This window comes from Xanthomonas sp. LMG 12459, assembly GCF_009192905.1.
Classification (GTDB): domain Bacteria; phylum Pseudomonadota; class Gammaproteobacteria; order Xanthomonadales; family Xanthomonadaceae; genus Xanthomonas_A; species Xanthomonas_A sontii.
Genome location: NZ_NSGT01000077.1, coordinates 1 through 44147 on the forward strand (window position 1 = coordinate 1; position 44147 = coordinate 44147).

At 68.3% G+C, this 44147-nt stretch carries 40 protein-coding genes and 1 tRNA gene; 16 read left to right on the forward strand and 25 right to left on the reverse strand.

Annotated features, from left to right (window positions below):
• Nucleotides 1-118: 118 nt before the first annotated feature.
• Entirely contained in the window at nt 119-1231 is a 1113-nt protein-coding gene (locus CEK65_RS15815; RefSeq protein WP_152182292.1) for a homoserine O-acetyltransferase, read from the forward strand.
• A 296-nt stretch (nt 1232-1527) separates the two neighbouring features.
• Here the strand turns inward: CEK65_RS15815 and CEK65_RS15820 are convergent, their stop codons facing one another.
• From CEK65_RS15820 to cydD, 3 genes are all read right to left on the reverse strand, one after another.
• A complete protein-coding gene (locus CEK65_RS15820) occupies nt 1528-3420 on the reverse strand; it encodes a S8 family serine peptidase (RefSeq protein WP_193314810.1) in 1893 nt (630 codons plus the stop codon).
• A 279-nt stretch (nt 3421-3699) separates the two neighbouring features.
• On the reverse strand, nt 3700-5397 hold the full coding sequence (gene cydC, locus CEK65_RS15825; protein ID WP_152182294.1) for a thiol reductant ABC exporter subunit CydC: 1698 nt from the start codon (nt 5395-5397) through the stop codon (nt 3700-3702).
• Nucleotides 5394-7112: a thiol reductant ABC exporter subunit CydD gene (gene cydD / locus CEK65_RS15830; RefSeq protein WP_226980603.1), complete on the reverse strand. Its 1719-nt coding sequence runs from the start codon at nt 7110-7112 to the stop codon at nt 5394-5396. The genes cydC and cydD overlap by 4 nt, the downstream gene beginning before the upstream one ends.
• A gap of 272 nt (nt 7113-7384) precedes the next feature.
• On the opposite strand from cydD, the gene CEK65_RS15835 reads away from it, so the two are divergent.
• The 5 genes from CEK65_RS15835 to CEK65_RS15855 all read left to right on the forward strand — a co-directional run bounded on the left by CEK65_RS15835 (nt 7385) and on the right by CEK65_RS15855 (nt 11023).
• On the forward strand, nt 7385-8974 hold the full coding sequence (locus CEK65_RS15835; RefSeq protein WP_152182296.1) for a cytochrome ubiquinol oxidase subunit I: 1590 nt from the start codon (nt 7385-7387) through the stop codon (nt 8972-8974).
• 19 nt (nt 8975-8993) lie between these two features.
• On the forward strand, nt 8994-10145 hold the full coding sequence (cydB, locus tag CEK65_RS15840; protein WP_152182297.1) for a cytochrome d ubiquinol oxidase subunit II: 1152 nt from the start codon (nt 8994-8996) through the stop codon (nt 10143-10145).
• A gap of 23 nt (nt 10146-10168) precedes the next feature.
• Nucleotides 10169-10297 (forward strand): cytochrome bd-I oxidase subunit CydX, encoded by a 129-nt coding sequence (gene cydX, locus CEK65_RS15845; RefSeq protein WP_010343450.1) that lies wholly within the window; start codon nt 10169-10171, stop codon nt 10295-10297.
• Nucleotides 10298-10357: 60 nt separating this feature from the next.
• A tRNA-Pro gene (locus tag CEK65_RS15850) sits at nt 10358-10434 on the forward strand.
• 226 nt (nt 10435-10660) lie between these two features.
• Entirely contained in the window at nt 10661-11023 is a 363-nt protein-coding gene (locus CEK65_RS15855) for a hypothetical protein (protein ID WP_226980601.1), read from the forward strand.
• A gap of 63 nt (nt 11024-11086) precedes the next feature.
• Here the strand turns inward: CEK65_RS15855 and CEK65_RS15860 are convergent, their stop codons facing one another.
• The 13 genes from CEK65_RS15860 to CEK65_RS15920 all read right to left on the reverse strand — a co-directional run bounded on the left by CEK65_RS15860 (nt 11087) and on the right by CEK65_RS15920 (nt 25522).
• Nucleotides 11087-13003 (reverse strand): CocE/NonD family hydrolase, encoded by a 1917-nt coding sequence (locus CEK65_RS15860; RefSeq protein ID WP_152182298.1) that lies wholly within the window; start codon nt 13001-13003, stop codon nt 11087-11089.
• A gap of 233 nt (nt 13004-13236) precedes the next feature.
• A complete protein-coding gene (locus CEK65_RS15865) occupies nt 13237-14484 on the reverse strand; it encodes a glutamate-5-semialdehyde dehydrogenase (protein ID WP_152182299.1) in 1248 nt (415 codons plus the stop codon).
• A 145-nt stretch (nt 14485-14629) separates the two neighbouring features.
• Nucleotides 14630-15811, reverse strand: coding sequence for a glutamate 5-kinase (gene proB / locus CEK65_RS15870; protein ID WP_150409052.1), 1182 nt, complete (start codon nt 15809-15811; stop codon nt 14630-14632).
• A 4-nt stretch (nt 15812-15815) separates the two neighbouring features.
• The gene (locus CEK65_RS15875) at nt 15816-16073 is read right to left on the reverse strand and encodes a YciI family protein (protein WP_152182300.1); all 258 of its coding nucleotides are present in this window, start codon (nt 16071-16073) and stop codon (nt 15816-15818) included.
• 126 nt (nt 16074-16199) lie between these two features.
• The gene (argH, locus tag CEK65_RS15880; RefSeq protein ID WP_152182301.1) at nt 16200-17498 is read right to left on the reverse strand and encodes an argininosuccinate lyase; all 1299 of its coding nucleotides are present in this window, start codon (nt 17496-17498) and stop codon (nt 16200-16202) included.
• Nucleotides 17499-17584: 86 nt separating this feature from the next.
• The gene (gene argC / locus CEK65_RS15885; protein ID WP_152182302.1) at nt 17585-18565 is read right to left on the reverse strand and encodes an N-acetyl-gamma-glutamyl-phosphate reductase; all 981 of its coding nucleotides are present in this window, start codon (nt 18563-18565) and stop codon (nt 17585-17587) included.
• Nucleotides 18562-19191: a GNAT family protein gene (locus CEK65_RS15890; RefSeq protein ID WP_152182303.1), complete on the reverse strand. Its 630-nt coding sequence runs from the start codon at nt 19189-19191 to the stop codon at nt 18562-18564. The genes argC and CEK65_RS15890 overlap by 4 nt, the downstream gene beginning before the upstream one ends.
• Nucleotides 19192-19205: 14 nt before the next feature.
• A complete protein-coding gene (locus tag CEK65_RS15895) occupies nt 19206-20522 on the reverse strand; it encodes an acetylglutamate kinase (protein WP_152182304.1) in 1317 nt (438 codons plus the stop codon).
• A gap of 79 nt (nt 20523-20601) precedes the next feature.
• On the reverse strand, nt 20602-21699 hold the full coding sequence (locus tag CEK65_RS15900) for an acetylornithine deacetylase (RefSeq protein WP_152182305.1): 1098 nt from the start codon (nt 21697-21699) through the stop codon (nt 20602-20604).
• 6 nt (nt 21700-21705) lie between these two features.
• On the reverse strand, nt 21706-22158 hold the full coding sequence (locus CEK65_RS15905) for a GNAT family N-acetyltransferase (RefSeq protein ID WP_152182306.1): 453 nt from the start codon (nt 22156-22158) through the stop codon (nt 21706-21708).
• 191 nt (nt 22159-22349) lie between these two features.
• Complete coding sequence (locus tag CEK65_RS15910; RefSeq protein ID WP_152182307.1) at nt 22350-23591, reverse strand: argininosuccinate synthase; 1242 nt, start codon at nt 23589-23591, stop codon at nt 22350-22352.
• A gap of 73 nt (nt 23592-23664) precedes the next feature.
• Nucleotides 23665-24690, reverse strand: a complete 1026-nt coding sequence (locus tag CEK65_RS15915; RefSeq protein WP_152182308.1) for an N-acetylornithine carbamoyltransferase — start codon at nt 24688-24690, stop codon at nt 23665-23667.
• 298 nt (nt 24691-24988) lie between these two features.
• A complete protein-coding gene (locus tag CEK65_RS15920) occupies nt 24989-25522 on the reverse strand; it encodes a hypothetical protein (RefSeq protein ID WP_150409058.1) in 534 nt (177 codons plus the stop codon).
• Between the two features lie 142 nt (nt 25523-25664).
• Between CEK65_RS15920 and cysS the strand changes: the two genes are divergently transcribed.
• The 3 genes from cysS to CEK65_RS15935 all read left to right on the forward strand — a co-directional run bounded on the left by cysS (nt 25665) and on the right by CEK65_RS15935 (nt 28974).
• Nucleotides 25665-27080, forward strand: a complete 1416-nt coding sequence (gene cysS, locus CEK65_RS15925; RefSeq protein ID WP_193314811.1) for a cysteine--tRNA ligase — start codon at nt 25665-25667, stop codon at nt 27078-27080.
• Nucleotides 27081-27289: 209 nt separating this feature from the next.
• On the forward strand, nt 27290-27730 hold the full coding sequence (locus CEK65_RS15930) for a SufE family protein (RefSeq protein WP_152182310.1): 441 nt from the start codon (nt 27290-27292) through the stop codon (nt 27728-27730).
• Nucleotides 27727-28974, forward strand: coding sequence for an MFS transporter (locus CEK65_RS15935; RefSeq protein WP_152182311.1), 1248 nt, complete (start codon nt 27727-27729; stop codon nt 28972-28974). Before CEK65_RS15930 ends, CEK65_RS15935 begins: the two co-directional genes overlap by 4 nt.
• Before the next feature lie 124 nt (nt 28975-29098).
• Here CEK65_RS15935 and CEK65_RS15940 read toward each other — a convergent pair whose 3' ends face one another.
• On the reverse strand, nt 29099-30211 hold the full coding sequence (locus CEK65_RS15940) for an alpha/beta hydrolase (RefSeq protein ID WP_153752624.1): 1113 nt from the start codon (nt 30209-30211) through the stop codon (nt 29099-29101).
• 583 nt (nt 30212-30794) lie between these two features.
• On the opposite strand from CEK65_RS15940, the gene CEK65_RS15945 reads away from it, so the two are divergent.
• The 3 genes from CEK65_RS15945 to CEK65_RS15950 all read left to right on the forward strand — a co-directional run bounded on the left by CEK65_RS15945 (nt 30795) and on the right by CEK65_RS15950 (nt 32081).
• Nucleotides 30795-31217 carry a hypothetical protein gene (locus CEK65_RS15945; RefSeq protein WP_226980602.1) on the forward strand — a complete coding sequence of 141 codons (423 nt, stop codon included), beginning with the start codon at nt 30795-30797 and terminating at the stop codon, nt 31215-31217.
• Nucleotides 31214-31339, forward strand: a complete 126-nt coding sequence (locus CEK65_RS21310; RefSeq protein WP_255424537.1) for a hypothetical protein — start codon at nt 31214-31216, stop codon at nt 31337-31339. The genes CEK65_RS15945 and CEK65_RS21310 overlap by 4 nt, the downstream gene beginning before the upstream one ends.
• A 67-nt stretch (nt 31340-31406) precedes the next feature.
• Nucleotides 31407-32081: a secreted signal peptide protein gene (locus CEK65_RS15950; RefSeq protein WP_152182312.1), complete on the forward strand. Its 675-nt coding sequence runs from the start codon at nt 31407-31409 to the stop codon at nt 32079-32081.
• 249 nt (nt 32082-32330) lie between these two features.
• Here CEK65_RS15950 and dksA read toward each other — a convergent pair whose 3' ends face one another.
• Complete coding sequence (dksA, locus tag CEK65_RS15955; protein ID WP_152182313.1) at nt 32331-33461, reverse strand: RNA polymerase-binding protein DksA; 1131 nt, start codon at nt 33459-33461, stop codon at nt 32331-32333.
• A 114-nt stretch (nt 33462-33575) separates the two neighbouring features.
• Here dksA and yidD point away from each other — a divergent pair, with 114 nt between their 5' ends.
• From yidD to CEK65_RS15970, 3 genes are read left to right on the forward strand one after another with little or no spacing between them, the layout of a single operon-like run.
• Nucleotides 33576-33848: a membrane protein insertion efficiency factor YidD gene (yidD, locus tag CEK65_RS15960; protein WP_026144024.1), complete on the forward strand. Its 273-nt coding sequence runs from the start codon at nt 33576-33578 to the stop codon at nt 33846-33848.
• Nucleotides 33848-35182: a dihydroorotase gene (locus CEK65_RS15965; RefSeq protein ID WP_017912512.1), complete on the forward strand. Its 1335-nt coding sequence runs from the start codon at nt 33848-33850 to the stop codon at nt 35180-35182. Before yidD ends, CEK65_RS15965 begins: the two co-directional genes overlap by 1 nt.
• Nucleotides 35182-36045: a M23 family metallopeptidase gene (locus CEK65_RS15970; protein WP_152182314.1), complete on the forward strand. Its 864-nt coding sequence runs from the start codon at nt 35182-35184 to the stop codon at nt 36043-36045. Before CEK65_RS15965 ends, CEK65_RS15970 begins: the two co-directional genes overlap by 1 nt.
• Nucleotides 36046-36350: 305 nt before the next feature.
• On the opposite strand, the gene CEK65_RS15975 is transcribed toward CEK65_RS15970, so the two are convergent.
• Nucleotides 36351-36971: a hypothetical protein gene (locus CEK65_RS15975; protein ID WP_152182315.1), complete on the reverse strand. Its 621-nt coding sequence runs from the start codon at nt 36969-36971 to the stop codon at nt 36351-36353.
• A gap of 599 nt (nt 36972-37570) precedes the next feature.
• Between CEK65_RS15975 and CEK65_RS15980 the strand changes: the two genes are divergently transcribed.
• The gene (locus CEK65_RS15980) at nt 37571-38734 is read left to right on the forward strand and encodes a putative acyl-CoA thioester hydrolase (protein WP_193314812.1); all 1164 of its coding nucleotides are present in this window, start codon (nt 37571-37573) and stop codon (nt 38732-38734) included.
• A gap of 202 nt (nt 38735-38936) precedes the next feature.
• Here the strand turns inward: CEK65_RS15980 and CEK65_RS15985 are convergent, their stop codons facing one another.
• The 6 genes from CEK65_RS15985 to efp all read right to left on the reverse strand — a co-directional run bounded on the left by CEK65_RS15985 (nt 38937) and on the right by efp (nt 44021).
• Nucleotides 38937-39638 carry a phytoene/squalene synthase family protein gene (locus CEK65_RS15985; RefSeq protein WP_152182317.1) on the reverse strand — a complete coding sequence of 234 codons (702 nt, stop codon included), beginning with the start codon at nt 39636-39638 and terminating at the stop codon, nt 38937-38939.
• Nucleotides 39639-39820: 182 nt separating this feature from the next.
• Nucleotides 39821-40528: a phosphoglycolate phosphatase gene (locus CEK65_RS15990; protein WP_152182318.1), complete on the reverse strand. Its 708-nt coding sequence runs from the start codon at nt 40526-40528 to the stop codon at nt 39821-39823.
• The gene (ubiG, locus tag CEK65_RS15995; RefSeq protein WP_152182319.1) at nt 40518-41255 is read right to left on the reverse strand and encodes a bifunctional 2-polyprenyl-6-hydroxyphenol methylase/3-demethylubiquinol 3-O-methyltransferase UbiG; all 738 of its coding nucleotides are present in this window, start codon (nt 41253-41255) and stop codon (nt 40518-40520) included. Before ubiG ends, CEK65_RS15990 begins: the two co-directional genes overlap by 11 nt.
• 53 nt (nt 41256-41308) lie before the next feature.
• Nucleotides 41309-42643, reverse strand: coding sequence for a TRZ/ATZ family hydrolase (locus CEK65_RS16000; protein ID WP_148829305.1), 1335 nt, complete (start codon nt 42641-42643; stop codon nt 41309-41311).
• A 25-nt stretch (nt 42644-42668) separates the two neighbouring features.
• On the reverse strand, nt 42669-43328 hold the full coding sequence (locus tag CEK65_RS16005; protein WP_152182320.1) for a TMEM175 family protein: 660 nt from the start codon (nt 43326-43328) through the stop codon (nt 42669-42671).
• A 126-nt stretch (nt 43329-43454) separates the two neighbouring features.
• The gene (efp, locus tag CEK65_RS16010; RefSeq protein ID WP_010343528.1) at nt 43455-44021 is read right to left on the reverse strand and encodes an elongation factor P; all 567 of its coding nucleotides are present in this window, start codon (nt 44019-44021) and stop codon (nt 43455-43457) included.
• Nucleotides 44022-44147 lie beyond the last annotated feature (126 nt).

Consider the following 44147-nt stretch of genomic DNA (forward strand, 5'->3'; position numbering starts at 1 on the left):
GGCATGTTTATGCAGGTTCATTCGGGGCTCCTGGGGGCTGGGTTGGCTTGGTAACCCCCATCTTCCAGAGATGCCCCGGATGAACAACCTACTGAGAGATCACAGCTAGAATCGGCCCATGACCGAATTCATCCCGCCCGGCAGCCGCTTCCACACCCTGCCCTCGCCGTTCCCGATGAAACGTGGTGGCCAGTTGCATGGCGCGCGGGTCGCCTACGAAACCTGGGGCACGCTGTCGGCCGCGCGCGACAACGCGGTCCTGATCGTCACCGGACTCTCGCCCGACGCGCATGCCGCAGCCAATGCCGACGATCCCACGCCAGGCTGGTGGGACGGCATGCTCGGCCCGGGCAAGCCGATCGACACCCAGCGCTGGTTCGTGATCTGCGTGAACTCGCTGGGCAGTTGCAAGGGCTCGACCGGTCCAGCCTCGCCGCATCCGGACGACGGCCAGCCGTATCGCCTGCGCTTCCCGGAGCTGTCGATCGAGGACGGTGCCGACGCCGCCGCGCAAGTGGTGCGGGCACTGGACATCGCGCAGTTGGCCTGCGTGATCGGCAACTCGATGGGCGGCATGACTGCGCTGGCGCTGCTGCACCGGCATCCCAGCCTGGCGCGCAGCCACATCAACATTTCCGGCAGCGCGCAGGCACTGCCGTTCTCGATCGCGATCCGCTCGCTGCAGCGCGAGGCGATCCGGCTGGACCCGAACTGGAACGGCGGCGACTACGACGAGGCCACCTATCCCGAATCGGGCATGCGCATGGCACGCAAGCTGGGCGTGATCACCTATCGCTCGGCGCTGGAATGGGATGGCCGCTTCGGCCGCGTGCGCCTGGACTCGGACCAGACCGACGACGATCCGTTCGGCCTGGAATTCCAGGTCGAGAGCTACCTGGAAGGCCATGCCCGCCGCTTCGTGCGCCGCTTCGACCCGAACTGCTATCTGTACCTGAGCCGCTCGATGGACTGGTTCGACTTGGCCGAACCTGCGGGCGGCGACGTGCTGGCCGGCATCGCCACGATCCGCATCGAGCGCGCATTGGCGATCGGCGCCAACACCGACATCCTGTTCCCGGTGCAGCAGCAGCAACAGATCGCCGACGGCCTGCGCGCCGGCGGCGCACAGGCGCAGTTCCTGGGGCTGGATTCGCCGCAGGGCCACGATGCGTTCCTGGTCGATTTCGCGCGGTTCGGACCGGCGGTGCGGGCGTTTCTGGATGCGCTGTGAGTGGTGCAGGGTGCGAGCCGCATCACCCCAACACGCGGTGCCTGGCGACGCCACCAACGGCATCTTTCGCGTGGGTTCATCCCGACACGCGTCCCGCGTTGGGTAAATTGAGTTCCTTCCAAAACACGTCCCACTTCGTAGATCGCTCGCGAATAGGCGTTGCCACGATCGGACACACGGACCACCTGCATGACGCCAACAGGCGCCATGCCACCACCAGCCAAGCGCGGGAGCACGGCAGATCCTTTGCCGTGATCCCGCTCGATCGTTTCAGCAGAACGCCGGCAGCGACGAAATCAGTTGAACCGCGCCATGTCTGTCAGCGCCGTGTTCTGAATCAGCGTCTCGCCATTGAACTCGAAGTAGCGGCCATAGGCGGTGATCACCTCATGCCGATTGCTCTTGAGTTCGCGCGTGTCGAACTTGCACGGCGTGCCTGCCGGACCGTAGTTGCAGATCTGCTGGTAGCGCGCAACGCCCTGCAACGGACCAGAGGCGAGGAGATTGCCGTTCGCGTCCCACATCCAGTACTGCCCGTAGGCGTTGACCGACTCGACCAACCCACCCCATTCCGGGAACACGACCAGCGAGCGGGTGTCGAACACGCAGGGATTCTTTCCCTGGCAAGGGCCAGCCGCATAGCGCGGGACGTCTTTCAGTTCTCCACCCTGCGGGCCGAACGGCTGGCCGTTCGCGTCGAAGTTCCAATAACGGCCATAGGCGGTGATGGATTCGAGATAGCCCACGCCCGGATAGTTCACTTCGGCGCGGGTGTCAAACTTGCAGGGTCTTTTACGCGTGACGAACTGGGTCGTGCACGGTCCGTTGCTTCCCGCGTAAACCGAAGAGCTACTGAGCGGCACAGGAAGCGTGACCGGCAAGCCCTGAGCATCAAACTTCCACACGTGGCCGTAAGCGGTCACAGTCTCGGTGCCATCCGGCGCTACATCCATGCTATCCAGAGTGCACTTCGCCTGTCCCGACTTGCCAGGTACGTTGTAGCGGCACGCGCCAGCGGACATCTGCTGACCGGCGACACTGCGTGCGGCACTGACGGCGGCTTCGGCGTTCAGCAGACCTGCGCCACAGCCACCGGAGGGACACACCATCGGACCTGCCGAAGCCTGCAGAATGCTTGTGATCTGGGCGGGACTCAACGACGGGTTGGCTGAGAGCATCAGTCCGATGACGCCACTGACATGAGGTGTTGCCATCGAAGTGCCACTCAGAAAGCGATAGCAATGCACCCATTGGGTACCAGTGCCCTCGGCCCAAGCCGACATCACACCCACTCTGCTGGTGCTTACGCCCTTGTTTCCTACATTGTTCAAAATGGGACAGGCGCCCTCTCCCGCACCGAACACACCATCTTCTCGGGTCGCTCCTCCACCCGGCGCCGTCAACGTCAGCGATGCACCACCATTGCTGTACGGAGCTTCCACGTTAGGCTCTTGCGGCGTGCCGAGGGAGGCACCTACGGAGATCACCCCGGGACAGGACGCTGGACTGACATTTGCCACATCCACCCGAGACTCTGGTACTCCCTCATTGTCGTATTTGATATCGGGCGTATTGTGGTTACCCGCCGCCGCGACCACAGGTACGCCGGCAGCCACCGCGCCGGCAATCGCGGCGCGGGTAAGCTTGTAATTGCCACTACTGCTGCACGAGACATTTGCCTGGGCAAAACTGAGATTGATCACGCGCGCACCAGACTGCACCGCCACCTGGATGCCGTCGGCGATACTCGCATCGGTTAGCGATGTCTTGATCGAAAGGACTTCACACTGCGGGCATACTCCGGCGACACCCTCACCATTCCGGGTTCGGGCCGCCACGATACCCATGACATGAGTTCCATGCGCACCGGAGCCGATGTATCTAGAGTCTTCACCATTGCCATCTAGCGCCTCGGTCGCATCCCAGTAAGTCGCGAGACCAGCGCCATCTTTCGCCCAGTTGATATCCGGATGCTCGGAGTATCCAGTGTCAACCACCGCCACACGGATCTTTTCCCCACCCGACGGGGCCAGCGCCCAGGCCTGCGGCGCACGGATCGCATTGAGCGTCCACTGCTGCGCCGAAAGCGGATCGTTGGTCAGCGCCTGTGCGTGCACCGCGCCGCTCAGCGCCAGCCCTGCCATCACCCCCAAGCGCACCAGGGCCGACAGCCGTTTCTTCGCGAACATTGTTCCAAACATAAGTGAAACTCCTTTTCTCTGATGGGCAACCCCCTGTCGCCCGGTCATCCGGAAGAAACTGACTACCGCTTCGTGGTGTTCGTTCCGCATCACCGACCGTCGCGAAATTCTAGAGCGGTGACGTCTCACAGGCCGACACTGACGGCGCGTTGTATACCATCAGAGAATCTCGTCCCAGTTGCCATCGTTCTGCGACGTGCGTGCTTGGAGGTCGCCGCCATTCGTGGCACACGTGCGCCACGCGTGACCAGTCACGCTGCGCGTGTCTCACACCGTCTCATCGCCTGACGCTTCGACGCTGCGCACGAGCTGCCCGTCCTGCAACCGATAACGCACATGCACCACGCCCTCGGGCAGCACATCGTGACTGATCAGCAGCAGGCTGCGCTGGCCCAGCGCCTGCGCCAGGTCGCGCAGCAGCGCCTGCGCGGTGTCCACGTCCAGGCCTTCGGTGGGTTCGTCCAGCACCAGCAGCGGTGCCTCGCGCAACAGGGCGCGGGCCAGGGCCAGGCGCCGCGCCTGGCCGGCGGACATGGTGGCGCCGTTTTCGCCGAGCCAGGCGTCGAGGCCACCGACTTCGTGCAGCCAGGCGTCGAGCCGCACGTCGGTCAGCACCCGCTGCAGCCGCGCATCGTCGGCTGCGGGATCGCCCAGGCGCAGATTGTCGCGCACGCTGCCGGCGAACACCGGCGCGCCCTGCGGCAGCCAGGCGACGCGGCGATGCCACTGTGCCTCGGCCACCTCGCGCAAATCCGTGCCGGCGTAGCGGACGCTGCCCTGTTGCGGATCCCACAGCCGCAGCAGCAGCGCCGACAGGGTGGTCTTGCCGCTGCCGCTGTCGCCGGAGAGGGCGATGCGCTCGCCCGGCGCGATGCGCAGGGACACACCGTCGAGTACGCGCCGCGCCTCGCCCGGCCAGGCGAACACCACGTCGTCGAACTGCACCTCGCCAGTCGCCGGCAGCGGTTGCGGTTGCGCCGGGTCGAGCACCGGCGGTGCCTGCCCGGCGATCGCCTGCAGGCGCCGCGCGGCGACGCGGCCGGACTGCAGCGCCTGCCAGGCCAGGCCGGCCCCGGCCCAGACCTCGAGCAGGGCCACGGTCAGGAACACCAGACCCGCGGCCTGTTCGGCGCTGATCGCGTCGGCACGCGCCGCACCCAACGCCACCCACAGCATCGCCAGCAGACCAAATGCCGCGCACAGCGCATGCAAGGCGTTGCCGCCGATCAGCCGCTGCCGCTGACGCCGGTCCTCGGCGCGCACCGCCTGCGCGCTGGCGTCCACGCGTGCGATCCAGGCGGCCTGCGCCTCGAGCGCGGCCAGGTCGGCGGCACCTTCCAGGCCTTCGTAGGCCAGGGTGCGCAGGGCTTCGCGCTGCTGCGCGCGCGCACGTTCGCGAGCCTCGCCGCCGCGCGCCACCACCCACGGCACACCCAGTCCGATCGCCAACGCCAGCGCGGTCAGCACCAGCGCCGCCGGCCCGTGGATCGCCGCTGCCGCGGCAATGCCGATCGTGCCGACGCCGAGCAGTCCCGCCAGCGGCGCCAGCGCGCGCACTACCAGGCCGTCGACCTCGCCGATGTCCGACATCAGCCGTGCCAGCAGTTCGCCGGTGCGGCTGGCGCCGAGCCGTGCCGGTGCCAGCGGCAGCGCGCGGCGGAAGAACCACACCCGCAGGTCGCGGGCGATGCGCAGGGTCGCGTCGTGTCCGACCAGCTTTTCGCCGTAGCGCGAGGCGATGCGCGCGAAGGTCAGTGCGCGAATGCCGGCCGACGGCGAGAAGAAGTTGAAGCCGCTGCCCATGCCGACCGCGCCGGCCAGCGCCGCGGCGGTGAGGAAGCCGCCGGACAGGCCGAGCAGCCCGACCCCGGCCAGCATCGTGCACAGCACCAGCAGCACGGTCAGCAGCAGCCGGCCGAGATGGCGGCCGAACACGCCGCGCAAGCTGTCGCGGGTGCCGCTCATGGTTGCGCTCCCTGGGTCGCGGCGGAGGCGTTGCGGGCCGGCAACCGCAGCACGGTATCGGCCCAGCGCAGCGCCGCCTCGCTGTGGGTGGCGACGATCACGCTGCGGCCGCGGGCGAACTCCGCCAGCGTGTGCAGCAGGTCCGCCTCGGTGTCCGCGTCCAGGAACGCGGTCGGTTCGTCCAGCAACAGCAGTTCCGGATCGCGCAGCAACAGTCGCGCCAGGCCGATGCGTCGCGCCTCGCCGCCCGAAAGGCCGAAGCCACGCTCGCCGATCGGCGTGTCCAGCCCCTGCGGCAGACGCGCGGCGAAGCGCAGCACCTGCGCCGCCTCGGCGGCGGCATGCAGTTGCGCAGCGCTGGCCTGCGGATCGGCCAGGCGCAGGTTGTCGGCGATGCTGCCGTGGAACAGATACGGCCGCTGCCCGGCGTAGCCGATGCGCAGTCCCTTGCGCACCTGCAAGGTACCGGCACGCGGCGGCAGCCACCCGGCCAGCGCTTCCAGCAGCGTGCTCTTGCCGCTGCCGCTGGGGCCGACCAGGGCCAGGCGCTGTCCGGCATGCAGATCGACATCCAGGCCCTGCACCGCATCGCAGCGCGCACCCAGCGGCCGCAGATGCAGCGCGCGCGCCTGCAGCAGCGGTACCTCGCGCGACGCGCTTGTGGAAGGCGCGGCGACGGGCATTGCCTCGGCAGCGGCGTCGTTCGGCACGGCGGCCCCCTCGGCGTGCGCAGCCGGCGCATCCGTGGCCTGCGGCAGGCTTTCCAGCAGGCGCTCCACCTCGGCCGCCGCGGCCAGCGCATTGGCGCGGTCGTGGTAATGCGCGGCCAGGCGCCGCAGCGGCGCATAGAACTCCGGCGCCAGCAGCAGGCAGAACACGCCGGTGCCCAGGGTCGGCACGCTGCCGTGCAGGGCGATCATGCCGAGGTAGCTCAGGCCCAGGTAAAGCGCGACGATCGCCACGCTGACCGAGGCGAAGAACTCAAGCACGGTGGACGACAAGAACGCGATGCGCAGCACTTTCAGCGTGCGCTCGCGCACGCCCTCGGCAGCAGCGGCGATCCCGCGCAGTTCGTCGTCGCCGCGCCCGTACAGGCGCAACAGGCCCAGGCCCTTGAGGCGGTCGGCGAAGTGCCCGCCCATCCGCGCCAGCTCGCGCAACTGACGGCGACCGGCGGCCTCGGCGCCCCAGCCCACCAGCATCATGAAGATCGGCACCAGCGGCGCGGTGAACAACAGGATCAGACCGACCACCCAGTCGCTCCACGCCACCGCCAGCACGATCAACAGCGGCACCACGCTCACTTCCCAGCGCGCGGGCCGGTAGCCGGCGTAGTAACCGTCCAGCGCATCGCCATGCGCCAGCAGCAGTTCGCCGAGTTCGCCGTTGCGCTGCCCACGCAGCCACAGCGGCCCGCGCTGCAGCAGTTGCCGGTACACGCGCCGACGCAATTCGAGTTTGGCCGCATCGGCGACATCGCCGGCAGCCCGCTGCGCGGCGGCGCCGAGTCCGGCGCGCAGGACCAACACCAGCGCCAGCAGGCCGAAGGCCGGCAGTGCCTGCGCCAGGTCGTGGCGCTCGACCAGCAGCGCCTGCACCAGCCAGGCGATGGCGCCGGCCTGCACGATCAGCAGCGCGCCGGACGCGCTGATCGCCGCCGCAGCCAGGCGCTGGCGGCCGCGCGCGGCCACGGCCAGGGCCTCCAGCCAGCGCATGCGCTGCTGCCGCTGCTGCGGCGTATCGGCGGGCAGTGCAGTGGACGGCTCGGCGGAATCGGTCAAAACGGGCTCGGCGCGGCGAACGAAGTCGCCAGTTTAGCGGGAAGGCGCTTCCGGGCCGGAACCGCCGTGGTCGCCACGATGCCGGGCACCCCGGTTCCGCACATTGATCTGAATCAAGGTCGAACGCGCCGCAGCGGCGGAAGATCGCCTCCAATCTCCCGCCACTCGGCCACCCAGATGCACATCTTCCACGAGGTAGCACAGCCATGATCGACACCACTGTCGTAGAGCTGTCGCGGCTGCAGTTCGCCATGACCGCGATGTACCACTTCCTGTTCGTCCCGCTCACCCTGGGCCTGTCCTTCATGATCGCGATCATGGAGAGCGTGTACGTCATGACCCGCAAGGACGTGTGGCGGCGCATGACCCTGTTCTGGGGCGTACTGTTCGGCATCAACTTCGCGATGGGCGTGGCCACCGGCATCGTCATGGAGTTCCAGTTCGGCATGAACTGGTCCTACTACAGCCACTACGTCGGCGACATCTTCGGCGCGCCGCTGGCGATCGAAGGGCTGATGGCGTTCTTCCTGGAGGCGACCTTCATCGGCCTGTTCTTCTTCGGCTGGAGCAAGCTCACCCCGGTCAAGCACCTGATGGTGACCTGGCTGATGGCGCTGGGCACCAACCTGTCGGCGGTGTGGATCCTGATCGCCAACGGCTGGATGCAGAACCCGACCGGCGCGGTGTTCAATCCGGACACCATGCGCATGGAAGTGGTGGACTTCATGGCGGTGGTGTTCAACCCGGTGGCGCAGGCCAAGTTCGTGCATACGGTCAGCGCCGGCTACGTGACCGGCGCGGTGTTCGTGATGTCGATCAGCGCGCTGTACCTGCTGCGCGGCAAGCACCGCGACATCGCCCGGCGCTCGTTCGCGGTGGCCGCCGCGTTCGGGCTGGCGTCCTCGCTGTCGGTGGTGGTACTGGGCGACGAGAGCGGCTACGCCGCCAACGAACACCAGAAGATGAAGCTGGCCGCGATCGAGGCGATGTGGGAAACGGAGCAGGCGCCGGCCGACTTCACCGCCTTCGGCATTCCCAACCAGGCCACCGGCAAGAACGACTACGCGATCAAGGTGCCGTACCTGATGGGCCTGATCGCCACGCGCTCGTTGAACACGCCGGTGCCGGGCATCCTGGAACTGGTCAAGCGCGCCGAGCACCGCGTGCGAGGCGGACAGATCGCCTACGGCGCGCTGCAGCGGCTCAAGGCCAACCGCAACGACGCCGAGGCGCGCGCGGTGTTCGACCGCCACTGGCAGGACCTGGGCCACGGCCTGCTGCTCAAGCGCTACCGCGAGGACATCCTCAACGCCACGCCGGAGGAGATCGCCAAGGCCGCGCTGGACACGGTGCCGCGCGTACTGCCGCTGTTCTGGACGTTCCGGGTGATGGCCGGCCTGGGCTTCTACCTGATCGCGTTCTTCGCCGCGGCGCTGTGGTTCTCCTGCAAGCACAACTTCGAGGACAAGCGCTGGTTCCTGAAGCTGGCGCTGTGGACCCTGCCGGCGCCGTGGATCGCGATCGAGTGCGGCTGGTTCGTGGCCGAGTACGGCCGCCAGCCGTGGGCGGTGGAAGGCGTGCTGCCGACCTTCTATGCCGCCTCCGGCCTGGCCCTGCACGACATCCTGATCACCCTCGCCGGCTTCGTGGCGATCTACACCACGCTGCTGATCATCGAGATCAAGCTGATGCTCAAGGCGATCCGCAAGGGGCCGGACGATCTGCCCGCCCTGCTGCAACCCGCCCCGCGTCCCGTCACCCCGATCGCCGCACCTGCGGCCGCCGGCCACCTCTGATTCCGGCAGGAGACACACCATGGACTTCATTGCATTGGACTACACCACGCTGCGCGTGATCTGGTGGCTGCTGCTGGGCATCCTGCTGATCGGCTTCGCGGTGATGGACGGATTCGACCTGGGCGTCGGCGCGCTGCTGCCGTTCGTGGCCAAGAACGACGCCGAACGCCGGCTGGTAGTGAACACCATCGGCCCGGTCTGGGAGGGCAACCAGGTCTGGTTGATCCTGGGCGGCGGCGCGATCTTCGCCGCCTTCCCGCCGCTGTACGCGGTGAGCTTCTCCGGCTTCTACCTGGCGATGTTCGTGATCCTGTTCGCGCTGATCCTGCGCCCGGTCGGGTTCAAGTTCCGCGGCAAGCTGCCCGGCCAGCGCTGGCGCAACGGCTGGGACTGGGCGCTGTTCGTCGGCGGCTTGATCCCGGCGCTGATCATGGGCGTGGCGGTGGGCAACGTGCTGCTGGGCGTTCCGTTCCACTTCGACGACACCCTGCGGGTGTTCTACACCGGCAGCTTCTTCGGCCTGCTGATGCCGTTCGCCCTGCTCGCCGGCCTGCTCAGCGTGAGCATGCTGGTGGCGCACGGCGCGGCGATGCTGGTGCTGAAGACCGACGGCCCGGTGGCCGAGCGCGCGGCGCGCTACGGCAGCATCGCCGCCCTGGCGGCCTGCGCGCTGTTCGCCGGCGCCGGGGTATGGGTGGCCACCGGCCTGCCCGGCTATGCGGTCACCTCGCAGGTGGTCACCGACGGCGCCACCAACCCGCTGCTGAAGACCGCCGTGCTCGGCGAGGTGGGCGGCTGGATGCACAACTACAAGACCATGCCGCTGACGGCCCTGGCCCCGGCCGCCGGCCTGCTCGGCCTGCTGCTCAGCGCGGCGCTGTTGCGCAAGCGCCGCGGCGGCCTGGCGTTCATCGCCTCCGGCGCAGCCATCGCCGGCATCATCCTGACCGTGGGCTTTGCGATCTTCCCGTTCCTGCTGCCGTCCTCCAGCCAGCCGGGCTCCAGCCTGACCGTGTGGGACGCCTCCAGCAGCCACCTGACCCTGTGGATCATGCTGCTGGCCACCGTGGTGTTCCTGCCCATCATCCTCGGCTACACCACCTGGGTGTACCGCGTGCTGAAGGGCAAGGTCACCGCCGCCTCCCTGGACGACAACCCCAACGCGTACTGACGCGCCCGCAAGGAGAAACGATCATGTGGTACTTCGCCTGGATTCTCGGTGTGGGCCTGGCCTCCACCGCCGCCATCCTCAACGGCATGTGGTTCGAGGCGCGCGAGCGCAACGCGGCGGATGCCGCGGACGCGGCCGCCGCGGGGGACTGAAATTTTTTTGCAAAGGCGCTTGCCGAATGCGGAAGACCTCCGTATCATGTGCGGCTCCTTCGGGGTGTAGCTCAGTCTGGTAGAGCGCTACGTTCGGGACGTAGAGGTCGCAGGTTCGAATCCTGTCTCCCCGACCAGTTTCAAGGTCACAAGAAGCCTGGAAAACCACAGTTTTCCGGGTTTTTTTGTGTCTGCAATCCGGTGCGGCCACACAGCGCGGCAACCGCCCGCCTCCGTCTTCTCGAAGCAACCTGGCCTTGACGCCCGGGCCCGGCGCCTGGCCACAATGGCGACGGGGAACCGGCGCATGCATCACGACCCGCGTCTTCGGCGACGACACGCGCCGAAGGCGAGGCGGCGGGCATGTCCGTTTCGACGCTCACGACTCAGACAAACGGACACGACACCATGAAACTGCAAGCGACGCTCTGTCTCTCACTGATCGCGCTCTACTGCGCGCCCGCAGCCGCGGTGACCGAAACCGACAAGTCGGTGGACCGCCTCGGCGTGCAGGGCGGCACCGCCTACTTCAGCATCAAGGATCCGTTTTCCACCAACTGCAAGTTCGACGTCGTCTATTTCAGCATCGGCGACGATTTCGGCAAGGCCGCCTATGCGAGCCTGCTCGCCGCACAGACCTCGGGCAAGAAGCTTTCGCGCTTCGACTACGCGCAATCCGCTCCCGGCGAAACCTGCACCCTCGCGCTGGTCGAATCGCGCAGCTGACCACGCGTTCGCGGCACGCCGAACGCCACACGCCGGCGCACAATGCGCCGGCGCCGGCTTCGCTCACTCCACCGGCAAACTGATGTAGCTCGCCTGCTGCGGCGTGTGCCAGATCCGCTGCGTCGCCTTCTGGTAATCGCCCGGCTTGGCGAAGTAGATGTTCGGCACGTAGGTCTGCGGATTGCGGTCGTACAGCGGGAACAGGCTCGACTGCACCTGCACCATGATCCGGTGGCCGCGTTCGAAGGTGTGGTTGGCCGTCGGCAGGCCGAAGCGGTAGGCCAGCGGCTGGTTCGGGGTCAGCGGCGCCGGATGCTCGAAGCTTTCGCGGTAGCGGCCGCGGAAGATCGCCAGCGACACCGGCAATTCATAGCCGCCCAGTTTCGGATCGGACGCCATCTGGTCCGGGTACACGTCGATCAGCTTCACCACCCAGTCGCTGTCGCTGCCGCTGGTGGAGGCCTGCAGGTTCACCTGCGGCGCGCCGGCGATGCGCAGCGGTGCCTGCAGCGGTTCGCTGACGAAGGTCAGCACGTCCGGGCGGCCATCGACGAAGCGCTGGTCGTGCACCAGCCAGGTGGTCCACATGTCGCGATCGCCGAACACCACCGGGCGCGGCACGAACGGCACCGGCTTGGCCGGGTCGGAAACGTATTCGGTGTACTCGCCCTGCCCGGCCTTGGGCGCCTCGAACGAGACGCGGCCGCCGGCCTCCAGGTACAACGGCTTGCTCTGCGCCGGGCAGCCCTGCGCGCAGCTCAGCGGCCAGCGCTGCAGGCGGTCCCAGTGGTTGGCGCCGGTGTCGTAGATCAGCACCGGCGGCGTGTCGGCCTTGGGCGCGCCGTCGACCAGGTACTGATCGAAGAACGGCTTGAGCACGTCGCGGCGGAACTGCAGCGCGGTATCGCCGTCGAACTGCAGTGCGCCCAGCGAGGCACCTTCGTAGTTGACCTGGCTGTGCCGCCACGGCCCCATCACCAGGTAGTTTTTGTCGTTGCCGGTATCGCGCGGCTCCATCGCCTCGTAGCTGTGGATCGCGCCCCACATGTCTTCCTGGTCCCACAGCCCCTGCAGCCACATCGTCGGCACCTTCAGCGGGGTGCGCGCCATCACCTTGTCCAGCGCCTGCTCCTGCCAGAACGCGTCGTAGGCCGGGTGCTCGGTGAGCTTGCGCCACCACGGCAACTGCTCCAGCCCGGCGGCCTTGGCGTAGTCGCCAGCCGAACCGGCGCGCAGGAAATTGCTGTAGTCGTCGTAGCCCTGGCGCGGAATGCCCTCGCCCTTGCCGCGCCGGGTCATCTGGCCGGTGAAGTAGTCCAGGTTGACCTGGCGGAATGCGCCGTAGTTGAGCCAGTCGTCGCCCATCCAGCCGTCGATCATCGGGCTTTCCGGCGCGGCCACCTTCAGCGCCGGATGCGGATCGGCCAGCGCCATCACCACGGTGAAGCCCTCGTAGGACGAACCGATCATGCCGACCTTGCCGTTGGATTCGGGCACGTGCTTGACCAGCCAGTCGATGGTGTCCCAGGCGTCGGTGGCGTGGTCGACCTTGGTCGGGTTGAGCGGCCCGCGCAGCGGCCGGGTCACCACGTAGTCGCCCTCCGAGCCGTATTTGCCACGGATATCCTGGAACACGCGGATATAGCCGCCGTCGACGAACACCTCGTCGCCCTGCGGCAGCAGATCGCGCATGTGCGGCGAGGCCAGCCGGCTGGCACGGCCGCTGGCGTCGTAGGGCGTGCGGGTCAGCAGCATCGGCGCGCCGTGCGCGCCCTTGGGCAGCACGATCACCGTGTGCAGCTTGACCCCGTCGCGCATCGGGATCATCACCTCGCGCTTGATGTAGTCGTTGGCCGCGGTCGGCGCGACGAAGGGCTTGCCGGTGATGTCCGGGGTCATCGGCGCGGTCTGGGCGAACGCGGTGCCGGCGGTGGCGAGAGCGACAGCAGCGGCGAGCAGGCAGGGAGCGAGGCGGAGCATGGGCATTGGATCCCGAAAGGAGGCGAATCCGCGACGCTAGGCGACGGCGCCTCACTCGGCAAGTGACAAAGGCTGGGTCGCCGATCTTCGCCGTCGGCGCCGCGGTGCGCGAGCGCGTGGGCACGCCGTTCCGATCAGCGCCAGTGGCTGCCCTGGCCCAACTCCACCGTCACGACGCAGATCACTCCCTTGCCAGGCAGCTCAGGCGCCCGACCGACCAGGATCGCAGCGCCTCAGTGCCGGACCTGGCCTTCGCCGCGCACCACGAAGCGCTCCACGGTCAGCGCTTCCAGGCCCATCGGGCCGTAGGCGTGCAGGCGCGTGGTGGAGATGCCGATCTCCGCGCCCAGGCCCAGTTCGCCGCCGTCGGAGAAGCGCGAGGAGGCGTTGACCATCACCACCGCCGCGCGCAGCGCCTGCACGAAGGCCTCCGCGTTGGCCGCATCGGCGGTGGCGATGACTTCGGTGTGATCCGAGCCGTAGCGGCGGATGTGCGCGATCGCCGCGTCCAGGTCGGGCACCACCGCCACCGCCAGGATCAGGTCCAGGTATTCGGCGGCGTAGTCGTCGTCGCTGGCAGGGTCGATGTCCGGCAGCAGCGCGCGGGTGGCGGCATCGCCGCGCAGGGCGACACCGCGTGCACGCAGCGCCTGCGCCGCCAGCGGCAGGAAGCGCGCGGCCACGTCGGCGTGCACCAGCAGCGTTTCCAGCGAATTGCAGGCGGCCGGCCGCGTGGTCTTGCCGTCGACCAGCAGCTTCACCGCCAACGCCAGGTCCGCCGAGGCGTCCACGAACAGATGGCACACGCCCTTGTAGTGCTTGATCACCGGCACCCGCGCATGTTCGGCGACGAAGCGGATCAGGCCTTCGCCGCCGCGCGGGATCGCCAGGTCGACGATGTCGTGGAGCTGCAGCAGTTCCAGCATGGTCTCGCGGCGCAGGTCCTCGACCAGGGTCAGCGCGGCCTCGCCGATGCCGGCGTCGCGCAAGGCACGGCGCAGCGCCGCGGCGATGGCGGTGTTGGAATGGATCGCCTCGGAGCCGCCGCGCAGGATCACCCCGTTGCCGGCCTTGATGCACAGCGCCGCGGCGTCGGCGGTGACGTTGGGGCGCGCCTCGTAGATCATCGCCACCACGCCCAGCGGCACGCGGATCTTCTGCACGCGGATGCCGTTGGGGCGCACGTCGTCGCGGGTGACCTGCCCCACCGGGTCGGGCAGGCCCGCCACCTCGCGCAGCGCCGCGGCGATGCCGTCCAGGCGCTTGCGGTCCAGCGCCAGCCGATCGAGCATCGCGCTGCCGACGTCCTTGGCCCGCGCCGCCTCCAGATCGCGCGCATTGGCGGCGAGGATCGCCTCCGCATCCGCTTCCAGCGCCGCCGCCATCGCCTCCAGCAACGCCTGTTTGGCCGGCGACGACAACTGCGCCAACGCTTGCGCGGCATCGCGGCAGTGCAGGGCCTGGGTGCGGATGGAGGTCATTGGGCGGCTCCGGTGGATTCGGGATTCGGGATTCGGGATTCAAAAAGGCTACGCGCGACGCGAGGAAATCAGAGGCGGCGAATGCGATGCGCGATGCAGGTGCCGGCCTTGCGGCGCAGACGCGGCCGGCGCGGGGCGGGCGCGATTACGCCGACTCCCCATTGCCGACTCCCGATTCCCGCACCACCACCAGATCGTCGCGATGGATCACGTTCTCGCCATAGTTGTAGCCCAGGATCGCCTCGATGTCGCGCGAGTGGCGGCCGGCGATGCGGCGGATGTCCACCGCCGCGTACTGGCTGACCCCGCGCGCCAGGCAGCGTTCCCCGGCTGCGTCGCGCAGGCGCACTTCCACCATGTCGCCGCGGCGGAACTCGCCCACGGCGCCGGCGACGCCGCCCGGCAGCAACGAGGCGCCCTTGTCGAGCAGCGCGGCGGCAGCACCGGCATCGACCAGGATCGCTCCCGGTTCCACCGGCACGTGACGCAGCCAGTACTTGCGTGCGGCGATGCGGGTGCGTGCGGCATGGATGCGCGTGCCGCGCAGGCTGTCCTGGGCCAAGCCGCGCAGCACCTCGGCGCTGCGGCCGTTGAACAGATAGGTCTCGATGCCGGCGGCGCCGGCCTTGGCCGCGGCCTCCAGTTTGGTGCGCATGCCGCCGGTGCCCACGCCGCTGCCGCTGCCGCCGGCCATGGCCAGCACCGCCGCGCTCAGTTCCTGCACCTCGTGCAGCGGTTGTGCCTGCGGGTCGCGGCGCGGGTCGGCGGTGTACAGGCCGTCGATATCGGTGGCGATGAACAGCGCATCGGCGTCGACCAGGGCGGCGACGATCGCGGCCAGATTGTCGTTGTCGCCGAGCTTGAGCTCGTCCACCGAGACGGTGTCGTTCTCGTTGACCACCGGCAGCGCGCCCAGCCGCAACAGTTCGCCCAGCGTGGCGCGCGCGTTGAGGTAGCGGCGACGGTTGCGCAGGTCGTCGTGGGTCAGCAGCACCTGCGCCACCGGCCGCTCGAAGAAGCGCTGCCAAAGCGCGATCAACTGTGCCTGGCCGAGCGCGGCCAGCGCCTGCCGTGCCGCCAGCGCCGCACCGGCCTCGGCGGCCTTGGGCACGATGGCGCGGCCCGCGGCGACCGCGCCGGAGGACACGATCACCAGTTCGCGCCCGGCCGCCAGGTTGGCCGAGACGAACTGCGCCAGGCCCAGCGCGAAGCGCGGCGTGAGCCCGCCGCCGTCGGCGGCCAACAGGCTGCTGCCGACCTTGAGCACTGCGCGCCGCCACGGCGGCAGGCGTTGTTCGACGAAGGGCGATGGCGTCTGCGAGGTCATGGGATCAGCGCGTGTTCCATTCGTAGACGGTGAGGTCGGAGCTGCCGTGGATCGCCAGCGGATCGGCGGCGACGATCGCCTGCGCCTGCGCCAGGTCGTCCACGCCCTGCAGCAGGTAGGCGCCGCCGCTGCGATCGCTGAAGCCGCCGGTCAGCGCCAGCAGGCCGCGTGCGCGCAGGTCGTCGAGGAAGGCCTGATGCGGCGCGACCACGCGCTCGTCGAAGTTCGGTTTGCGCATCGCCAAAACCAGGTAGTGCTTCATCGTACGGGGTTCCTTCTGCAATCGGTTTGCATGTTCGGCGTCGCAGCGAACGCTTTTTGTGGGAGGGGCTTCAGCCCCGACGCGTTAGCGCCGAGGCGTCGCGGCTGAAGCCCCTCCCACAGGCAATCAAGCGTCCAGCGCGCGCCAACGCGCCTGCAGCTCGTCCAGGCGCAGATCGGCGGCGGCGCCCGGCGAGACCCGCGCGGCCAGGCTGCCTTCCGGCGTACGCCCCTGCCCTGCGCTGTCGGCGGATGCGGCGGCGGCCTGATAGGCCTCGCGGAACGGCACGCCGGCCACCGCGGCTTCCACCGCCACGTCGGTGGCGTACATGCCCGAATCGATCGCCGCGCGCAGCCTGTCCTCGCGCCACTCCAGGTTGGCCAGCAGCGCCGGCAGCAGCTCCAGCGCGGCCAGGCCGCGGCCGAAACCGTGGAAGATCGCACCCTTGCTGCTCTGCAGATCGCGGTGATAACCGGACGGCAACGACAGCAACTGTTCGATCTCGGTACGCGCCGCGGCCACGCTGGCGTGGGTGGCGCGCATCAGCTCGATCACGTCCGGGTTGCGCTTGTTGGGCATGATCGAGCTGCCGGTGGTGTACTGCGCCGGCAGCGCGACGAAACCGAATTCGCCGCTGGTGAACAGCGACAGATCCCAGGCCAGGCGGCGCAGATCCAGGGTGGCGCTGCCCAGCGCTTCCAGCGCGGCCATCTCGAACTTGCCGCGCGAGAGCTGCGCGTAGATCGGGCTGACCTGCAGGCGCGCGAAGCCCAGCGCGGCGGTGGTGTGCGCACGGTCCAGCGGCAGGTTGACGCCGTAGCCGGCGGCGGTGCCCAGCGGATTGCAGTCGACCAGGCGCAGGGTGTCGCGGGCGCGCAGCGCGTCGTCGATGAAGGCCTCGGCCCAGCCCGCCCACCACATGCCCGCCGAGGACACCACGGCGCGCTGGATGTGGGTGTAGCCGGGCACCGGCAGGTCGCGCTCGGCCCGCGCACGGTCCAGCGCCACCTTGGCGATCTCCGCGCTCAGTTGCGCCAGCCGCGCCAGCTTGTCCTTCAGCCACAGCCGGGTGGCCACCAGGATCTGGTCGTTGCGGCTGCGTCCGGTGTGGATCTTGCGCCCGGCATCGCCCAGGCGTTCGGTCAGCCGCGCCTCGATCGCCGAGTGCCCGTCCTCGAAGCGCGCATCCAGCACGAACGCGCCGCTGCGGAAATCCTCGGCCAGCACCGCCAACTCGCGCTGCAGCCCGGCCAGTTCGTCGGCAGACAGGATGCCGATGCGCTGCAGGCCTTCGGCGTGCGCGCCGCTGGCGGCGATGTCGTGCAGGAAGAACTCGCGGTCCAGGAGCACGTCGTCGCCGGCCAGGAAGGCCTGGATCTGCGTGTCGACGGCGACGCCGGGTTTCTGCCAGAGGAGATTGGTCATTGGAGAGCCGGGATTGGGGAATGGGGATTGGGGATTCGGGAAGCGGCGCGCTGCGGCGGTGATGGATGCCGCGCTGAGGTGGCACCCTACTGCGGCGCGTCCATCCGCGGGATCGACGTCAGTTCGTCCACGCCCAGCGCCAGGTTGAGGTTCTGCATCGCCTGCGTCGCGGCGCCCTTGAGCAGGTTGTCGAGCGTGGCCACCAGCACCAGCCGCTTGTTGCCCGGGGCCAGGGTGAAGCCGCCGAGCTGCACGCCGTGGCGGCCGGCGATGCGGCTGACCCAGGGTGCCTCGTCGATCACCTCGATCAGCGGCTCATCGGCATAGCGCGTGCGATACAGCTGCTGCACCGCGTCCAGCTTGAGCGGCTGCTGCAGCCACAGGTTCACGGTCATGGTGATGCCGCGGAAATGCGGCGCCACGTGCGGCATGAATTCCACCGGCACGCCGAGCTGCGCGGACACCTCGCGCTCGTGCATATGGTCGGTCAACGCGTACGGCATCAGGTTGTCGCGCAGCAGCCCCGGGTTGTTCTTGTCCGACGGCGTGGTGCCGGCACCGGAATAGCCGGACACGCCGAAGCACTGCGGCGGCCCGGCGAGTTGCTCGCGCAGCGGCGCGATCGCCAGCTGCATCGCGGTGGCGTAGCAGCCCGGATTGCTGATGCGGCGCTGCCCGGCATAGCCGGCACGGGTCAGTTCCGGCAGGCCGTAGTACCAGGCCGGGTCGAAGCGGTAGTCGGCGGACAGATCGACCACGATCGGGTCGGGCGCACCGGCGGCGACCGCCGCATCCAGCGCCGCCACGTAGGGCGCGGCCTTGCCGTTGGGCAGCGCCAGCACCACCACGTCGGCGCGCTTGGCCGCCACCGCGTCCGGGTCGAGATTCTCGTAGCGCAGCTCGCCTTCGTAAGCGTCGTGGTGCGCATCGACACGCTGCCCGTCCAGCTCGCGCGAGGACAGGAAGGCCAGCCGCAACTGCGGATGCGCGGCGATCAGGCGGATCAGTTCGGCGCCGGTGTGGCCGCGGGCGCCAACGATGCCGATGGAATGAATGAGAGTGTTCATGCGTGCGAATCCAGCCGGAACTGCAGGTGGCGTTTCACCCCGGCCCATTCCGTATCGATGATGGAGAAGATGACGGTGTCGCGCGGGGTGCCGTCGGCATGGCGCTTGTGGTTGCGCAGCACGCCGTCCTGCTTGGCCCCGAGCCGCGCGATCGCGGTGCGCGAGGCATGGTTGAACCAGCTGGTCTCGAACACCACGCTGAGGCAGCCGAGCGTGTCGAAGGCATGCCCGAGCAGCAGCAGCTTGGCCTCGGTGTTCAGGCCGCTGCGCTGCACCCGCGGCGCATACCAGGTGTAGCCGATCGACAGCGTCGGCACCTGCGGATCCAGGCCGTAGAAGCGCGTGCTGCCGACGATCTCGCCCTGCGCATCGCGCACCACGAACGGCAGCACCCGGCCCAGCGCCTGCACCTCCAGCGCGGCAGCGACGTAGGCGTCCACCCGCTCCGGTGCCGGCACATTGGTGTACCACAGCGCGTCCAGGCCGCTGCCGCGCAGCGCGGCGCGCAGGCCCTCGGCATGCGCCGCCTGCAGCGGCTCCAGGCTGACGTGGCGCCCGCGCAGTGTGGGCACGTGGCGCCAGACATCGGGCAGCACGGGATCGATGCTGGAAATGGGAACGGTCATGACGAAGGCGCCGCTCAACCCTGCAGGGTCGGCGTGCGCGTCGCGCAATGCGCCACGCAGTGCTGGATCTGCTCGAAGGTCTCCAGGCCGTACCAGAACACCTTCCACTTCTCCTGCTTGAAACAGCCGTCGGACTCGGCGTAGTAGAAGATGTTGACCTGGTTGTTGTGGCGCGAACGCCAGAACAACTGCGGCGTCTCCTCGCGCATCACGTTCCACACCGCGCGCCCCAGGCCCTCGCCCTGCGCGTCGTCGAGCACCGCGAACTTGTCCAGGTAGGTATAGCCACCCTCGTCGGTGAGGATCACCGCTGTGCGGTAGTTCTCGCTGACGTAGGCGCGCAGTAGCCTGGTGGTGTCGAAATAGTCCGGCACCAGGGTGCGGCCGAAACTGGATTCGATCAGGGTCTTCAGCCGCGGCAGGTCCAGCTCGCTCCACGCCGTGGCGCGCAGCACCTTCTCGCCGCGCCGCACCAGGGTACCCGAGCCCTTGTGGGTGAACAGTTCCTTGGCCAGGTCGGCCGGGCGCGTGATCGACACCGACGACTCCAGCGGCAGCCGGTCCAGCAGGTCCTTGATCTGCTCGATCTTGACCTTCATGCCGCCATGAATCCACGGCTGCGCGATCAAGTGGTCGTACTCGGTGGACAGGTTGATCGAATCGATCACCCGGCCCTGTTCGTCGAGCAGGCCGCCGGTGCCGGTGAGGAAGATGATCTTGTACGGCTGCAGTTCCTGCACCAGTTCGTTGGCGGCGAAATCGGCGTTGATATTGAGGATCTGGCCGCTGGGGGTCTCGCCCAGGCTGGTGATGACCGGGATCGAGCCGGCCTGCAGGCTGGCCTCGATCGGCGCCAGGTTCACCGCGGTGACCTCGCCGACCAGCCCGTAGGTATCGCGGTCCAGGTACTGCGCCTCGAACACGCCGCCGGTGATCGAGGTAGCGCGTGCGCCGTTCTGCTGCAGCGCCTCGACCAGCTTCAGATTGGAAGCCTGGAACACCCGGCGCACGATCGCCAGCGCTTCCGGCGAGGTCACCCGCAGGCCGTTGACGGTCTGCTTGTCGATGCCGGCGGCGGACAGCTCCGCGTCCAGCTGCGGGCCGGCGCCGTGCAGCACGATCGGGGTCAGGCCCACTTCCTGCAGGAACGACAGCGAGGAGGTCAGCGCCTCCAGGTCGTCGCGCAGCACCGCGCCGCCGACCTTGACCACGGCGAAGCGCTTGGCGTCCAGCTGCGAGAAGCGCTTGAGGTACTGGCTGATCTCCTTCGCGCTGGCCATGCTCGAGAGCAGGCGCACGATGGTCTGGCGGGTTTGGCGGTTGGCGTGCATGGCGTGGGGCGATGTCCGAAGGAATCCAGGGTGGAGCCGATCGCAGGATCGGTCCGGGCGACGAGGGAAGGCGCGCGGCTCAGCGCGGGCCGTTGATGATGCGATGCACCGAGGCGGCGTAGCGCTGCAGTTGCTCCAGCGTCACGAACTCGTCGGCGGTATGCGCCTGGGCGATGTCGCCCGGGCCGTAGACCAGCGCGGTGTAGCCGCCGGCGGAGAACAGCGAGGCCTCGGTCCAGAAGTCCACCGCGTTGCCGATCGGCAGCTCCAGCGCATCGGCGACGTCGCGCGCGGCCAGGCGCTTGTCCTCGGCGCGCGCAATGTCTCCCGACGGCAGGCTCGGCCCGCGGAAGGTCTCCTCGAAATGCGCCGAGGCCGGCTCGGCGAAGCCGGCGAAGGTCGCCAGCAACGCATCCACATCCATCGACGGCAGCGGCCGGAAACCGAAGCGCAGCTCCGCCGCCGGCGCGATCATGTTGGCCTTGATCCCGCCCTCGACTCGGCCGATGTTGAAGCGCAGTCCGGTCAGCCCGCCGAAGCGCGCGTGCGCCAGCGACTCCACGTGGTCCAGCGCACGGCCGCCCCAGCGCATCGCCTGGTGCAGCGCGCTGGCCGCCGCGTCCTGCTTGCCGGAGGCATGGCCGGCGCGGCCGGCGAAGCGCATCAGCACCGAACTGATGCCGCGATGCGCCAGCACCGCCTCGCTCATGGTCGGCTCGGCCACCAGCACCGCTTCATAGGGAATACCGCGGGCCAGGAACGCAGCGATGCAGCGCGGGTCGTTGGCTTCCTCGTCGCTGGAGAACAGGAACGCGGCATCGCCGTCGCCGGCATTGGCCGCGGCCAGCAGCGCCGCCGCCGCGCCCTTGATGTCGCACACGCCCAGGCCGACCACGCGATCGTCCAGGCGCCGCATGACGTGCGGATCGGCGCTCCAGTGCGGCGAATCCGGCACTGTGTCCAGGTGCACGTTGAACAGGTACCTCGGCGTGCCGCGTACCGCGTACAGGCTGACCGCGCCGGCGCCGTGGTCGATCACCTCCACCGCGAAGCCGGGCAGCTGTGCGCGGATGTAGTCGAAGATGCCATCGGTCCCGATCGCCCGCGGCGGATTGCGGGTGTCGAAGGACACCAGTTCTTTCAGGTGGGTCAGGGTGGATTCGAGCAGATCGGTCATGGTGTGTCAGGCTGCCGTGGTGCTGGTGCGGTAGAGATCGGGATAGGCGATTTCCATCAACGACTGCGGCCGCGCCGGCGCGGCGAACCCATACTGGGCGTACAGCGCATGCGCATCGGAGGTGGCGAGCATGAAGCGACGCAGGCCTTGCAGCTGCGGGTGGGCCATCACCGCCGCCACCAGCTGCTTGCCGTAGCCGCGGCCGCGATAGGCGTCGAGCACGAACACGTCGGCGAGATAGGCGAAAATCGCGCCGTCGGTGATCACCCGGGCGAACGCCACCTGCCCGACGCCATCGAGATGGCCGCCGAAGCACAGCGAACCGGCGATCGCCCGCTGCACCGTGTCCAGCGGGATGCCCAGGCTCCAATAGGCCTGCTCGCTGAGGAAGCGATGGATCAACGGCAGATCCAGTTCCTGCTTGTCGGTGCTGATGCGCAGTGCTTGCATGGGTTCCATCGCAGTGGCCCCCTTCTCCCACCGGGAGAAGGTGCCCCCGAAGGGGGCGGATGAGGGTACGGGCGAAGCCTGGTAAAGCTGATCGCGCTAGCGGATGAAGATCCTGGCGAAGCTCGCGCAACCAACTGGTGCGAGGCTTCGCCCGGACCCTCACCCCAACCCCTCTCCCAAAGGGAGAGGGGCTTTACGCGTCAGCGGTTGACCTGCGCGTACAGCGTCGAACTCATCCCGAACAGCTTGATGAAGCCCTCGGCCTCGGCCACGCCCCAGTCCGCCGACTGCGCGTAGGTCGCGCCCTTGGCGTTGAGCAGGTGCGGCGACTTCACCGCCACCGCGTCGACGCGGCCGCCGCGGGTCTCCAGCGTCACCTCGCCGTTGACCATGGCCTGCGACGACTTCAGGAAGGCTTCCAGGTCGGTCTTCAGCGGGTCGTGGTAGAAGCCTTCATAGACCAGCTCCACCCACTTGCGCGCCACGTCCGGCTTGAAGCGGTTCTGCTGCTTGGTCAGCACCGCATCCTCCAGCGCGCGGTGCGCGGCCAGCAGCGCCACCAGGCCCGGCGCCTCGAACACGATGCGGCCCTTCAGGCCGATCACGGTGTCGCCGGTGTACACGCCGCGGCCCACGCCGTAGGGCGCGAACAGCTTGTTGAGCCTGGCCAGGATCTGTTCGCCCGGCAGCGCCTTGCCGTCGAGTTCGACCGCCTCGCCCTGCACGAACTTCAGCTTCACCGTCAGCGGCTCGGTCGGCCACGCGCTGCGCGGCGCGCACCAGCCGCGGGCGCCCTCGCCCGGCGCTTCCCAGCGGTCGATCTCGCCGCCGGACATGGTCAGGCCGAGCAGGTTCTCATTGATGGTGTAGGCCTGCTGCTTGGCACGCACGCCGAAGCCGCGCTCCTCCAGGTACTTCTGCTCGTAGGCGCGGGTCTGGGTGTGTTCCTTCTGGATCTCGCGGATCGGCGCGACGATCTCGTAGTCGCCCAGCGCCTTGACCGCCAGGTCGAAGCGCACCTGGTCGTTGCCCATGCCGGTGCAGCCGTGGGCGATGGTCTTGGTGCCCAGCTCCTCGGCGCGCTTGAGCGCGGCATCGACGATCAGGTAGCGGTCGGACACCAGCAGCGGATACTGGCCCTGGTAGCCCTCGCCGGCCCACACGAACGGCTTGACAAAGCCGGCCCAGATCGCCGGGCCGCCGTCGACGGTGACGTGGCTGGCCGCACCCAGTTCCGCCGCGCGCTTCTCGATGAAGTCGCGCTCCTCGGCGTCCACGCCGCCGGTATCGGCGAACACGGTGTGCACCGCATACCCCTTGGCCTGCAGGTAGGGAATGCAGAAGCTGGTGTCGAGGCCGCCGGAGAAGGCGAGGACGATGTCCTTGCGGCCGGGATTCGGGATTGGGGAGTCGGGATTCGTGGAAGCGGATTGCTGCGACATGGGGGAGTCTCTCTGCGGTTGACTAAAGTAAGAACGGATAGGGAAGCCGATGTTGCGAATCCCCAATCCCGAATCACGAATCCCGGCGGCCCTGGCCAGCCAGCGCCGCCATGATCGCCTTCTGCACATGCAGGCGGTTCTCGGCCTCGTCGATGGCGATGCAGTTGGGCGAATCCATCACCGCGTCGGTGGCCTTGACGTTGCGGCGCAGCGGCAGGCAGTGCGAGAACACGCCGTTGTTGGTCAGCGCCATCTTGCGTTCGTCGACGATGAAGTGCTGGTACTGGTCGCGGATCGGCTTCTCCGGGCCCCAGTTGCCGAAGAACGGCAGCGCGCCCCAGCTCTTGGCATAGACCACGTCGGCGCCGGCGTAGGCACTGTCGATGTCGTGGCTGACGCTCAGCGAACCGCCGCTCTCGGCCACGTTCTGCGCGGCCCAGCCCATATAGCGCTCGTCGAGCACGTAGTCGGGGGTCGGGCACAGCAGGGTCACGTCCATGCCCAGGCGGGTCGCGATGGTCAGTGCGGAATTGGCCACCGCGGTGTTCAGCGGCTTGGGATGGTAGGTCCAGGTCAGCACGTACTTCTTGCCGCGCAGGTCGCGGGTGCCGAAGTGCTCCTGCAGCGCCAGCGCATGCGCCAGCTCCTGGCAGGGATGGGTGATGGTCTCCATGTTGATCACCGGCACCGGCGAGTACTTGGCGAAGCTCTTCAACACCACGTCCTCGCGGTCCTTGGCCCAGTCGACGAACTTCGGGAACGCGCGCACGCCGATCAGGTCCACATAGCGACCCAGCACCCGCGCCACCTCGGCGATGTGCTCTTCGGTGTCGCCGTCCATCACCGTGCCCAGGTCGAACTCGATCGGCCACGCGTCCTTGCCCGGCTGCAGCACCACCGCGTGGCCGCCCAACTGGAACGCGCCCAGCTCGAAGCTGGTGCGGGTGCGCATAGACGGGTTGAAGAACACCAGCGCGATCGACTTGCCCTTCAGTTCGCTGCCGAGACGGTTGCGCTTGAACAGCGCCGCCTGGGTCAGCAGCGCGTCGAGCTCGGCGCGGCTCCAGTCCTGGGTGTTCAAGAAGTGCTTCAGAGACATCGATCGATCCTTTGCAGCGGTGGGGACGCGGGACGCGCGGGAGGTGCTGTGGGGTTGTTCTTTACGGGTGAAACTTTTCCGGCCGATGAAAACGAAAAAACCCAGCCTCGGGCTGGGTTTTCAGAACGAACGGCACGACGCTCCGGTTACCCAGCGAGAATGTGGGATTCCGGTCGACGCGCGCGCGACGTCATGCCCGAGGCCATGCGTGCGGCGCTGAGATCGTGCTGGGGCAGGTTCGCTTTCATCGGCGCGCATCCTCGCACGCGCACGCCACAGGCGCAAGCGCGCGCGGCGCTCAGCGCGGGGGCACCACCACCGCGTCGGGCACGTACGGCGCCACCGAGACGCGGATACGCAGGCGGTTGCCCGGATCCTCGGGCAGCCGCGAGCGGTACTTGGTGCCCTTGTAGACATAGTCCACGTCGTAGGCGATGGGCCGGCGGAACTCGCGGCCGACCTCGACCATCCGGCAGTTGCGTCCGCCCTGCGGCGCCGCGGCCGGCGCAGCCGTCTGCGGTGCCGGCTCCTCGTGGCGGCGGCTGAAGATGTCCTTCACCGAATCCATCAGCCGGTTCAAGCGGCTGTCGTCCTCGGCCGGCTTGGGCGCCGGCGCCGTCGGGGCCGGCGCGGGAGCCGGGTCGCATTGCTGCTCGGTGCGGGTGGCGCGCAGGGTCTGGTAGACCGGCTCCACGTTCAGCACCTGGGCGTAGTCCAGCTTGACGTTCTCGATCACCACCACCCGATTGCGCGCCTCGGAGTCCTGCGCCCAGGCCGGCGCGGCGGCGCAGGCAAGGATGCCGACCAGCGGCAACAACGGGTTCGGGCGCATCGGCAGCAGCTTCGCAAGGGCAGACCAATGAGTGTAGGCATGGCGGCTTGCGTCGGGCTGAACGCGAGCCGACAGGCGCGACGCGCGCCCGCCTGGCGACGGCTGCCGGTAGAATCGGACGGTTTCCCCACCGCCGATGCCGATGAGCCTGCGCCTGCACAACAACCTGACCCGCCGGGTCGACGCCTTCGAACCGCTCGATCCGGTGGCCGGCCCGACGCTCTACGTCTGCGGCCCCACCGTCTACAACTACGCGCACATCGGTAACGCCCGCGGCCCGGTGGTGTTCGACGTACTGGCGGCACTGCTGCGGCGCCGCTACGGCAAGCTGCGCTACGCCCGCAACATCACCGACGTGGACGACAAGATCAACGCCGCCGCACAGGCGCAGGGCGTGCCGATCTCGGCCATCACCGACCGCTTCGCGGCCATCTACCGCCAGGACATGGCCGCGCTGGGCGTGACCCCGCCGGACATCGAGCCGGCGGCCACCGCGCACATCCCGCACATCGTGGCGATGATCGAACGGCTGATCGCCGGCGGCCACGCCTATGCCGCCGAGGGCCACGTGCTGTTCGCGGTGGCCAGCTTCGCCGATTACGGCAAGCTGTCGCGGCGCGACCCGGAGGAGATGCTGGCCGGCGCCCGCGTCGAGGTCGCCCCGTACAAGCGCGACCCCGGCGACTTCGTGCTATGGAAGCCGTCAAGCGACGACCTGCCGGGCTGGGATTCGCCCTGGGGCCGCGGCCGCCCCGGCTGGCACATCGAGTGCTCGGCGATGGCCGCCGCGCACCTGGGCCAGACCATCGACATCCATGCCGGCGGCGTGGACCTGCAGTTCCCGCACCACGAGAACGAGATCGCGCAGAGCGAATGCGCCCACGGCGGCGCCACCTTCGCCCGCGTCTGGCTGCACAACGGCATGCTGACCTTCAGCGGCGCCAAGATGAGCAAGTCGCTGGGCAACATCGAAACCGTGCACGATCTGATCGAGCGGCATCCGCCCGAGGCGCTGCGCTGCGCACTGCTCAGTGCCCACTATCGGCAGCCGCTGGACTGGTCCGACGCCCTGATCCAGGCCCAGGTGGCCCGGCTCGACGGCCTGTACGGAACGCTGCGCGATCTGCAAGCCATCGACGCCGAGGCCGTCATTCCGGCCGAGATCGAAGAGGCCCTCGACGACGACCTCAATACGCCGCTGGCGCTGTCGGTGCTGTCGAGCCTGGCGACCCAGGCGCGACAGGCACTGCGCGAGGCGGCGCCGGCCGGCGCCCCCGACCCCGCCGATGCCACGCAACGTGCGGACACGCTGCGCCAGGCCAAGGGCCGTCTACTCGGCGCCGGCCTGGCCCTGGGCCTGCTGCAGCAGGATCCCCAGGTCTGGTTCCAGGGTGCCGGCAGCGACGACGACGCCCGCATCCAGGCGCTGATCGACGCCCGCAGCGATGCCAAGCAGGCCCGCGACTTCGCCCGCGCCGACGCCATCCGCCAGGAACTCGCCGACGCCGGCATTGTCCTGGAGGACACGCCACAGGGCGTACGCTGGAAGCGTGGGTAACCGAGCCCTCGTAGAAAAAGGGCGCACGGCTGTTCCCTTCTCCCTCCGGGAGAAGGTGCCCCGAAGGGGCGGATGAGGGTACGAGCGAAGCCTAGAGAGATGAGGCCGAGCGAATGGCATCGACAGTTCGCGAGGCTTCGCCCGCACCCTCACCCCAACCCCTCTCCCGGAGGGAGAGGGGCTTTACATCGCTTGATTCTGGATTGCTGATGACCGATACCGACTTTCCGCTCGAACCCACGCCCGCCGATGCCCAGGCCGCCATCGCCGAGGAGTTCGGCTTCTTCGGCGACTGGTCCGAGCGCTATCAGTACCTAATCGACCTGGGCCGCAAGCTATCTGCCTTCCCCGAGCACTGGAAGACCGAGGAGCACCGTCTGCACGGCTGCCAGTCGATGGTGTGGATCGTGCCCGAGGGCAATGCCGAGCGCCTGGTGTTCCATGCGATCAGCGACTCGGCGATCGTCTCCGGGCTGATCTATCTGGCGCTGCGGGTCTATTCCGGACGCAGCGCCGCGGACATCCTCGCCACCGCGCCGGACTTCGTCGCCGCCATCGGCCTGGGCAAACACCTGTCGCCGACCCGCAGCAACGGCCTGGCCGCGCTGCTGGCCTTCATCCAGGACACCGCACGCGCCCAGCAGGCATGAGCGCGCCGCTGCCCACCCCGCAGACCCTGCGCACGCTGCTGGCGCATCCCGGCTTCACCCTGGTGCTGGCCTACCGCATCCTGGCGATGCTGTCCTATCAGGTCGTCGCGGTCACGGTCGGCTGGCATATCTACGAGATCACCCGCGATCCATTCTCGCTGGGGCTGATCGGACTGGCCGAGATCCTGCCGTTCTTCTGCATCGCCCCGTTCGCCGGCTACCTGGTCGATCATCTGCCGCGCCGCTACCTGGGCATGCTCGCCAGCGTCGGCCTGGTCGCCACCGCCGCGATCCTGCTGGCGGTGAGCCGCGGCTGGCTGTCGGCGCAGGGCGTGTGGCCGATCTACGCGGCGATCGCCCTGACCGGCGCCGCGCGCGCCTTCCTGTCGCCGGTGTACAACGCGCTGTTCGCCCGCGTCCTGCCGCGCGAGGCCTATGCGCGCGGCGCCAGCGTCGGCAGCGTCGCGTTCCAGGCCGGCATGGTGATCGGCCCGGCGCTGGGCGGCCTGCTGGTCGGCTGGGGTGGCAAGAGCCTGGCCTACGGCACCGCCATCGGCGCCTCGAGCGCGGCGCTGCTGGCGCTGTGGCTGCTGCGCGTGTCCGAGCCGGTGCACGAAGGCCCGCGCGCACCGATCTTCCGCAGCATCGCCGAAGGCGCGCAGTTCGTGTTCTCCAACCAGATCATGCTCGGCGCGATGGCCCTGGACATGTTCTCGGTGCTGCTGGGCGGCGCGGTGTCGATGCTGCCAGCGTTCATCCACGACATCCTGCACTACGGCCCCGAGGGGCTGGGCATCCTGCGCGGGGCACCGGCGCTGGGTTCGATCCTGGTCGGCGTGTGGCTGGCACGGCACCCGCTGCAGCGCAATGCCGGGCGCGTGCTGCTGCTGGCAGTGGCCGGCTTCGGCCTGTGCACCATCGCCTTCGGCCTGTCGCGGCACTTCTGGCTGTCGGCGGCGATCCTGCTCGCCTACGGCATGTGCGACGGTGTCTCGGTGATCGTGCGTTCGACCATCCTGCAGTTGGCCACGCCGGACGCGATGCGCGGCCGCGTGTCCTCGATCAACGGCATCTTCATCGGCTCGTCGAACGAACTGGGCGCGTTCTACGACGGTGTCATGGCGCGGCTGATCGGGTTGGTGCCCGCCGTGGTACTTGGCGGCTGCGTGACCCTGGGCGTGGTCGGCGTCACCAGCTGGAAAGCGCCCAAGCTGCGCAATCTGGATCTGCGCGACCTGCAGTAGGGGTGACTGATGGCGAGTGTGGGTCGGACGCGAGACAGCCCGGCCCGGTCGTGCATCACGCATCCTGGCGCCGGCGCGTGCGCACCGCGCCAGTCATCCTTCCATTCGCCGCAAACGGCCGCGCTCAGCGCGCGGCGGTCGCCGCGCGCGCCTGCGCCTCGTCGTCGGCCCAGGCATGCGCGCAATCCGGCACGCCGGCCGGCTGCACCAGGCCGCCCTGCCCCGCCAGGAACCGGCAGGTGGCGGCGAACACCGCCGGCACGGCGTGCGAGCGGATCGGCGAAGCCAGCACGTGATTGTCCGCCCCAGGAAAGTCCACTGCCTGACGCAAGGCCGGTGGCGTTCCCAACTGCTTGAACATCGCCTGCAGCGCCGCCACCGACACCGTGCGGTCCTGGTGCTGCGGATCGCGATAGTAGTAGCCCAGGAACACCGGCACATGGATCCGCGCATAGGTCGCCGGCCGCATGCCGCCGCGGGTCAGCGCCGCCAGCGCGCGGTAGCCGTCCAGGTGCGTGGCGTCGGCCCAGTAGGCACTGTCGACCGGATAGCGCAGGATCGGATCGCCACCGTTGTGCGTCCACGCCAACAGTTGCGCGCCCCACGGCCACAACATCGGCTGCAGCTGATCGCCGTACTCGCGCACCAGCGGCGACCACAGCACCAGCGCCTGCACCTGGCGCGGATTCGCCGCCACCGCCTGCGTCGCCAGCGCACCGCCCATCGAATTGCCGATCACCACCACCCGGTCGCCCAGCACCCGGGTCACCGCCAGCGCCTCGGCCGCACCCGCGAGCAGGCGGCCGGCATCGACGCCGCGCAGCGCGTCGGCCGCGACCAGGCCGTGCCCGGGCAGGCGCGGCAGATACAGATTGCAGCCGAAGCTGCGCGCCAGCCGCACGTGGGTGGGCGCGCCCTCGCCCTGGCTGGCGGTGAAGCCATGCAGATAGACCATGGCGCACGCGCGTCGCCCGGGATGCGCCGGATCGGCCCAGACGATCCGCGCCTGGTTGTCCGGGCGCAGCCCCGGCGTGGCGCGCTCGCGCGCATCGATCCAGGCCTGCAGCGCCAGCGGATCCTGCGGCACCGCCGGCGCCGCCACCTGCGGCAAGGCCACGCTGACCCGCGGCCCCAGCGCAACGACCGCCAGCAGTGACAGGGCGATCAGGATCGGCCAGCGCCAACGACGGCGGGGTTTGCGCGCACCCGATCCGGCCACGTCGGCATGACCGTTCAAGCGCGACGCTCCGTTATCGAACTGAGTGAGGATACATAATGGAAATAATTTTCAAGCAGTGACATTGATTGTCGGCGGCGACATGGCGATATACCACAGTCGCCATTATGCGACACCGTCATGACAGGCGCATTTAAAGCCTTTCCAAAGCCACTCGCAGCACTGAAATTCCGATGACAAGCGACTGAATTTCATGACGTATTTTTTTCACCAACCAGTACCGGTAAAACGCATTTTGTAGACAAGATGGAAAGCCAGCAAACACAGAAAGGAAGGCGAAAGAAGGCCCCGAAATTATCTCCTCCGAATTAAGTTTCAGCCCGCTTCTAGAAAATGGACGCGCCTCGAAACGCGCGGCTCCCATATGAAACACGGATGGAATCAGCCGAATGGAACATTCGCTTTTTCGTGACGCGGCAGTGGACGCCCGAAGCCAGGCATGGCTGGAGACGGCGCCACTGGCAACGCCACTTTCGACTCGGGCGCGGAGTTGCATCGCACTAGGCACCGACGCCACCGACCCGGCAGACAACCACCTATTGAAGTTCTCCACATGAAAGTCTTTGGGTTACCGAGCATAGGCATGGCGTTGGCATTCGCCATTGCCGTGCCAGGATCGTTGCAGGCGAATCCAGCCTCTTCCCGCGCAGATGGAGAACAGGCGATCGCGTATGTGCTGAAGAACGACCTCGCACTGTCTAGGCTCTTCGGTAGTTGCCCCGCATTGAAATTTACCCGCACCGATGTCGAAGGGAATAACACCTTCCTGATCGAGGGCAACTGCGACATCAAGAACAACCCAGAGGAAGATGCGGACTGCCCCGCCTATCACATCCATGCACTGGGGACGATGGACACGCCGTCGCATTGGACGGTACGTCGCCTGGACCTGACCTTGGCGTGCTCCAGCGAAGAAGCGCCGAAGACGCAGCGGATGTATAACCGCCGCGTAGGCGCTTGCGGCGTCGCTGCAGGCGCAGTGGCGAAAATCCGACCTCGGAGATGATCACCACGATCACCACCAATTCGGGCCTGAATCCGTCCGATCAGTGGTCATCGTTGAGCAGCGACCAGCGCAACGCGTTCATCACCGCCTACGGGCACCGCGAAGGCTGGCACGGCAACTAACTCCTCCCGTGGCGAGGACGGGAGCGCTCCCGTTCTCGCCACGCATCATCCGTCACGGAGATTTCTCATGGCATCCCGGTTCTTCCCGCTGTTCGGCCTGCTCGCGCTGTGCATGGCCTACTCGCAGGCCCATGCCGCCGGCAGCGATGCGGCGGCCTGCACGCACGCGCTGCATCAGGCCCTTGCAGGCTCCGGCAGCGCGGCCACCCTGCCCACCCCGTGGGCGCGTCTCGGATCAGTCGCGCTCGGCATGCGCAAACAACAGGTGCTGGCCGCACTGGGCCAGCCGGACATCACCCGCAGCGATGCGGCACATCCGGACACGCTCAGTGTGGTGTATCTGTACCCGCGCGGGTTCAATGCGCTGCTGGCGCAACAACCGCGACCGGCGACCGCTCTCCGCTACAGCCAGTTGGCAGTGCGCTTTCGCAACGACCGGGTCACCAACCTGATCGCCTTCGCCACTCCAGATGCGCCGTTGCCGTTCGAGTTGCTCGGCCAGCCGGCCGGTACGCCCGTCGATCGGGTCTTGCAGGCCATCGGCGGGCAGCCGCAATGGAACGTCAGCCGCGACTACGTGCAGTTCGCCGCGATGCCACTGGGCCTGGAGGTCGATCCGGAGACGTCGACGATCGTCGGGCTGGACCTCGCAGCCACCAAGCAGGACCTGGACAGTTTCGCCCTGCCCGGCGTGCAACTGCGCAAGGACGCGCAAAGCGGCCTGATCAACGGCGTGCGCTGAAGGGCGCCGTCGTCCATGCCGGCATGGGCCCGCCTGCCAACGGAAGCCTGCCCACGCGGCCGCGAACGGCCGCGGCGGCTGGACGGGGGCTCGACTGCGCATCGCGCATCGATGGGCGGTCGTGCAGCAGGAGTGGCACCACCGCTACTCGCGGCAGCAGACGGCAGACGCTCGCCCTGACTGGAGGGCCGAAAACGCAAAGCCCCGCGCGAGCGGGGCCTTGCCTTGACACGTCGGGGCGGCGCGGACTCAGTCGCCCTGCTGCTTCTGCAGATGTTCCCAACGCTCCTGCGCGTCGATGGTGCGCTCGGCGGTCAGACGCGCTTCCAGGCGCTCCAGGCCGATTTCCTCACCCGTGTCCACGCAGTAGCCGTAGTCGCCGGCGTCCAGACGCTTGAGGGTACTGTCGATCTTGCCGATCAGCTTGCGGTAGCGGTCGCGGGTCCGCAGTTCCAGCGAGTTCTCGGTTTCGCGAGTGGCGCGCTCGGCTTCGTCGCCGATGTCGCGGACCTCGTCGCGCAGGTTCTCGATGGTCTGCTTGGATTCCTCGACCAGGTCGGCGCGCCAGGTGAGCAGGCGCTGGCGGAAGTACTCCTGCTGCAGCGCGCTCATGTACTCCTCGTCCGCCGCCGGCTTGTAGCCCTTGGGCAGGATCGGGCGGCCGGTGGCCTCGTCGGTCTTGTACTCGACCACCTTGTACTTGGCCGGCTTGGCCGGGGTGTTGGACTTGGCGGTCACGGCCACGGCGACCTTGCCGGTGGGCTTGGCGACCGGCGCCTTCGGGGTGGATTCGGACTTGGTGGGGGTTTTCGCGGAGGATTTCGAAACGGACACGGGATTCTTTTGTGGCGGGGTCGACGGCGCGACGGACTTGGCGGCAACGGGCTTGGAGGCCGGTGCTGCGGCAGGCGCGGCGGGCTTGACCGGGACAGGCTTGGCCGCAGCCGGCTTGGGCGCCGACTTCGGTACGGAGGTGGTCACCGCAGGTGCGGCAGAGGCGGTGGCCGGTTTGGATTTGGCGGGAGCGGCCGCGGGCTTGGCCACAGGCTTGGCCGCTGGCGTCTTCGCTGCCGGCTTGGCGGCGGGCGCTGGCTTGACGGCGGCCTTGGCCGGGGCGACCGGCTTGGCAGGCGCCGTCTTGGCCGGGGCCTTCTTGGCAGGAGCGGACTTGGCCGGCGCCGCAGCGACCGGCTTGGCCGCCGGCTTCTTGGCCACGACCTTGCTGGCCGGCTTGGCAGGCGCAGCCTTGGCTCCCGCCTTCGCAGGCGCGGCTTTCTTCAGTGGTTTGCTGGCGGCGGACACCGTCGCTTTCTTGGCGACGGGCTTGGCAGGCTTCTTGGCGGCCTGGACGGCCTTCTTTGCAGGTTTTTTAGCAGCCACGAACGCTCTTCCTTGGTCTTCCCGGGGCCCGGGAAAGCGGGCCTTTATAGCCTACCCTACCCCCCGCGGCAACAACGCGGCGTATACGCCGAGCGACCCGCCTAGTCCAGCACAGTGGCATATCATGGTGATGTGATCGCCCGCGCTCTCATCGCCCTGCTGCGCCTGTACCAGCGCTTCATCAGCCCGCTGCTGGGACCGCGCTGTCGTTTCGTGCCCAGTTGCTCGGCGTATGCGGTGACCGCCATCGCCCGTTTCGGCGCATTGCGCGGCGGCTGGATGGCCGCCCGCCGCGTCGGCCGCTGCCACCCCTTCCATCCTGGCGGGTTCGACCCGGTGCCCGACCCCACGGCGCCGCCACCCTGCCGCTGCCAAGGAAAACACTGATGTCCGCTTCCACACTGATCGTCAACGCGCGCCTGGTCAACGAAGGCCGCGAAACCCAGGGCGATCTGCGCATCGCCGACGGCCGCATCGCCGCGATCGCCCCGCAGCTGGCCGCGCGCGAGGGCGAGACCGTGGTCGATGCCGCCGGGCGCTGGCTGCTGCCCGGCATGATCGACGACCAGGTGCACTTCCGCGAACCCGGCCTGACCCACAAGGGCGACATCGCCACCGAATCGGCCGCGGCGGTGGCCGGCGGCCTGACCAGCTTCATGGACATGCCCAACACCAACCCGCCCACGCTCGACGCCGCCGCGCTGCAGGCCAAGTACGACGCCGCGCGCGGCCGCGCCTGGGGCAACTACGGCTTCTACCTGGGCGCCAGCAACGACAACCTGGCCGCGATCCAGACCCTGGACCCGAAGACCGCGCCCGGCATCAAGGTGTTCATGGGCGCCTCCACCGGCAACATGCTGGTCGACAACCCGCAGACCCTGGACGCGATCTTCCGCGACGCACCGACGCCGATCATCACCCACTGCGAAGACACCCCGACCATCGACGCGACCCTGGCTGCGTTCAAGGAAAAGTATGGCGAGGCGCTGACCCCGGACATGCACCCGGACATCCGCTCGCGCGAGGCCTGCCTGAAGTCCTCGCAGCTGGCGGTGTCGCTGGCGAAGAAGCACGGCACCCGCCTGCACGTGCTGCACATCTCCACCGCCGACGAGCTGGCGCTGTTCACCCCCGGCCCGATCCAGGGCAAGCGCATCACCGCCGAGACCTGCATCCATTTTCTGCGCTTCGACCGCGCCGACTACGCCACGCTCGGCAACCTGATCAAGTGCAACCCGGCGATCAAGGACGCCAGCGACCGCGAGGCGCTGATCCGCGCGATCGCCGAGGACGTGATCGACGTGCTCGCCACCGACCACGCCCCGCACACCTGGGAAGAGAAGAGCAAGCCATACGCGCAGGCGCCGTCGGGCCTGCCGCTGGTGCAGTACGCGCTGGTCGCGGCGCTGGAGTTGGTCCACGAGGGCCGGCTCAGCGTGGCCCAGGTGGTGCACAAGTTCGCGCACGCGCCGGCGCTGCTGTTCGACGTGCACGAACGCGGCTTCCTGCGCGAGGGCTACCACGCCGACCTGGTGCTGATCGACGACACCGCGTTCACCGTGCGCCGCGAGGACGTGCTGTCCAAGTGCGGCTGGTCGCCGTTCGAGGGCCGCAGCTTCCGCTCCAGGATCGCCGCGACCTGGGTCAACGGCGTGCTGGCCTGGGACGGCACCCGCCTGGTCGGCACCCCCAACGGGCAGCGCCTGGCGTTCGACCGCTGATGCGCGGCGCCCTGGTGTCCGGCGCCGCATTGGCGCTGGTCCTGCTGACTGCACCGCTCGCCCCTGCGCTGCACGCACAGACGCCGGCCGCAGCCGGTGCCCAGGCGCGCAGCGTGTTCCCGCGCAGCGCCTCGCAGGGCGCGCTGGTGATCGGCAAGGTCGCGCCCGGCAGCCGCGTGCAGTACGCCGGACGCACCCTGCGGGTCAGCGACTACGGCAGCGTGGTGTTCGGCATCGGCCGCGACGAGCGCGGTCCGCTGCGCATCGCCGTGCAGCGCCCGGATGGCGGGACCGAGACGGTCGAGATCGCGGTGACGCCGCGCGACTGGCCGCTGGAACAGGTCAACGGGGTGCCGCCGAAGACGGTGAACCCGCCGCCGGCGATCGCCGAGCGGATCAAGCGCGAACAGGCCCAGGTCACTGCCGCACGCGACCGCGACGACCCGCGCACCGATTTCGCCGCGCCCTTCATCTGGCCGGTGCAGGGCCGCATCAGCGGCCGCTTCGGCAACGCCCGGGTCTACAACGGCCAGCCCGGCGCCGGGCATTCGGGCATGGACATCGCCGTGCCCACCGGCACCCCGGTCAAGGCCCCGGCCGCCGGCGTGATCACCTTCGCGGCCCCCGACCTTTACCTCACCGGCGGCACCGTGCTGCTGGATCACGGCTATGGCGTCAGTTCCAACTTCCTGCATTTGTCGCGAATCGACGTGAAGGTCGGCGACCGCATCGCTCAGGGTCAGGTCATCGGCGCGGTCGGCGCCACCGGGCGTGCGACCGGGCCGCATCTGCATTGGGGGATGAATTGGTTCGATGTGCGCATCGATCCGTTGTTGGTGCTGGAGCGGACAAAGCAGCCGTAAAGCGCTGGTGGGTCAGGTTCACTGACGCGCGGCGGCGCGTTCATCATCTGGGTGGCCGATGCGTTCGCCTGGCGCGGTTCGACGCAAGCATCGATCCCTTGCTTGATGCTGAAACGCGCGCAAAAGCAGCGAAACGCGAGCTAGTCAGGGCTTGCCGTCGCTCCGCGATAGATTCCTATGACCTCATCAACAACGACGGATAAGGAACGCTCCCGAACCGGAGCATCCTAAGTCACGAGGCCCACCTGCACAGCACACGACCAACCCTGAGCAACCATTCAAACCAAGCACACCGCCATACCCGATCAGCGAAGGGACTTCCTCTTACGCCCAAGCAAATCGAGGATTCCAACGACGCACATGGTCGCAAGCCCGTCCCCTTGCGGATACCCAGGATTCAATCTCCTGAACTCCAAGGCATAAGGATCCCTCTCGGCATCTGGTATGAAATCGATCGCCTCGCGCAGGATCACGCCGAGATTCCTGACAGTACAGCTATCGGCATCCCATTTTTCCTTGTAAACCTCGGAAAAGATCGCGCTCATCAGAGCTTTCATGTCAGGAGGCGTCGTCACAAAAGGGCTTGGCCAAGCATTCCTCAACCTTCCGACGAAAGACCTGTAGCCACGCCAATTTCCGAATACGGCGCAAAACACCACACTTGAAAAAGGACTCTTTGCTTTTTCAATAAAGTAATTGTAGATCGTATATTTTCGTATCAAGTCGCGACCACGAGCCACTGGATCGAACACCGTGCCTGGAATAATTACAACATAGCTCTTGCCATTCACCTCCAGCCGCTTGATGACCAGGGTTCCAATAGCGACAATAGCCCCACCCTTATCCCGCCCTATGACAACTTTCTGCAATTTTCGCAAAGACTGCAATATATCTTTCCTTGACCGCCTCAAGTCGTACTTTTTCATGAAATCGCAGTAACCGAGAATCTCCGCCCTATTTAAATCCTTTATTTTCTTTGTTTCAAGCTTTAACCGCATAAAATCCCCATCGAAGTTCAGCGCGATGCAACATCGACCAGAAACACGTACCGGTGCGGAGCCCTATTTGATTAGACGCGCATCACATCCAGGCAACATTCAAGCAGCAGTCGGAACGAAGCTTTAGGCATGTAGCTTCCCACAGATTGCATCATGTGGCTGGTTGCAACGAACCGCATGCCGGTCGCCTCGGCAGTCGAATTGCCCCTTTTGGAGCCATAGGTCGTTTGCTCGCGCAGAAAGGCGATACAGCGCATATCCGAAGACATACCAACAGGGTTCCGCCCTGCCCAACTTGCCTTGCCTTTGAATCAAACTCGGCCAGCACACCGATCGTGATGGAGACCCACAGATCGATAACTGCGCGTCCCCTGAGGCGTCACAGACGACCAATCGCTGTCTAGGATAGCTCCGCAGCATCGCCATGGGCGCCGCCGTGCAGAAAATTGATACCGGTGTCATACCCGTTGTGAGCGGCTTCACCTATAAACCCAGGGAATCCTATCGTCATGACTAATGTGCTATGGATGAAGAGCTTGGCGACGCTGGCGCTGGCGGCCGGGGTCGTCACCGATGCGCCGGCGCTGACCGGCACTGCGTCGCGCCCGCAACTGACCAGCAGCGAGGCGGCCAACCAGACCGTCGCCCGCCACCTGGCCCAGGCCGGACCGATCGGCGCGCTGGTTACCGACAACTGGGATCCGAGCGCCGGCGTCGCGCTGCTGCAGGCCGACTACGCGGTCGCCGCCGACGGCAGCACCCGCTACCGCACCGTGCAGGCCGCGGTGGACGCCGCGGTCGCCGCCGGCGGCAGCATGCGCCGCTATATCAGCGTGGCGCCCGGCACCTACACCGAAGTGGTGTGCGTGCCCGCGGCGGCGCCGCCGCTCACGCTGTTCGGCCTCGGCGGCAGCCCGGCCAGCACCACGATCCGTTTCGGCAACGCCAACCCCACCCCGAAACCCACCGGCAGCGCCACCCATCCCTGCGCCAGCAACGCCGCCAGCAGCACCGTCGGCACCTCCGACAGCGGCACCGTCACCGTGCGCGCGGCGCAGTTCCAGGCGCGCAACCTGGCGATCGTCAACAGCTACGTCGAGGGCACCTACAGCGGCAGCAACCAGTCGGCGGTGGCGCTGGCGTTGCGCGGCGACAAGGCGGTGCTGGAGAACGTGGTGCTGACCAGCAACCAGGACACCCTGCTGGTCAGCGCCGGCAGCGCCAACACGGTGATCCGCGCCTATTTCAAGGGCGGCACCATCGAGGGCGACACCGACTTCATCTTCGGCTCGGGCGTGGCGGTGTTCGCCGGCAGCACCATCCGCTACACCGCCGCGCGCCGCGGCGCCAACGATGGCGGGGTGATCTTCGCGCCCAGCACCCGCCCGGGCAGCAGCTACGGCTTCCTGGCGATCGGCAGCACCTTCGATGCGGTCGGCAATCCGGGCAGAGGCACGGTGTGGCTGGGCCGGGCCTGGGACGAGAGCGTGGGCAGCCTGTCCAACTACGTCGACGGCACCTCGCCCAACGGCAAGGTGGTGATCCGCGACTCGACGCTGGGCGGGCACATCCGCAAGAGCGCGCCGTGGAACGCCTCGACCATCGGCCGTCCGTACTGCAGCAGCAACTGCAGCACCTCGGCCAATCGCTTCTACGAGTACGCCAACAGCGGCGCCGGCAGCGCGCCCTGAAGCCAGGCGGCGGTGCGGGTGGGGCGTGTCGTCCTGCCCGCGCATGCCGCGTCGCGGTTGCGCGTACCTGTTGCGAGGACGCGCGAGGACGTGGACGTCCGTCCAGATCTGAGCGATGACACCGCGACGCGCGCGCGCAACCGCGGCCCTTCGGGTTGGGCCTGGCAGGCCAGCCCGACGTCGTCGAAGAGTATTGGTCGCTCTAGCCCAGCCCGGCCCACCAGGCGCGCCACAGCGTCGCCATCTGTCCCGGCGGCCTGGGCATGGCCGCCTGCTGCACCATCCGCGCACGCGCCAACGCCGACAGGATGCGCCGCGGACGCGGCCCGCGCACGCGGCGCGGCCACGGCTTCAGCAATGCCTGCGCCCAGCGCTGGCGCTGCTGCGCCTCATCGCCGCCGCGCAGCGCCAGCGGCGCGGTGGCGGCGCCGCCCTCGACCAGGCGCTGCGCCAGCACCTGCAGCGCGACCGGCACCGCGGCACCCTCGGCCGGGGTTTCGAACAACGCGCGCTCGACCGCGACCACCGCCTGCGCGAACGGCTCCAGCCGCTCCAGCGCATGCGCGGTGTCGGCCGCGGCCGCGCGCGACTGCGGCAGGCTCGGCAAGGCCTCGGCCAGTTGTGTCCACGGCGCCGCCACCGGCTCCAGCACCCGGCCCAGCGGATGCCGCGAACGCTGCCCGGCCCAACTGCGCAGTTCCTCGCCCCACCACGCCAGCTTGGCGTCAGCCGGCAGCGGGTCGCCGGCGATGTTGAGGATGTCGTCGAACTCCTGCAGCAGGGCGAACCAGGCCACGGTGCGGGCGCGCTGCGGCGCCGGCACGAAGGCCTCGGCCACGGCCCATTCCGGCCAGCGGCGGCGCCATTTGTCGAGGAAGGCATCCAGGGCGGACGAACTGCTCATGCGATCGGTGAATCCGGAGTCAGGCGCGCGCGCCGACGGCATCGCGCAATGGGAGAACGAGCGCGGCTGCCGCGCAGAACGCGCAGTGTACGTGCGCGACCGGTGGATGCCGAGCGGCGTCGGCGTGCAGGGCGCGACACCGCGGTCGCAGCATCGCCGCGAACGCGGCGACAGCACCGGTTTCAGGACGCGGCTGCGCTGACCGGCCAGGCCGCGGCGTCGTACAACTCGGCCGGCGCCGCGACCATCGCGTCGGCGCGCCAGGCCAGCGGATCGTCCTCGTCCAGCCGGTAACCCCACAGCACCGCCACCGAGGCCATGCCGGCGGCGCGCGCGGCGAGGATGTCGCGTTCGTCGTCGCCGACGTAGACCACTTCCTGCGGCGCCACGCCCAGGCGCTGCGCGGCGACCTGCAGCGGCAGCGGATGCGGCTTGCGCTCGGGCAGCGTATCGCCGCCGATCAGCACCGCGCAGCGCTGCTCCCACTGCAACTGCGGCAGGATCAACCGCGCCAGCGCCTCGGGCTTGTTGGTGACGATGCCCCACACGCTGCCGGCCTCTTCCAGGCGTTGCAGCAGTTCCGGGATGCCGTCGAACGGCTGCGAATGGCGGCCGATCAGTGCCTCGTAGTGGCGCAGGAATGCCGGAATCAGCGCATCGCGCTGCGCGGCGGGCAGATCCGGGAAGGCGACCCCGAGCATCGCCCGCGAGCCCTTGGACACCACCGGCCGCAACTGCGCCAGGGTCAACGCCGCACGGCCATGCTCAGCCAGCAACGCATTGGCCGCGGCCAGCAGATCCGGCGCACTGTCCAGCAACGTGCCATCCAGATCGAACAGCACCACCCGCGGATAACCCCGCTGCGGCAGCGGCGCTTCCCTATTCCCCATTCCCGATTCCCGGCTTTGCAGCACACGCCAGGTAATTGACCTCGGTGCGCGAGGACAGCCGCGCGCGGTTGCGCCACGGCTCGTAGGCCAGGCCGCTGACGTCGCGCAGCTGCAGCTCGGCCTGGCGCAACCACGCGGCCAGTTCCGCCGGCTTGATGAAATCCTGGTAGCGGTGGGTGCCGGTGGGCAGCAGCCGCGCCACGTACTCGGCACCGACGATGGCCAGGGCGAACGCGGCCGGGGTGCGGTTGAGGGTGGACAGGAACAGCTGTCCGCCCGGCTTGAGCAGGGTCGCGCAGGCGCGCACGATCGCCGCCGGATCGGGCACGTGCTCGAGCATCTCCATGCAGGTAATGGCGTCGAAGCTGCCCGGTTGTGCGGCCGCCAGGTCCTCGACCGACTGCACGCGGTAGTCGACCTCGACCCCGGATTCGAACTGGTGCAGGCGCGCGACCTTGATCAGTTCCGGCGACAGGTCGATGGCGGTGACCTGCGCGCCCTCCTTGGCCAACGCCTCGCTGAGCAGGCCGCCGCCGCACCCCACGTCCAGCACCGCCGCCCCGCGCAGCGGCAGGCGCTCGGCGACGTAGCGCAGACGCACAGGATTGAGCGCATGCAGCGGCTTCTGCGGGCCGTCGGCATCCCACCAGCGGGTGGCCAGGGCGCCGAACTTGTCCAGTTCGGCCTGATCGAAATTGGCGGAGGCGTTGGCGGCGGAAGCGGTCATGGCGAACTCTCGTTGGGGCCGCGCGCGCGGGGCGGCACGGCGAACATAGCGGATCAGGCGTGGATGCTGCGGATACGTTCGCGCCATTCGCGCGCATTGGCGACCAGCGCATCGACATCCATGTCCACCAGCACGCGCTGGCTCAGCTTGGGCTGGCCGGCGATCCACACGTCGCTGACCTGCTGCCGGCCGGTGGCGTACACCAGTTGCGACAGCACGTTGTGCAGCGGCTGAGTCTCCAGCGCCGACAGGTCCACGCAGATCAGATCGGCCTGCTTGCCCGGCTCGATCGAGCCGATCGTCTCGCCGAAGCCCAGCGCGCGCGCGCCGCCCAGGGTGGCCGCGCGCAGCGTGCTGGCCGCGTCCAGCGCGGTGGCGTCGTTGGCCACGGCCTTGGCCAGGATCGCCGCGGTGCGGTTCTCGCTGAACATGTCCAGGTCGTTGTTGCTGGCGCAGCCGTCGGTGCCGATCGCCAGGTTCACCCCTGCCCGCTGCAGCGCGCAGGCCGGGCAGAACCCGGACGCGAGCTTGAGGTTGGACTCGGGGCAATGCACCACGCTGACCCCGCGCTCGGCGCACAGGTGGATCTCGGCGTCGGTGAGCTGGGTCATGTGCACCGCGATCAGGCGGTCGTTGACCAGGCCCAGACGGTCCAGCCGCGCCAGCGGGCGCTGCCCGTACTGCTTGAGCGAGTCGGCGATTTCCTGCGCGGTCTCGTGGGTGTGCAGGTGCACCGGCACCTCGAGTTGGTCGGACAGCATCCGCACCCGCTCGAAGTTGGCGTCGTTGACCGTGTACGGCGCATGCGGGGCGAAGGCGATGCCGACCAGCGGATCGTCGCGCCACTGGTCGTGCACCTCGCAGGCGCGGGCGAAGTACTCGTCCGAGGTCTTGGCCCAGGCGGTCGGGAAATCGATGATCACCGTGCCGACCCGCGCGCGGAAGCCGTGCTGCTTGTACACCGCGGCCTGCACGTCGGCGAAGAAGTAGTTCTCGTTGGCGCAGGTGGTGCCGCCGCGCAGCATCTCGGCGATCGCCAGCGCGGTGCCGTCGGCGACGAACTCCGGGCCGATCACCGCGGTTTCCACCGGCCAGATGTGCTGCTGCAGCCACACCATCAGCGGCAGGTCGTCGGCGATGCCGCGCAGCAGGGTCATCGGATTGTGCGTATGCGCGTTGACCAGGCCCGGCAGCAGCGCCGCGTCCGGGCGCGAGACGGTGCGCGCGGGAGCGAAGCGCGTGCGCGCCTCGGCAGTCGGCAGCACCGCCACGATCTCGCTGCCGCGCACCGCCACCGCGTGGTCTTCCAGCACCACCGCATGCGGTTCGATCGGGACCACGTAGCCGGCTTCGATCAGCAGGTCGCAGGATTCGGGTATGGAGGTCATCGCAGGGACTCTGGAAAAGGGAGGGTCACGGTGCCGGTGCCGCCTGGGCCTGGCGGATGCGCCGCTGGTACACGCGCACCACCCCCCACTGCAGCAGGAAGACCGCCAGGAAGCCGAAGCGGCCCAGCCACGGTGCCACCATGCCCACGGGGATGCATAACGCGAACACCACCGGCGAGACCGCCGCGCGCAGCTTCATCGCCTGCGCCTGCAGCGGGCCCAGCCGCTGCGCCAGGCCTTCCTTGCGCACCGCATAGGCATGCAGCCAGTACCCGGCCAGGCCGATCGCCGCCAGATGCGCGCAGTACACCGAGAACGCCTCGTGGCTGCCGAAATAGTCCGAGTACAGCGCGGTGGAGAACGGCAGCAGGCCGATCAGCAGCAACTGCAGCACGTTGAGCCAGATCAGCCGGTCGTCGAACTGGCGGATGTGCCGGCACAGCTGCAGGTGCGACTTCCAGAACAGCGCGGTGACCAGGAAGCTGACCGCAAAGCCGATGAACAGCGGCAGCATCCGGTGCAGGGCGGCGAGGATGCCGCCGACCGCCGCGACCTCGGCGTGTCCGGGCACCTTGATTTCCACCGCCAGCAGGGTGATGGCGATGGCGAAGACCGCATCGCTGAAGAACACGACGCGGTCGTGCGGGTACTTGCTGTCGGCGCTGTCGGCGTGGCTGGTGGTCACGGGCGTTTCCTGGGAGCGAGGTGGTCCATCACCGCCGCACGGCGATCCGGCGCATGGCGCTGCCTGGCCGCCGCACGCCAGCGCGTGCGCATGCCCGCGGCCGGCTGCGGCCGCGGGCATGCCGACTTACTTGACGCGCGAAACGTACTCGCCCGAACGCGTATCGACGCGGATCACTTCTTCCTGGCCGACGAACAGCGGCACGCGCACCACCGCACCGGTCTCCAGGGTCGCCGGCTTGCCGCCACCGCCGGAAGTGTCGCCGCGCACGCCCGGGTCGGTCTCGACGATCTTCAGTTCGACGAAGTTCGGCGGGGTGACCTGGATCGGCGTGCCGTTCCACAGCGTCACCACGCAATCCTCCTCGCCCTTGATCCACTTGGCGGCGTCGCCGACGCCGGCCTTGTCGGCCTGCACTTGCTCGAAGGTTTCCTGCTGCATGAAGTGCCAGTACTCGCCGTCGCTGTACAGGTACTGCATGTCGGTGTCGACCACGTCGGCCGCTTCCACGCTGTCGGTCGCCTTCATGGTCATTTCGACCACGCGCCCGGACTTGATGAAGCGGTACTTGACGCGGGTGAACGCCTGGCCCTTGCCGGGCTTGACGTATTCGGTATCGGTGATGATCGCAGGCTCGCTGTTGACCAGGATCTTCATCCCGTTCTTGACGTCGTTCATGCCGTAGCTGGCCATCTGAAACTCCTCGGGTAAGGCAAACCCGCCGCGTTCGGCGGCCGGCCGGATAGAATGGAAGCTCCGCCGCAACGGCGGGCGCTCGTGTGATGACCGCCTATGATAACCGCAGCCAAGAAGGCCGAC

Bases quoted from the DNA above. Each gene is read 5' to 3' on its own strand.
- CEK65_RS15815 (WP_152182292.1), top strand. From the start codon at position 119: ATGACCGAATTCATCCCGCCCGGCAGCCGCTTCCACACCCTGCCCTCG.
- CEK65_RS15820 (WP_193314810.1), bottom strand. From the start codon at position 3,420: ATGTTCGCGAAGAAACGGCTGTCGGCCCTGGTGCGCTTGGGGGTGATG.
- cydC (WP_152182294.1), bottom strand. From the start codon at position 5,397: ATGAGCGGCACCCGCGACAGCTTGCGCGGCGTGTTCGGCCGCCATCTC.
- cydD (WP_226980603.1), bottom strand. From the start codon at position 7,112: ATGCGCTGGCTGGAGGCCCTGGCCGTGGCCGCGCGCGGCCGCCAGCGC.
- CEK65_RS15835 (WP_152182296.1), top strand. From the start codon at position 7,385: ATGATCGACACCACTGTCGTAGAGCTGTCGCGGCTGCAGTTCGCCATG.
- cydB (WP_152182297.1), top strand. From the start codon at position 8,994: ATGGACTTCATTGCATTGGACTACACCACGCTGCGCGTGATCTGGTGG.
- cydX (WP_010343450.1), top strand. From the start codon at position 10,169: ATGTGGTACTTCGCCTGGATTCTCGGTGTGGGCCTGGCCTCCACCGCC.
- CEK65_RS15855 (WP_226980601.1), top strand. From the start codon at position 10,661: ATGTCCGTTTCGACGCTCACGACTCAGACAAACGGACACGACACCATG.
- CEK65_RS15860 (WP_152182298.1), bottom strand. From the start codon at position 13,003: ATGCTCCGCCTCGCTCCCTGCCTGCTCGCCGCTGCTGTCGCTCTCGCC.
- CEK65_RS15865 (WP_152182299.1), bottom strand. From the start codon at position 14,484: ATGACCTCCATCCGCACCCAGGCCCTGCACTGCCGCGATGCCGCGCAA.
- proB (WP_150409052.1), bottom strand. From the start codon at position 15,811: ATGACCTCGCAGACGCCATCGCCCTTCGTCGAACAACGCCTGCCGCCG.
- CEK65_RS15875 (WP_152182300.1), bottom strand. From the start codon at position 16,073: ATGAAGCACTACCTGGTTTTGGCGATGCGCAAACCGAACTTCGACGAG.
- argH (WP_152182301.1), bottom strand. From the start codon at position 17,498: ATGACCAATCTCCTCTGGCAGAAACCCGGCGTCGCCGTCGACACGCAG.
- argC (WP_152182302.1), bottom strand. From the start codon at position 18,565: ATGAACACTCTCATTCATTCCATCGGCATCGTTGGCGCCCGCGGCCAC.
- CEK65_RS15890 (WP_152182303.1), bottom strand. From the start codon at position 19,191: ATGACCGTTCCCATTTCCAGCATCGATCCCGTGCTGCCCGATGTCTGG.
- CEK65_RS15895 (WP_152182304.1), bottom strand. From the start codon at position 20,522: ATGCACGCCAACCGCCAAACCCGCCAGACCATCGTGCGCCTGCTCTCG.
- CEK65_RS15900 (WP_152182305.1), bottom strand. From the start codon at position 21,699: ATGACCGATCTGCTCGAATCCACCCTGACCCACCTGAAAGAACTGGTG.
- CEK65_RS15905 (WP_152182306.1), bottom strand. From the start codon at position 22,158: ATGGAACCCATGCAAGCACTGCGCATCAGCACCGACAAGCAGGAACTG.
- CEK65_RS15910 (WP_152182307.1), bottom strand. From the start codon at position 23,591: ATGTCGCAGCAATCCGCTTCCACGAATCCCGACTCCCCAATCCCGAAT.
- CEK65_RS15915 (WP_152182308.1), bottom strand. From the start codon at position 24,690: ATGTCTCTGAAGCACTTCTTGAACACCCAGGACTGGAGCCGCGCCGAG.
- CEK65_RS15920 (WP_150409058.1), bottom strand. From the start codon at position 25,522: ATGCGCCCGAACCCGTTGTTGCCGCTGGTCGGCATCCTTGCCTGCGCC.
- cysS (WP_193314811.1), top strand. From the start codon at position 25,665: ATGAGCCTGCGCCTGCACAACAACCTGACCCGCCGGGTCGACGCCTTC.
- CEK65_RS15930 (WP_152182310.1), top strand. From the start codon at position 27,290: ATGACCGATACCGACTTTCCGCTCGAACCCACGCCCGCCGATGCCCAG.
- CEK65_RS15935 (WP_152182311.1), top strand. From the start codon at position 27,727: ATGAGCGCGCCGCTGCCCACCCCGCAGACCCTGCGCACGCTGCTGGCG.
- CEK65_RS15945 (WP_226980602.1), top strand. From the start codon at position 30,795: ATGGCGTTGGCATTCGCCATTGCCGTGCCAGGATCGTTGCAGGCGAAT.
- CEK65_RS21310 (WP_255424537.1), top strand. From the start codon at position 31,214: ATGATCACCACGATCACCACCAATTCGGGCCTGAATCCGTCCGATCAG.
- CEK65_RS15950 (WP_152182312.1), top strand. From the start codon at position 31,407: ATGGCATCCCGGTTCTTCCCGCTGTTCGGCCTGCTCGCGCTGTGCATG.
- CEK65_RS15965 (WP_017912512.1), top strand. From the start codon at position 33,848: ATGTCCGCTTCCACACTGATCGTCAACGCGCGCCTGGTCAACGAAGGC.
- CEK65_RS15970 (WP_152182314.1), top strand. From the start codon at position 35,182: ATGCGCGGCGCCCTGGTGTCCGGCGCCGCATTGGCGCTGGTCCTGCTG.
- CEK65_RS15975 (WP_152182315.1), bottom strand. From the start codon at position 36,971: ATGAAAAAGTACGACTTGAGGCGGTCAAGGAAAGATATATTGCAGTCT.
- CEK65_RS15980 (WP_193314812.1), top strand. From the start codon at position 37,571: ATGAAGAGCTTGGCGACGCTGGCGCTGGCGGCCGGGGTCGTCACCGAT.
- CEK65_RS15985 (WP_152182317.1), bottom strand. From the start codon at position 39,638: ATGAGCAGTTCGTCCGCCCTGGATGCCTTCCTCGACAAATGGCGCCGC.
- CEK65_RS15990 (WP_152182318.1), bottom strand. From the start codon at position 40,528: ATGGGGAATAGGGAAGCGCCGCTGCCGCAGCGGGGTTATCCGCGGGTG.
- ubiG (WP_152182319.1), bottom strand. From the start codon at position 41,255: ATGACCGCTTCCGCCGCCAACGCCTCCGCCAATTTCGATCAGGCCGAA.
- CEK65_RS16000 (WP_148829305.1), bottom strand. From the start codon at position 42,643: ATGACCTCCATACCCGAATCCTGCGACCTGCTGATCGAAGCCGGCTAC.
- efp (WP_010343528.1), bottom strand. From the start codon at position 44,021: ATGGCCAGCTACGGCATGAACGACGTCAAGAACGGGATGAAGATCCTG.